47 protein-coding genes and 1 pseudogene are annotated in these 48420 nt (G+C 60.8%); 26 read left to right on the forward strand and 22 right to left on the reverse strand.

Features of this window, described 5'->3' with window-relative positions; genetic code table 11:
* Nucleotides 1–372: 372 nt before the first annotated feature.
* The 7 genes from ACW9HW_RS09020 to potE all read right to left on the reverse strand — a co-directional run bounded on the left by ACW9HW_RS09020 (nt 373) and on the right by potE (nt 7183).
* Complete coding sequence (locus tag ACW9HW_RS09020; RefSeq protein WP_457399557.1) at nt 373–1122, reverse strand: FecR family protein; 750 nt, start codon at nt 1120–1122, stop codon at nt 373–375.
* 83 nt (nt 1123–1205) lie between these two features.
* Entirely contained in the window at nt 1206–1745 is a 540-nt protein-coding gene (locus tag ACW9HW_RS09025) for an RNA polymerase sigma factor (protein WP_457399509.1), read from the reverse strand.
* 131 nt (nt 1746–1876) lie between these two features.
* Nucleotides 1877–2155, reverse strand: coding sequence for a DUF3303 domain-containing protein (locus ACW9HW_RS09030; RefSeq protein WP_457399511.1), 279 nt, complete (start codon nt 2153–2155; stop codon nt 1877–1879).
* A 205-nt stretch (nt 2156–2360) separates the two neighbouring features.
* Nucleotides 2361–2900, reverse strand: coding sequence for a phosphohydrolase (locus ACW9HW_RS09035; protein WP_457399512.1), 540 nt, complete (start codon nt 2898–2900; stop codon nt 2361–2363).
* Nucleotides 2900–3301, reverse strand: a complete 402-nt coding sequence (locus tag ACW9HW_RS09040; protein WP_095193527.1) for a hypothetical protein — start codon at nt 3299–3301, stop codon at nt 2900–2902. Before ACW9HW_RS09040 ends, ACW9HW_RS09035 begins: the two co-directional genes overlap by 1 nt.
* A gap of 190 nt (nt 3302–3491) precedes the next feature.
* A complete protein-coding gene (locus tag ACW9HW_RS09045; RefSeq protein ID WP_457399514.1) occupies nt 3492–5777 on the reverse strand; it encodes an Orn/Lys/Arg family decarboxylase in 2286 nt (761 codons plus the stop codon).
* Nucleotides 5774–7183: a putrescine-ornithine antiporter gene (gene potE / locus ACW9HW_RS09050; RefSeq protein WP_457399516.1), complete on the reverse strand. Its 1410-nt coding sequence runs from the start codon at nt 7181–7183 to the stop codon at nt 5774–5776. The genes ACW9HW_RS09045 and potE overlap by 4 nt, the downstream gene beginning before the upstream one ends.
* A gap of 185 nt (nt 7184–7368) precedes the next feature.
* Between potE and ACW9HW_RS09055 the strand changes: the two genes are divergently transcribed.
* The 3 genes from ACW9HW_RS09055 (at nt 7369) to ACW9HW_RS09065 (ending at nt 10165) form a co-directional block, all read left to right on the forward strand.
* The gene (locus tag ACW9HW_RS09055) at nt 7369–7698 is read left to right on the forward strand and encodes a hypothetical protein (protein WP_095193530.1); all 330 of its coding nucleotides are present in this window, start codon (nt 7369–7371) and stop codon (nt 7696–7698) included.
* Between the two features lie 671 nt (nt 7699–8369).
* Nucleotides 8370–8786, forward strand: coding sequence for an organic hydroperoxide resistance protein (locus ACW9HW_RS09060; RefSeq protein WP_095193531.1), 417 nt, complete (start codon nt 8370–8372; stop codon nt 8784–8786).
* A 722-nt stretch (nt 8787–9508) separates the two neighbouring features.
* Nucleotides 9509–10165: a hypothetical protein gene (locus tag ACW9HW_RS09065; RefSeq protein WP_457399559.1), complete on the forward strand. Its 657-nt coding sequence runs from the start codon at nt 9509–9511 to the stop codon at nt 10163–10165.
* A gap of 91 nt (nt 10166–10256) precedes the next feature.
* Here ACW9HW_RS09065 and ACW9HW_RS09070 read toward each other — a convergent pair whose 3' ends face one another.
* From ACW9HW_RS09070 to pdxR, 3 genes are all read right to left on the reverse strand, one after another.
* Entirely contained in the window at nt 10257–10862 is a 606-nt protein-coding gene (locus tag ACW9HW_RS09070) for an LOG family protein (protein ID WP_457399518.1), read from the reverse strand.
* A gap of 25 nt (nt 10863–10887) precedes the next feature.
* Entirely contained in the window at nt 10888–11520 is a 633-nt protein-coding gene (locus ACW9HW_RS09075; RefSeq protein WP_095193534.1) for an FMN-dependent NADH-azoreductase, read from the reverse strand.
* A gap of 112 nt (nt 11521–11632) precedes the next feature.
* Nucleotides 11633–13054 (reverse strand): MocR-like pyridoxine biosynthesis transcription factor PdxR, encoded by a 1422-nt coding sequence (gene pdxR / locus ACW9HW_RS09080; protein ID WP_457399521.1) that lies wholly within the window; start codon nt 13052–13054, stop codon nt 11633–11635.
* A gap of 119 nt (nt 13055–13173) precedes the next feature.
* Between pdxR and ACW9HW_RS09085 the strand changes: the two genes are divergently transcribed.
* Both ACW9HW_RS09085 and ACW9HW_RS09090 read left to right on the forward strand, forming a co-directional pair.
* Complete coding sequence (locus ACW9HW_RS09085; protein ID WP_137807588.1) at nt 13174–13629, forward strand: carboxymuconolactone decarboxylase family protein; 456 nt, start codon at nt 13174–13176, stop codon at nt 13627–13629.
* A gap of 165 nt (nt 13630–13794) precedes the next feature.
* Nucleotides 13795–14115: a DMT family transporter gene (locus ACW9HW_RS09090; protein ID WP_095193536.1), complete on the forward strand. Its 321-nt coding sequence runs from the start codon at nt 13795–13797 to the stop codon at nt 14113–14115.
* Here the strand turns inward: ACW9HW_RS09090 and ACW9HW_RS09095 are convergent.
* Nucleotides 14112–15020, reverse strand: a complete 909-nt coding sequence (locus ACW9HW_RS09095) for a LysR family transcriptional regulator (protein ID WP_095193537.1) — start codon at nt 15018–15020, stop codon at nt 14112–14114. The genes ACW9HW_RS09090 and ACW9HW_RS09095 overlap by 4 nt on opposite strands.
* 137 nt (nt 15021–15157) lie before the next feature.
* Between ACW9HW_RS09095 and ACW9HW_RS09100 the strand changes: the two genes are divergently transcribed.
* The 12 genes and pseudogenes from ACW9HW_RS09100 (at nt 15158) to ACW9HW_RS09155 (ending at nt 29196) form a co-directional block, all read left to right on the forward strand.
* A complete protein-coding gene (locus tag ACW9HW_RS09100) occupies nt 15158–16213 on the forward strand; it encodes a tartrate dehydrogenase (protein ID WP_457399523.1) in 1056 nt (351 codons plus the stop codon).
* 107 nt (nt 16214–16320) lie between these two features.
* Nucleotides 16321–17664 carry a dicarboxylate/amino acid:cation symporter gene (locus ACW9HW_RS09105; protein WP_457399525.1) on the forward strand — a complete coding sequence of 448 codons (1344 nt, stop codon included), beginning with the start codon at nt 16321–16323 and terminating at the stop codon, nt 17662–17664.
* Nucleotides 17665–18278: 614 nt separating this feature from the next.
* On the forward strand, nt 18279–19187 hold the full coding sequence (locus tag ACW9HW_RS09110) for a LysR substrate-binding domain-containing protein (protein ID WP_095193541.1): 909 nt from the start codon (nt 18279–18281) through the stop codon (nt 19185–19187).
* A 292-nt stretch (nt 19188–19479) separates the two neighbouring features.
* Nucleotides 19480–20667 (forward strand): aromatic ring-hydroxylating oxygenase subunit alpha, encoded by a 1188-nt coding sequence (locus tag ACW9HW_RS09115; RefSeq protein ID WP_457399527.1) that lies wholly within the window; start codon nt 19480–19482, stop codon nt 20665–20667.
* Between the two features lie 12 nt (nt 20668–20679).
* Complete coding sequence (locus tag ACW9HW_RS09120; RefSeq protein ID WP_095193542.1) at nt 20680–22125, forward strand: aldehyde dehydrogenase family protein; 1446 nt, start codon at nt 20680–20682, stop codon at nt 22123–22125.
* 5 nt (nt 22126–22130) lie between these two features.
* Nucleotides 22131–22295, forward strand: a pseudogene (locus ACW9HW_RS09125) (rubredoxin); the annotation flags it as partial.
* Nucleotides 22284–23534: an FAD-dependent oxidoreductase gene (locus tag ACW9HW_RS09130; protein WP_457399561.1), complete on the forward strand. Its 1251-nt coding sequence runs from the start codon at nt 22284–22286 to the stop codon at nt 23532–23534. The pseudogene ACW9HW_RS09125 and the gene ACW9HW_RS09130, both read left to right, overlap by 12 nt.
* Before the next feature lie 10 nt (nt 23535–23544).
* Nucleotides 23545–24873: an NAD(P)/FAD-dependent oxidoreductase gene (locus ACW9HW_RS09135; RefSeq protein ID WP_457399529.1), complete on the forward strand. Its 1329-nt coding sequence runs from the start codon at nt 23545–23547 to the stop codon at nt 24871–24873.
* Nucleotides 24870–25241 carry an ethanolamine utilization protein EutQ gene (locus ACW9HW_RS09140; protein ID WP_095193544.1) on the forward strand — a complete coding sequence of 124 codons (372 nt, stop codon included), beginning with the start codon at nt 24870–24872 and terminating at the stop codon, nt 25239–25241. The genes ACW9HW_RS09135 and ACW9HW_RS09140 overlap by 4 nt, the downstream gene beginning before the upstream one ends.
* A 68-nt stretch (nt 25242–25309) precedes the next feature.
* Nucleotides 25310–26584 (forward strand): MFS transporter, encoded by a 1275-nt coding sequence (locus ACW9HW_RS09145; RefSeq protein ID WP_457399531.1) that lies wholly within the window; start codon nt 25310–25312, stop codon nt 26582–26584.
* Nucleotides 26585–26876: 292 nt separating this feature from the next.
* Nucleotides 26877–28559, forward strand: a complete 1683-nt coding sequence (locus tag ACW9HW_RS09150; protein ID WP_256590156.1) for a BCCT family transporter — start codon at nt 26877–26879, stop codon at nt 28557–28559.
* Between the two features lie 364 nt (nt 28560–28923).
* Nucleotides 28924–29196: a DUF2790 domain-containing protein gene (locus ACW9HW_RS09155; protein WP_457399533.1), complete on the forward strand. Its 273-nt coding sequence runs from the start codon at nt 28924–28926 to the stop codon at nt 29194–29196.
* 40 nt (nt 29197–29236) lie between these two features.
* Here ACW9HW_RS09155 and ACW9HW_RS09160 read toward each other — a convergent pair whose 3' ends face one another.
* From ACW9HW_RS09160 to ACW9HW_RS09180, 5 genes are all read right to left on the reverse strand, one after another.
* Nucleotides 29237–30184: a LysR family transcriptional regulator gene (locus ACW9HW_RS09160; protein WP_457399534.1), complete on the reverse strand. Its 948-nt coding sequence runs from the start codon at nt 30182–30184 to the stop codon at nt 29237–29239.
* 107 nt (nt 30185–30291) lie between these two features.
* The gene (locus ACW9HW_RS09165) at nt 30292–31242 is read right to left on the reverse strand and encodes an aldo/keto reductase (RefSeq protein WP_457399536.1); all 951 of its coding nucleotides are present in this window, start codon (nt 31240–31242) and stop codon (nt 30292–30294) included.
* Between the two features lie 227 nt (nt 31243–31469).
* Nucleotides 31470–32942 carry an efflux transporter outer membrane subunit gene (locus ACW9HW_RS09170; protein ID WP_457399538.1) on the reverse strand — a complete coding sequence of 491 codons (1473 nt, stop codon included), beginning with the start codon at nt 32940–32942 and terminating at the stop codon, nt 31470–31472.
* 18 nt (nt 32943–32960) lie between these two features.
* Nucleotides 32961–34445, reverse strand: coding sequence for a DHA2 family efflux MFS transporter permease subunit (locus ACW9HW_RS09175; RefSeq protein ID WP_457399540.1), 1485 nt, complete (start codon nt 34443–34445; stop codon nt 32961–32963).
* Nucleotides 34445–35563 carry an HlyD family secretion protein gene (locus tag ACW9HW_RS09180; protein WP_457399541.1) on the reverse strand — a complete coding sequence of 373 codons (1119 nt, stop codon included), beginning with the start codon at nt 35561–35563 and terminating at the stop codon, nt 34445–34447. Before ACW9HW_RS09180 ends, ACW9HW_RS09175 begins: the two co-directional genes overlap by 1 nt.
* A gap of 209 nt (nt 35564–35772) precedes the next feature.
* Here ACW9HW_RS09180 and ACW9HW_RS09185 point away from each other — a divergent pair, with 209 nt between their 5' ends.
* Both ACW9HW_RS09185 and mug read left to right on the forward strand, forming a co-directional pair.
* Entirely contained in the window at nt 35773–36399 is a 627-nt protein-coding gene (locus ACW9HW_RS09185) for a TetR/AcrR family transcriptional regulator (RefSeq protein WP_095193550.1), read from the forward strand.
* Nucleotides 36400–36406: 7 nt separating this feature from the next.
* A complete protein-coding gene (mug, locus tag ACW9HW_RS09190) occupies nt 36407–36916 on the forward strand; it encodes a G/U mismatch-specific DNA glycosylase (RefSeq protein ID WP_095193551.1) in 510 nt (169 codons plus the stop codon).
* Here the strand turns inward: mug and ACW9HW_RS09195 are convergent.
* The 6 genes from ACW9HW_RS09195 to ACW9HW_RS09220 form a co-directional block, all read right to left on the reverse strand.
* Entirely contained in the window at nt 36910–37431 is a 522-nt protein-coding gene (locus ACW9HW_RS09195) for a cytochrome C (protein ID WP_095193704.1), read from the reverse strand. The two genes, mug and ACW9HW_RS09195, sit on opposite strands and share 7 nt — an antisense overlap.
* Nucleotides 37432–37602: 171 nt before the next feature.
* Nucleotides 37603–38124, reverse strand: coding sequence for a methylamine dehydrogenase light chain (locus ACW9HW_RS09200; RefSeq protein ID WP_008062110.1), 522 nt, complete (start codon nt 38122–38124; stop codon nt 37603–37605).
* An 18-nt stretch (nt 38125–38142) separates the two neighbouring features.
* The gene (gene mauD, locus ACW9HW_RS09205) at nt 38143–38763 is read right to left on the reverse strand and encodes a methylamine dehydrogenase accessory protein MauD (RefSeq protein WP_457399544.1); all 621 of its coding nucleotides are present in this window, start codon (nt 38761–38763) and stop codon (nt 38143–38145) included.
* A gap of 5 nt (nt 38764–38768) precedes the next feature.
* Nucleotides 38769–39308: a MauE/DoxX family redox-associated membrane protein gene (locus ACW9HW_RS09210; RefSeq protein ID WP_457399546.1), complete on the reverse strand. Its 540-nt coding sequence runs from the start codon at nt 39306–39308 to the stop codon at nt 38769–38771.
* 13 nt (nt 39309–39321) lie between these two features.
* A complete protein-coding gene (locus tag ACW9HW_RS09215; protein WP_457399548.1) occupies nt 39322–40473 on the reverse strand; it encodes an amine dehydrogenase large subunit in 1152 nt (383 codons plus the stop codon).
* A gap of 257 nt (nt 40474–40730) precedes the next feature.
* Complete coding sequence (locus ACW9HW_RS09220; protein ID WP_095193555.1) at nt 40731–42221, reverse strand: sensor histidine kinase; 1491 nt, start codon at nt 42219–42221, stop codon at nt 40731–40733.
* Nucleotides 42222–42576: 355 nt separating this feature from the next.
* Here ACW9HW_RS09220 and ACW9HW_RS09225 point away from each other — a divergent pair, with 355 nt between their 5' ends.
* From ACW9HW_RS09225 to ACW9HW_RS09255, 7 genes are read left to right on the forward strand one after another with little or no spacing between them, the layout of a single operon-like run.
* On the forward strand, nt 42577–43740 hold the full coding sequence (locus ACW9HW_RS09225) for an acyl-CoA dehydrogenase family protein (RefSeq protein ID WP_095193557.1): 1164 nt from the start codon (nt 42577–42579) through the stop codon (nt 43738–43740).
* A 42-nt stretch (nt 43741–43782) separates the two neighbouring features.
* Nucleotides 43783–44154 carry a hypothetical protein gene (locus ACW9HW_RS09230; RefSeq protein ID WP_095193558.1) on the forward strand — a complete coding sequence of 124 codons (372 nt, stop codon included), beginning with the start codon at nt 43783–43785 and terminating at the stop codon, nt 44152–44154.
* Nucleotides 44155–44157: 3 nt separating this feature from the next.
* Complete coding sequence (locus ACW9HW_RS09235; protein WP_095193559.1) at nt 44158–44628, forward strand: nuclear transport factor 2 family protein; 471 nt, start codon at nt 44158–44160, stop codon at nt 44626–44628.
* Nucleotides 44625–45746 (forward strand): amidase, encoded by a 1122-nt coding sequence (locus ACW9HW_RS09240; RefSeq protein WP_457399550.1) that lies wholly within the window; start codon nt 44625–44627, stop codon nt 45744–45746. Before ACW9HW_RS09235 ends, ACW9HW_RS09240 begins: the two co-directional genes overlap by 4 nt.
* Before the next feature lie 53 nt (nt 45747–45799).
* Nucleotides 45800–47083: an aromatic ring-hydroxylating oxygenase subunit alpha gene (locus ACW9HW_RS09245; protein WP_095193561.1), complete on the forward strand. Its 1284-nt coding sequence runs from the start codon at nt 45800–45802 to the stop codon at nt 47081–47083.
* The gene (locus ACW9HW_RS09250) at nt 47080–47580 is read left to right on the forward strand and encodes an aromatic-ring-hydroxylating dioxygenase subunit beta (RefSeq protein WP_457399552.1); all 501 of its coding nucleotides are present in this window, start codon (nt 47080–47082) and stop codon (nt 47578–47580) included. The genes ACW9HW_RS09245 and ACW9HW_RS09250 overlap by 4 nt, the downstream gene beginning before the upstream one ends.
* 10 nt (nt 47581–47590) lie before the next feature.
* Entirely contained in the window at nt 47591–48331 is a 741-nt protein-coding gene (locus ACW9HW_RS09255; RefSeq protein ID WP_457399554.1) for an SDR family NAD(P)-dependent oxidoreductase, read from the forward strand.
* Nucleotides 48332–48420 lie beyond the last annotated feature (89 nt).

The raw sequence follows: 48420 nt of genomic DNA on the forward strand, positions 1-48420 counted from the left end.
TCCAGACAGGGCGCGTTATCGTTGACGTCCTTCGCGAGCAGGCTCGCTCCCACAGCGGAATGAGCACATCTGCCGAAGCCAGGTCGGCTGTCAGGCCGCCTCGCTTTGCTTTTGATCCAGGCGCCCCGTTAAACCACGATGGCCCATCGCGGCGGCCCACGGAGCAATGCTGGAGTGAGGGCATGCCGAGCCTGGGCGAGGCACCGAGTGGTGGGGCAAGAGCGCTTTGGTTACTTTCGTCTGGGCCGGCATTCCGGATTTTCGAAAGTGACTCGCCGTAAGGGCGAAACCGCCAGCAGCCGTTACCGCAGCAACGGATATGCCCCCAATCCCGTTTCTTGCAAGCGAACAGCCTCACATCTCTATCGGCGTTTATTTCTTCGTTGCCTTGCGCCGCACATGCAGGGTGCCATCGAACTCGGTGCTGAGGCTCAGCGGCAATATGCTCGGCAACAGGTTCAGCAGGTCCTCGACGTTGCGGTTATCGAATACGCCGCTGATCGGCAGGCTGGCCAGGCTCGGGTCATCGAGGACAATCGCCGGCTTGCGGTAACGCTGGATCTGCGCCAGGGCTTCGGCCAGCGGTGTGCGCTCGAAGATCAGCCGGCTGTCCTTCCAGGCAATGGCCGCGTCGGTGTCGACGGTGACCGGTGACTGCAGAAGCTTTTGGCGCACGTCGACCTGCTGACCTGGCACTAGCTGCACGCTGTGCCCGGCTTCGGTGGTGTCATTGACGCTGACGGCACCGCGCACCAGAGTCACCCGCACCGCGTCATCGAAATGGCTGACGCTGAACAGCGTGCCCAACACATTGACCTGTGCGACACCGGCATCGACCTGGAAGGGGCGGACAAGCGTTTTGGACACATCGAACAGCGCCTGTCCGGTTTGCAGTTGCACCCGCCGTGAGCGCAGGTGCCAGGCGACCGTGACCCGGCTGTCGCTGTCGAGGGTCATGCGGCTGCCGTCGACCAGTTTCACCACCCGGCGCTCGCCGGTCACGGTGTGGTACTGCTCACGCTGATACGCCGGATCGAACCACGCCAACCCCGCGCCCAGCAGCACCAGCAACACCGCTGCGCCGAGTGCCTTGCGTGGCTTGCGCGGGGTGGGCGTTGGCATCGGAAAGCGGTTGCGCAACTCTTCTCGGTGGCGGGCCAGGGCTTCTTCTTCGCGGGACAATGGCGTTGGGGCTGGCGATTGGCTCACTGGGCACGCTCCGTGTCATCGGGTACCGCACGATCAAGGTGGGCGCGACAGGCGGCCAGGCCCAGGCGCAGGTGTTTTTCCACGGTTTTCAAGGAAATACCCATCCGCGCGGCCACTTCGGCCTGGGGCAATTCGTGGATTTTATGCATGACGAACACCATCTGGCAGCGTGACGGCAGTTCGCCTATGGCCTGCGCCAGACGCTCGAACTCCCGGGCCGCTTCATACTGCCGGGCGGGCAACGGTGCCTGGCAAGTCGCTTCGGGCAACTCGGGCATGGCCACCACCCAGGCCTGGTGGCGCCGCTCGCTGCGATAACGACTCACCGCCTGATCGTGGGAAATCTTGCGCAGCAGCGCCAGGGGCGTATGGACGTTGTCCTTTTCGCGTTTCTCCAGCAACTGCACGCAAACGTCATGCACCACCTCGCGAGCAAACCCCCGATCACCGAAGCGCCGACGAACATGGTCGACCAGTTCGTCGTAATGACGCACCAGGGTGCTGATCAGCGAGGGTTTGACAGGATCGAAGGGCATGACAGACCTGAGGCGAGGCAGAGCGACAGGCAATATAAATGAGAAAGCTTTTCATTCATAGTCCGCGCAATACAGTCTGTCTTGAATAGGAACAGGGAGGCGGCGAACGGCGCTCGCCGCCTGCCTGGCGGTTATTTTCCGGAAACGCCTGCCAGCAGCGGCGCCATCTGTTCGTCGGTCAACGCGACCTGGACTTCCATTTTCATGAGGTCGCTCCAGTCCAGTACCCACTTCTGGATCAATGCCGGGTCACCGGCCTCGGCCACGCCAAAGCCCGCCGCGCCGCCAACGGCATACCAGCGCCCGATCAGCTTGACGCCTGTGGGGGGCGCGCCACCGGTCTTGAGGAAACGCTCGATCGCACGGTTGCGATTTTCCGGACTCAGCGTCCAATTGACTATGAATAACATCGGCCACCTCCTGTTGCGCATCGGCACCTGATTTCCTTGGCGCACCTGGCTGGCGCCGGGGCCAGGTTTGCACTCGGTTTCCAGTTCCGTCCTGGCTGGTGTGCAGCGAAGTCTCCCATGTGAAGGCATAGCAGCGCGCCGCATCGCGTGTACGACCGCTGATCCTGTTCCAGGGGATTTTTGAGGTTGGAAAAAGCTGTCTGTTTCACCAGCGAAACATGGGCAGTGGACGCAGCGGGGAACGGATGAATTGACGGGCGGACAGCCTGATCAGCATGGCGTGGAAACCGTGATCAGCAAACGTCGATTGCACGGTTTTGATGAACGCCCGGGGAAGGCCGAAGCGCACCAGTCCCAAGGACACATCGATCAGGTCGGCTTGCCTGAAAGGCTCGACGGTTGCCGTGTGGGAGGACCGATAGGCGCGCACCTTGTGGTGTTCCAGAATCAAGGCGCTCACTTCGCCGGCCAGCTCCGTGCGGTGCCGGGTTTCGAGGTAATGCATGGCCAGGCCAACTGACGGCGGCAGGTAGTCGAGGGTGTCGTCGGTCCAGATGCCCAGGTCGTGGAACGCCGCGGCGATCTGCACCGCGTCACCGGGCGGGCCTTCAGTCCCGCTGAGCGCGCAATAGAAATTCAACACCCGATAGATGTGATTGCGATAGCCCGGCAAGTCAGGGCCGATCGCCAGCGCGAACGAGGTGAGTATCTCGTCGGTGATGGGGAATTCGAGAATGGGGTTCATCACGCATCCCGCAACAGGTCGTTGGCGTTGAGCACGTCGTAGGCGATTTCCGGGCGCTTTTCCATGGCGCGGCGGATCGCGGCCGGAATGGAAGCGCGGGTTTTGCGGCACAGTCCCGGCAGATCGCCGACGTAGATGCCGATGCCGCGCATGGTTCGCACTTCGTTGAAACTGGGGACGATGTCGACGCGGATGCCCAGTTGCTCGAACATCCGCCGTTGCAGGTGTTCCAGGTCCTGGAAGCTCGAAAGGTTTTCCAGGCGCTCGATCAGGCGTTTTTCTTCCGTGCGGGTCAAAAACAGAATGCGCACGTCCGCCCCCGGTGTTTCCAGCAACGGGTCACGCCCGCAATCGCAGGCACCGGGCGGGCAGGGTTGGCGGATCTGAGCAGAGAGGGTCATGGGGTTCAATCATAGAGCGCTGTGATCGACTTTGCCCATAGGGTTTTGGACTGATGGAAATCTATTGTGGGATGAGGTCCCTTGTGGGAGCGAGCCTGCTCGCGAAGGCGGTAGCACATTCAAAATCGATGTGTCAGAAAGTCCGTCTTCGCGAGCAGGCTCGCTCCCACATGGGGCAGGCGTGAACCCGCTATTTCAAGACCAGCATCCGATAAACCCCGGCCTCGACTTCGATCCCATGAGTGTCATGGGTGAAGCCCGGGAAGGATTTGTCGAAGGCTTCCAGCGCCTTGAGATAGGCCAGCAACGGTCCATCTGCGGCCCCGGCGTTCTCGCCTGGCATCAGCAACGGAATGCCCGGTGGGTACGGCACGATGCCGGTGGCGGCGATGCGACCGGCGGCTTCTTCCAAAGTAACCCGTTCGATGTCGTTGCGTACCAGTTTCTCGTAAGCCTCCACCGGGCTGAATTCGGCCTTGGGCAGTGTGCCGAAGGCGTGGGCCATGTGGGCGGTGGTCTTGTGTTTCTTCATGGCGGCAAAGATTTCGTCGGCCAGGTCCTTGAGGCCCATGCCGGCGTAACGCGTCTGGTTGCCGGCCAGCAGGTCCGGCAGGCTCAACGCCAGTTCAACGTTGTCGTCATAGTCGCGTTTGAAGTCGAGCAGAGCATTGACCAGCGTGCCCCATTTGCCTTTGGTGATGCCGATGGAGAACAGGAACAGGATGGTGAAGTCCGTGGTTTTCTCGACAACGATGCCCTGGCGCCCGAGGTATGCCGTGAGTACACAGGCCGGGATACCCGAGGCGAGCAGGTTGCCGTCCTCGCCCATGCCAGGGGTGAGCACCGAGACCTTGATCGGGTCCAGCATGCAGTAGCCATCCTCGATGTTGCCGAAGCCGTGCCATACCTCGTTAGGGTGCAGCACCCAGCAATCGGGTTCGGTTTTCAGCCGCGACGGGTCTACTTCGTGGAACGGCACCGAGGCATTGCCCACCTGCACCGAGGGCGGCTGCCAGCAGGTGAAGAACCAGTCGTCCTTGCTCGCCATCTCGTTGTGCATGCGCGAGATGACCTGACGGAAGGCGACGGCTTCTTCGATGGATTCACTGGTCAGGATCTGCCCGCCGGGTGCTTCCATCATCGCCGCACTGACGTCGCAGGAGGCCATGATCGCGTAGTTCGGCGAGGTCGAGGCGTGCATCATGAACGACTCGTTGAAACGTGCATGGTTGATCGGATTGCGGCCGTTGCGCACATGAATCATCGAGGCTTGGGACAGGGCCGCCAGCAGCTTGTGGGTCGATTGCGTGGCAAACACGGTGGGCCTGGAGTCGTCGTGATCGTCCGGGCTGCCATGCATGGCGAAACGCTCGCGATACAGCGGGTTGAACCGCGCATAACCGTACCAGGCTTCATCGAAATGCAGGCGGTCGACGCTCTGGCCCAACAGCTGTTCGACGCGGGTGACGTTGTAGGTCAAACCGTCGTAGGTGGAGTTGGTGACGATCGCGTGCACGGGCTTCGGGTCGATGCCGGACTTGACCAGCGGGTTGTTGGCGATAGCCGTTTTCACGCCTTCGGCGCTCAGGGTTTGCGGCAGGATCGGGCCGATGATGCCGTAGCGGTTGCGGGTCGGCACCAGGTAGGTCGGGATGGCGCCGGACAGGGTCATCGCATGTTCGGCGGACTTGTGGCAATTGCGGTCGCACAGGGCGATCTGATTGCGCGTGACGCTGGCCATCAGGATGACGCGGTTGGAAGTCGAGGAGCCGTTGGTCACGTAATAGGTGCGATGTGCACCGAAGACCTTGGCGGCATAACGCTCACCCTGGCCGATGGGGCCGCTGTGATCGAGCAGCGAACCGAGTTCGCCGACGGAAATCGACAGGTCGGAGCGCAGCAGGTTTTCGCCGAAGAATTCATAAAACGCGCGCCCGGCGGTGCTCTTCAAAAACGCCGTGCCACCGGCGTGGCCGGGGGTGTGCCAGGAGTATTCATAGGTGTTGGAAAACTTCACCAGCGCGCCGAACATCGGTGGCAGCGCGGCTTGGCGATAGCGCTCGATGGCCGCCAGAATACGGCCGCTGAGGAAACGGCTGGTGTCTTCGGGCAGCGACATGAAGTCATCGGCGTGTTGCATGACCCGCAGCGGTATATCGGACGCGGTACTACGGTTGCTGACCAGAAACACCGGTACGCGGGTATTGCGCTCGCGCAGGCTGGTCAGCAGTTTGATGCATTCGTCATTGCCTTCGCTGTTGTCCATTTCCCAACTGAGCAGCACGCACTGGATGGCCGGGTCCGAGCGCAGGATCGACGTGGCGTCACTCAAGCTGTCCGAGGTCAGTACCCGGATCGAGCGTTCCTCCACATCATTGACCAGCTGATTCAGCGCCCGCCCGAAGCCCGTGCGAATGTCTGCCGGGTTGCTGACCAGCAGCGCGAGCATGCCGAGGGTGTGTGCATGTTCCATCATGGTTGAATCTCCAGCGTTGCTTTTTTCAAGCGGTGAACCGGCACCGGTTCGCCAGTGATGTGCCGTGCGCTGACAGTTTGCGTCGGCACGCTGTTATTGATGGCTTCGAGCCGGATCAGGCGGTTGTTGACGAAGCCGAATATCGTGTAGCCGAAGATAGTTGCCAGGCCGCCCAGCATCAGCGCCTGCTCCCCGGAGCTGTAGAGCGCCAGGTAGCTGTAGGCCGCCGCGACCCAGGCCACGATGTTGGTGACCAGCGCTTTGCCGGCGGGCACGTTCGACACTTTTTGCAGGGTCATCAGGGCGGCCATGGACAGGATATACGGCACCAGATTGGTGACCACCGCGAGGTTGACCAGGGTGTCGAACTGCTTGCTCAGATCCGGGCTGATGGTCAGCAGGCCCAACGCCGTCTGCGCGGCCAGCAGCACCAGCATGCCGATAATCGGTGTGCCGGACTTGTTGACCTTGGCAAAGATCGACAGGAAGTAGCCGGTATCTGCCGAGCTTTTGTAGACCTGGGCGATGGTGAACTGCCAACCCAGCAGCGAACCGATACACGCCAGCACCATCAGGCTCATCACGATGTCACCGACCAGCGGGGTGAACATCTTGGCGAAAACCAGCCCGAACGGGGCGGTGGAGGCGGCGAGTTCGGGGTTGTCGACGATGCCGGCGATGACGTTGGTGGAAACGATGTAGATCACCGCCGCGCCGAGGGTGCCGCCGAGGACTGCGATCGGCACGTTCTTTTCGGGGTTTTCCACCGCGTCGGTGTTGGCACAGGCCGATTCCAGGCCAAGGAACGCCCACAGGGTGATCGCCACCGAGGCGCCCGCGGCTTCGAACCAGCTCTTGTCGTGGGGATTCCAGCCGGCGGCATAGATACTACTGTCGAACCAGAACCAGCCGACGGTGGACACCAACACCACCGGCGCAATCACTCCCCACACCGTGACGGACCCGATCCGCCCGGTAATGCGCGCGCCGCCAAAGTTGGCAAAAGTGGTGATCCACAGCAGCGCGATAGTCGCCAGACCCACCTGCAGGGAATCCAGCTCGATATGGAACAGCTCCTGGATGTAGCCGACCGCCGTGATGCTGATCGCCACGTTGGCAATCAACAGCGATAGGCCATAGGTGTAGTTGGTGAGGTAGTTGCCAGCCTTGCCGAAGGTGTACTCCGCATAACCACCCATGCCACCTGTTTTGTGACTGAGCATTCCGCAACGGGCAAAGGCATAGGCCAGTGCGAGGGATCCGGTGGCTGTCACCAGCCAGGAAAGAATGGAAATGGCGCCGACTTCCGCCAGTTTTGACGGTAGTAGCACTATGCCTGAACCCAACATGTTGACGGCAGTCAACATTGTCAGTTGCCCCACACTCATTTTCTTCGCGACTGACATTCCATTGCCCCATTAGTTGGCAGAAGAGACTCATAGCTATAGCAAGGGATTGAAATGTCGCAAGAAAATGACTTTTGTCTGATGACCCGGATCAGTGTTTTCCCGATAAGGCATTATGCTGGCCCCCAGGTTGCTCGCTTGTCGCCAGAATCGCTGCAATTTCAGGCGCTTAGGGTGGAAAGTGAATGCGCAATATATGGATCGCGCTGATCTCGGTTGGCGTCGCGGGTTTTGCAGTGATTGCCCAGGCCAAAGAACTGAAGCCCAATGATCGTTATATGTGCAGTTGGGGGGCGGGGACGGCGGCTAGAGCACAGGAACTCAAGTTATCCGGGGTTTCCTTGTATGCGGCGCGGCAGAAAATTCAGTCTTACAAGTTTTCCAAATCGTGGATGCGGATGATGGCGATGGGGATTACCGAGCAAACTTACGACAGCCCGACGAGGATCAAGCCTGCGGCGGTTCGGGAGAGTTTTTATGAGGATTGTGTGAGGTATAAGTTGGCGCGTAAGTAGTTTGGGATGTGGGGGATATATCCATTTCTTCGGTAATGGCAGCTGGCGGTTTCGCCCTTACGGCGAGTTACTTTGGAAAAGCCTGTACGGACCGGACACAGGGTTGACGGGTGCGCCGGATCCCTTGTGGGAGCGAGCCTGCTCGCGAAGGACGTCAACGATAACGCGCCCTGTCTGGATGATTGCGTTGTCTGGACGTTCATCGTCGGAACGCCGCCCGGAGACAAGCATCGCTCCTGAAGCAGAATGAATACATCCGCGAAATCAGGTTGGCAGTCGGGCCGTCTTCGCGAGCAGGCTCGCTCCCACAGTGGAATTTGCACATCCGCCAAAGTCAGGTCGGCTGTCAGGCCGCCTCGTCTTGGCTTTGCGAGGTGCTCGCCCCCTTTGAGAGGCTTCGTTCCGGTTCTGCGCAGTGGGCAACCCGGCATAGATGTAAGAGCGGAACCATTAGTGGCCGTTACCGAAGAAATGGATATGTACACCTTCAAAAATCACGTCGCCTGACACAAAGCCTTCGCGAGCAGGCTTGCTCCCACAGGATGGTCTTTGTCGGATCGAGCACCCGGTTGACCAGCGACGTCTATATTGAATGACCGGCATCAGCCCGGAACACCGAATTTCTGATTCACCTGAAAGTGCATAAACCTCATTTCAATCAGGAGATCATCATGACCCAGCTCGACAAAGTACTGTATACCGCCAAAACCCATACCACCGGCGGCCGGGACGGCGCGTCCAGGAGCTCCGACGGCATTCTGGATGTGAAACTGTCGTCACCGGGCACCAATGGCGGGGGGACCAATCCGGAGCAACTGTTCGCCGCCGGTTGGTCAGCCTGCTTTATCGGTGCGATGGGTGTGGCGGCCAAAGAGTTGAAGGTGGCGCTGCCCAAGGATGTGGCCGTCGATACCGAAGTTGACCTGGGCACCAATGAAGGTGGCTACCTGCTGCAAGCCCGGCTCAATGTCAGCCTGCCGGGACTGGATCGTGAAACCGCGCAGAAACTCGTCGATACCGGGCACAAGTACTGCCCGTATTCGAAAGCCACGCGCAACAACATCAACGTGGTGGTCAAGCTCGTCTGAGTTGAAATAAAAAGGTCTTGGCGACAACATTCGGCAGCAGTGTCGCCAGGGCCTGAATACATTCGATGGCGAACGGATGTAAGTGTGTTGAGCGGTTGTGATTTAAACTATTTCGCAAGATATTGAAGTGCGAAGTTGGTTCGTCGGGTGAGGCAAACATGCACTTGTCTCGTGCCGGTCTGTCTTGGGGATCCAATCTTTTCAAAAATAGTATGACTGTTTTAATGGCAAGGGCGTAATGACAGTTGCTCTTCGTTTTTGCTTGTGTAGCAACTAGCGGATCCAATTAATTATGTCGATTGTCATGTAAGTTAACCAGCTCAGTTAGAATGGGCGTCGACGGGGAAGTTGATGGGTTAATACCGTTGCCACTGGCCCTCCCGCCTGCGACCGCTTGTCGGTGGCAAGATCAAAAAATGAACATTCCTGGGCTGCGGCCCTCAGATTCTGCAGCACGTCATCCCATGGCCTGCTCTTGAAATCGCAGAAAAGCAGTGGAACCCGAACCTCAAATGCAGTGAATGCAAATGGGGATTTTTTTACCAAAAATTTGAGAGGCGCTAACTAAGCTGTCACCCATTCCTTAACTGGAACAATAGGATTTCGATAATAAACCTGTTGTTTGGTTTTCTTGTATGAGCAAGGTCGTTCAGGGTTGTTCAAAAGAAATTCCCTGTTGATTGGCCGATCTGTACTGTCGAATAAGGTGGAGAAAAATACCCGTGGCGATAAATACAATTATGAGCCTGATCGAACATAAAGAATTCATGGAGTTTTTGCGGCTGGGTGTCCTTTACGCTCATTTGCTCGCCTGTTGTGTGGCGATTGGCTTAGTGCTGACCAGTGATATTGCGATGGTCAGGGATATGTTGAAACGCAAGGCGTTCACTGAACATGATCATGCCCACATGGAGAGTCTTCAGCGGTCTGTCGTCATGGCATTGATCGGTCTATGGGTGACAGGCACCGCCATCATTGGCATCGATTACCTGGGCAAAGGCATGGAGTACTTCATGAATCCCAAGCTTCACGCCAAGGTGATTATTGTCCTGCTGCTGACGTACAACGGTATTGTGCTGCACCGCCTGGTATTGCCGGCGCTGCAAAAGGCAGGCTCCTTGCTCAACCTCGGGTTCAGTGCGCGGATGCTGGCACTGTTTTGTGGCTCGCTGTCGGCGGTGTCCTGGATGTATGCCGCTTTGCTCGGTGTCGGGCGTCCGCTGGCCTGGAAGTATTCTCTCTCCGAACTGTTGATGGCGTATCCGCTGCTGATCGTGCTGGGCTTCCTGACGATGCTGGCGCTGACGCAGCGAGCCAAGCGCCATAACACGTTCATTGCGCCGCAGTGGGCAAGTGCAGGCGCGCACCAGGCCAGGTAAGACACAAGCGCCTGCCTCGTGGGCGCTGATGTAAAAAAGGCCTTGGCGAAAATTTTCGGGAGCAGCGTCGCCAGGACCTGAAAGCTGCACATCAATCGGTGACGGGCACCGGTCCGATCCATTTGGTGACGGTCGGTGCCTGCCACCGTTCAAGCGCATCGATCAGGGCTGAAGGGTCGGTGTTGAACATCAGCATCTCGTTGTGTTCGGCCTTCATGAAGCCTTCCTTCACCGCGTGATCGAGCAGGCTGCGCACCGGATCGAAAAATCCACGGATGTTCAGGCACGCAACAGCTTTTCGGTGTTCACCCAGTTGCGTCAGCGTCGCCGCTTCAAACAATTCCTCAAAGGTTCCCAGCCCGCCCGGCAAGGCAATAAAGGCATCGGCGCATTCGCTCATGCGCGCCTTGCGGCTGCGCATGTCCTGTGTCACTTCAAAGCGGGCCAGCCCTTCGTGCACATGCCCGAGTTCGAACAGCAGGCGCGTGATGATGCCGATGACCTGACCGCCCTCGGCGAGCACGCTATCGGCGATGACACCCATCAAGCCCTTGCGGGTGCCGCCATACACCAGGCGCAAATTGCGCCGGGCGATCTCCCGACCCAAGGCGCGGGCGCCTTCGACATAATCGGGATTGAAGCCGTCGTTGGAGCCGCAGAACACGGCAATGCTGCGCAGGGCAGAAGCGTTGGTCATCGAATGTTTCCTGGTGGAGGCGGGTTCAGGCCGGTACTGGCGCGGGACTGGAGAAATGCCGCGCGACTTCGCGCTCGGTTTTTTCCCGGGTGGCATTCAAGATTTCCGGTTTTTGCCCGGTCCCCTCCACGGTGAAAAACCTCAGGTCACGCAAGCCGATGCTTGCCAGTACGGTCGTCAGCCAAGGCCGCAAGAAGTCCGGTTGCTGGGCATCGACGCCGGTGAACGTGCTGCCTGAGGCGACAGCGATAAACACCGGCCGATCGCGCAGGGCGCCGACCTTGCCTTCAGCGGTGATGCGAAAGGTCCGGTCTGCCTGGATCACATGGTCGAGCCAGGCCTTCAACGCCGAGGGCACCATCAGGTTGTGCATGGGGGTGGCAATCACGACGCAGTCGGCGTTTTCCAACTCGCGAATCAATTGCTCGGACTGCCACAGGGCGCCGCGGGTGGCCATGGTGCTGGACGGGTCGCGGCGTTTGCTCACCGCTTCGGCATAGTCGGCATCGATATGCGCAAGCCCGGTGACGCCACGCTCGGTGATCATGAAATCGCTGATGCGATGGCTGTCGATCAGGTGCTTGATGAGGGTTTGCGAGAGCCGATAGCTCTCGGAGGCTGTCCCTCGCGGGCTGCAAATCACGCGCAGTATTTTCATGGGACCCTTCGCTGTTGGTGGAGGCAGGGTCTGCATGATGTGGCCGCTTGGACTAGCGACAAAGAGCCAAGAATTGCCTGCTTGACCAGGCCATGATTCTGGGCGGGCGCGGTCAGATCAACGCCAGAATGCGTTTCCCCAGCTGTTCGGCGGCGGCCTGCGAGTCGATGTTGGCGAAACCCAGCATCAGCCCGCACAGTGTTGGCGAAGCGATGCAGCATTCACTCAGGGGTTCGGCGTAAATACCCGCCTGCAGCAGGCGTTCGACCAGCTCAAGGTCTGACTGAGGCTGCGCAAGCCGCAGATTCAGGTGCATGCCGCCGGGTTGGGCATCGATGTGGATGTGGTCGCCCAAGACTTTCTTCAGCCCTCTCACCGTCGCTTCGCGGCGTTCGCCGTAGAGTTTGCGCATGCGCTGGATATGCCGGGCGAAATGGCCGTCGGTCATGAACGTCGCGACGATGGCCTGGGTCAGTTCCGGGCAGCCTCCGAAGAAGGTCTGGCTGATCCGCTCGAAGCGTTCGACCTGCCCGGGCGGCACCACCAGATAGGCGAGGCGGATACCGGGAAACAGCACTTTGCTGAAGGTGCCGGCATAGAGTACGCGACCATCGCGATCCAGGCTCTTGAGCGCGGGCAGCGGTCGGCTGACATAGCGGTATTCGCCGTCGTAGTCATCCTCGATGATCCACGCTTGCTGGCGGGCCGCCCATTCAAGCAGCTCCAGGCGCCGCGGCAGCGATAGCGACACGCACAGCGGGCTCTGATGAGCCGGTGTGACCACGGCGGCGCGTGCGTTCGGTGTTTGGCTGACGCCCTGTGCGACCTGCATGCCGTCCTGGTCCACCGGAACCGGGGCAAGCTGGAGGTGCAAATGTTCCAGTAACTGGCGAGTAGGGGGGTAACCCGGATCCTCGACGAGGATCTGGTCGCCCGGATTGAGCAGCGCGTGAACGATCAACCCCAGGGTGTTTCGATAGCCCGTGGTCACGAACACTTGCGAAGGCTGGCAGGTGATGCCGCGCGCCACCTGCAGGTAGGTGGCAATCGCATTGCGCAATGACTCCAGCCCCTTGGCCGACGGGGCAGCCATGTCCGGAATCTGTGTGGCACGCACGCATCGCGCGCCGATCTGCGCCCAGATTTTTCGCGGAAACGCATCCAGCGCGGGCAGCGCCATTTGAAAGGGCAGCACGGGCGCCTTGTGCCGGATCGACGCAGCGGTGGGTGAACTCGAAGGCTGTTCGGTCCGGGCACTACCAGTCCTGACATTCATCCCCTCGGCCACCACCGTGCCGGCCTGGCCACGGGATTGAATGTAACCTTCAGCCGCCAGCAACGAGTACGCGGTATCGATCGTGCCGCGTGCCAGCCCAAGCTCTTTGGCCAGTGCCCGGGCCGCAGGAATGCGCTCGCCTGGCACCAGCACACCCTCGCAAATCGCTCTGCGGAACCGCCAGTAGATTTGCCGGTAAATCGGCTCAGTCGACGTGGGATCGAGAGGGGAAAGGTTGTTGAGGGCAGGGTTTGTCATGGGCTGGCTCTGGAAAAAAGCAATCATGGCCCAGGACATTAGCTGGAATATGGATCTTTTCCAATGGGCCAAGCAGCCCCACGATGCAGTCCTCCAAACAGCAAATCCGAGGATTGATCATGACTCAACGTATCGACTACGCCAGCGCTGCCCCTGAAGGTTACAAGGCTTTCGGCAACGTGTACGGCTACCTGCTCAAGACCGGCTTGCCCACCGAGCTGATCGACCTGGTTTACCTGCGGGTTTCGCAAATCAACGGCTGTGCGTTTTGCATCGACATGCATTCGCGGGACTTGATCAAGCTTGGCGTTGCCGTTGAAAAAATGGTGCTGGTGCCGGTCTGGCGCGACGCCGGGGATGTATTCACCTACCGCGAACGCGTGGCCCTGGCCTGGGCGGAATGCGTCACGCAAGTTGCTGATACCGGCGTGGCCGATGCCGACTATGCCGCCGTGGCGGCGGTGTTCAGCGAAAAGGAACTGGCGGACCTGACCTATGCCATTGGCTTGATGAACGCCTTCAATCGGTTCGGCGTGGCGTTCCGTTCGAAACCGGCGGCCGCTGAAAAAGCCTGACCCGTTGTGGCGAGCGAGCTTGCTCCGGGCGGCGTTCCGACGCTGGGCTGCGCAGCGGCCCCAAACGGTTTTTGTGAGTGCTTCGCACTCAAGCGGGACGATGCGGCGCTCCGACGAGCTCCCTCGCCACAGGTTTCTCATTGATCCAAGAAGGAGTTGTTGAATATGGCCTGGGCACTGCTTGGCATCGCTGGCATTCTGGAAATCGCCTTCGCCTTCTACATGAAGGGTTCCGAAGGTTTCACACGGCTGGTCCCCGGCGTCCTGACGGTCGTCACCGGTCTGTCGAGCGTCTTTCTGCTTTCACTCTCGTTGCGCACCTTGCCGGTGGGCACGGCGTACGCGGTATGGACCGGCATCGGCGCGGCGGGTACTGCGATTGTCGGTATGGCGTTGCTGGGCGACTCCACGGCGCCGCTGCGGATACTCTGCATCGGCGTGATTCTGGCCGGGGTCATCGGGCTCAAACTGGTGTCAGCCCATTAGCTGTCCTCGACGTTGTCGATGTGCTTGAAGCGTTCGATCAGAAAGTCGATCAGGCTGCGCACCCGCGCCGATAAATGCAGCTGTTGCGGGTACACCGCATACACGTCGGCGCGGGTCGGCGTCTGGTCTTCCAGCACCAGGCGCAAGCGGCCACTGCGCACATAGCGGGCGATGTCCCATTCGGCCCGCAGCAATATCCCGAACCCCTCCAGCGCCCAGTTCAGGGCCACCTCGCCATCGTTGCAACCCAGGGCGCCATGCACCTTGATGTTGTCGGTGTGTCCGCCGTTGGTGAAGCTCCAGACGCCATAGGGCGACTCGTTCTGCCGGATGAAAATGCAGTTGTGGTTTTGCAGGTCGCTGAGCTTCTGCGGGGTGCCGAATTTGTCCAGGTACAACGGCGAGGCACACAGCAAGCGGCGGTTGGAGGCGATCTTGCGTGCATGGAAAGCCGCGTCGGGCAGGGTGCCGAAGCGAATGCCCAAATCGAAGCCGTGGGTGGTCAAGTCCAGCGGGTGGTCGCTGATCTCCAGCTGAATTTCCACTTCCGGGTATTGCGCGTAGAACGCGGCGAGGGCAGGGCCGATGTGGCGGCGGCCAAAGCCGAGGGAAGCATTGACCCGAATCAGGCCCTTGGGTGTCGCGCGGCTGCTGCTGACCAACTGCTCAAGTTCATTGATCTGGGTGAGGATGCGCGCCGCCTGGGAGAAATACAGCTCGCCTTCGGAGGTCAGGCTCATCGAGCGCGTGGTGCGGTTGACCAGGCGGATGCCCAGGCGCGCTTCCAATGCCGTCAGGCGCTTACTCACCGCCGGAGGCGTGATGCCCAACTCCCGGGCGGTCGCCGCGAGGCTGCCTTTGTTGGCCAACAGGTAGAAAAAAGACAAATCCAGGGTTTGGCTCATTCGTAACTCAAAGTTATTTATGTAGTGATTTGGAGGAACTCACACCTATTTGTTCACTACATATACTCCGCTCACACCCTGCCTGAACAGTCCGGTTCGACGGGAACAACAAGAAATCGACAAGAGTGGAGTCAACAATGAGCGCATACAAAATCGCTGCAGTGCCAGGTGACGGTATCGGTGTGGAAGTGATCGCCGCAGGCGTCGAGGTGCTGCAGGCCCTGTCGAAAAAATCCGGCTTTGAACTGGATTTCAAACACTTCGACTGGAACTCCGATAACTACCTGAAGAACGGCTACTACATTCCCGAAGGTGGCCTGGAAGAACTGAAAACCTTCGACGCGATTTTCTTCGGTGCGGTCGGTGCGCTCAACGTCCCGGACCACATTTCGCTGTGGGGCCTGCGCCTGCCGATCTGCCAGGGCTTCGACCAATACGCCAATGTGCGTCCAGCCCGCGTGTTGCCGGGGGTGAAAAGCCCGCTGCACAACGGTGACCAGATCGACTGGGTGGTGGTGCGGGAAAACTCCGAAGGCGAGTACTCCGGCAACGGCGGCCGCGTGCACCGTGGCCTGCCGGAAGAAGTCGCCACCGAAGTCTCGGTGTTCACCCGGGCCGGGGTCGAGCGCATTCACCGCTTCGCCTTCGAACTGGCGCAAAGCCGCCCGCGCAAACACCTGACCATGGTCACCAAGTCCAACGCCCAGCGCCACGGCATGGTGCTGTGGGACGAGATTTTCTACGAAGTGGCCAAGGACTTCCCGGACGTGAAGATCGACAAGGAGCTGGTCGACGCCGTGACCACGCGCATGGTGCTCAAGCCGTCGACCCTGGACGTGATCGTCGCCACCAACCTGCACGCCGATATCCTCTCGGATCTGGCCGCCGCGCTGTCCGGCAGCCTGGGCATAGCGCCGACCGCCAACCTCAACCCTTCGCGAAAGTTCCCGTCGATGTTCGAGCCGATCCACGGCTCGGCCTTCGACATCACCGGCAAAGGCGTGGCCAACCCGATAGCGACCTTCTGGACCGCGGCCATGATGCTCGAGCACCTGGGCGAAGCCGCTGCGGCGAAGCACCTGATGTCGGCCATCGAGGCCGTCACCGAAAGCGGTTTGCACACCCCGGACCTGGGCGGCAACGCCACCACACGGCAGATCACCGACGCGGTGATTGCGTTGATCAACCGCTGATATTTTCCAGCGATTCAAAGTAGTACTGCGGCACAACGCCCGGGGGCGGACATGCGTGTCCGACCCCAGGGCATTTCCTGACAACAATAAAAAATCAGGGCCCTGTCATGAAAAGAATATTCGGCAAACTCTACGTACAAGTACTCCTCGCCGTGATCCTCGGTGCCATCGTCGGGGTCTTCGTACCCGAAACCGGAACCGCGCTCAAACCGTTGGGCGACGCGTTCATCAAACTGATCAAGATGCTCCTCGCGCCGGTGATTTTCCTGACGGTGGTCACGGGCATCGCACGCATGGAAAACATGAAGGAACTGGGTCGGGTCGGCTTTCGCGCGCTGCTGTATTTCGAAGTGGTATCGACCCTGGCGCTGGTGCTCGGGTTGGTGGTGGTCGATGTGTTCAAACCCGGTGCCGGCATGAACATTGACGTCGCCACGCTCGATACCGCCAGCATCGCCACGTACACCACGGCAGGCAAGCATGCCTCGTTCATGGACTTCGTCATGAACATCATCCCCGACACCATTGTCGATGCCTTCGCCAAGGGCAACGTCCTGCAAATCCTGCTGTTTTCCATTCTGCTGGGCATCGCCCTGGCCCATGTCGGACCGCGCGGCAAAGCGTTCGTCGACACCCTGGACAGCCTGATGCAGGGCATGTTTCGCATCGTCAACATGGTCATGCGCCTGGCGCCGATCGGCGCATTCGGTGCCATTGCATTCACCATCGGCAAGTACGGTTTTGGCTCGCTGTTCTCCCTGGGCAAGCTGATGGCTTGCGTGTACCTGACCTGTGCGGTGTTTGTGATTTTTGTGCTGGGGCCGATCTGCCGCTACAGCGGTTTCAGCCTGTGGAAATTCCTCAAGTTCATCAAGGAAGAACTGTTCACCGTGCTGGGCACCAGCTCTTCGGAATCGGTGCTGCCGCAGATGATCTCCAAGATGGAAAAGGCCGGCGTTTCCAAACCCGTCGCCGGGATGATCATTCCCTCCGGCTTGACCTTCAATCCGGACGGGCAGGCCATCTACTACACCATCGCGGCGATTTTCATTGCCCAGGCGACCAACACGCCACTGACCCTGACCGATCAATTGATCGTGCTGGCGGTGCTGATGTTCACCTCCAAGGGCTCGGCGGGCGTCACCGGTTCCGGCTTCATCATTCTGGCGGCCACGCTGTCGTCCCTCGGTACGATTCCGGTGGCGGGCATGGTGTTGCTGCTGGGTGTTGATCGGTTCATGTCGGAAGCGCGTGCGATCACCAATACCATCGGCAATGGTGTCGGCACCATGGCGATTGCCAAGTGGGTGGGGGCGCTGGATACGGTAAAAATGCACAAGGCGTTGAATGGGGAGGTGGTGGAGGTAGGGCAGGTGAATGATGTGATTGTGCCGACATCGGTAGTGGCTGCTCCTTTGTCGGTGAGCCTGAAAAATGCCTCTCGGGCATAGGATTGGGTACATATCCATTCCTGCGGTAACAGCTGCAAACGGTTCCGCCCTAACGGCGGGTCATTTGGAAAAGCCTGTAGGAGCGAGCTTGCTCGCGAAAAACGTCTGGACGACACGATCATCCAGGCAGAGCGCGTTATCGTTGACGTCCATCGCGAGCAAGCTCGCTCCTACAGAAATGCGCTCGGCCTTCCGACGGGGCAGATCAAAAGCAGAGCAAAGCAAAAGCGAGGCGGCCTGACAGCCGACCTGGGTTGCGGGCCTATCTGCGATCCAACTGTGGGAGCGAGCCTGCTCGCGAAGGGGTCGTGTCAGTCACCATTAATGTTCGCTGTCAGACCGCTTTCGCGAGCAGGCTCGCTCCCACAGGGGATTGGCGTACATCTGCAAAAGCCAGGTCGGCTGTCAGGCCGCCTCGCTTTGGCTTTTGATTGCAGGCGCCCCCGTTAAACCACGATGGCCCATCGCGGCGACCCACGACCATTGGTCGCCCTCACTCAAATAATGGATATGCGCCCAATCCCCAAGCGCGCCTGAAGCCGCCGCTGTCCACCTCCACCACCAAGGGCTAAACTCCCGCGATAAAACCAAAACAACGACGTGACCTTGCCTGTATGAAAATCCATCCTCTGCCGCCACTCAATAGTCTGGTCGCGTTTGAAGCCGCCGCGCGCCACTTGAGTTTCACCCTGGCCGCGCAAGAATTGAACGTGACCCAGGGCGCAATCAGCCGCCAGGTACGCCTGCTCGAAGATTACCTGGGCAAGGTCTTGTTCGAACGCACGACCCGCACCATTCACCTGAGTCCGGCAGCCAGTCAATATTACGAAACGGTTCGCGCCTCCTTGCTGCAAGTGGCGCAGGCCACTGGTGAAATTCGTCATTGGCAGGGCGCCGAGCAAGTGACGGTGGCCACCAGTACGGCGATGGCGTCGCTGTGGTTGCTGCCCAAAGTGACCGAGTTTCAACGTGAAAACGAAGAGATCGATCTGCGCATCATCGCCCATGATCAGGTCAAGGATTTCTCGCGCCTGGATTGTGACCTGGCGTTGTATTACTGCAGTACGCCGCCGCGGGAAATGCAGGTCACGCCTCTTTTTTCCGAAGAGGTCTACCCGGTGTGCAGCCCCGCGTACCTGGCGAAACATCCGGCCTTGAACACGCCTGCCGACCTGGCGGCCTGCACCTGGCTGGTCCTCGACGATCCGCAGCGGGACTGGATCGGCTGGTCCGAATGGTTCCAGAGCCAGGGGCTGAAAAACGTCGAGCCCAAGCGCCGGATCAATATCAACAGTTATTCGATGGTGATCCAGTCGGCCATGAATGGGCAGGGCATTGCGCTGGCCTGGTCGAACCTTGTCGATGACTACCTGCAAAGCGGCGCGCTGGTGCGGCCGCTGGATGCCGTGTTGCGCACCGATGCGCAGTTTTGCCTGCTTGAACCGCTGTCCCGCGGCGGTATGCGGCAAAGCGTGAAACGTTTTCGTAGTTGGCTGATGAATCAACTCCCGTCGACGCCGTAGCACCACCTGTAGGAGCGAGCTCTGCTCGCGAAAAACGTCCAGGCAACGCGGTCATTCAGACAGCACTTTTGATCGTTAGCGACCATCGTCGGAACGCCGCCCGGAGACAAGCTCGCTCCAACAGAGCTTATGTGTTACTTCGAAAAAGTGTCTATTCATGATCAAAAGTCATGAATCCCTCCCGAAATATCGTTTGTCGACACCCCTCCCGTTTTCCGAAACTTGCCGCCAGCGGACCTGGCCAGCGAGCCTGCCGAACATTCCAAACCGTGCCCAGCAGGGGAAAACAATAATGAGCACCATCCAGCAAATTCCTGTGCATCACCTTGAAACTGTCCTCAATCCGATTCATGAAGCCACCGGCCTGAGCAACGAGTTCTACACCGAACAACGGTACTTCGAACTCGAGCGCGATCAGGTCATGGGCAAGACCTGGGCCTGCGTTGGTTTTGCCAGTGATCTGGGCAAGGCCGGTTCGGTCAAGCCGATCGACTTCATGGGCCTGCCGCTGCTGTTGATGCGCAATCGCGAAGGCCTGGTGCAGGTGTTCCATAACGTGTGCAGCCACCGCGGCATGAAGCTGGTGGAGGAGGCCGGTGAGGTGCAAGGCGTCATTCGCTGCCCTTACCACTCCTGGACTTACGACCTCAACGGCGGCCTGCGCGGCACGCCTCACGTCGGCGGTATCGATCAGCACAAGGATGAGCGTTTCGCCTGTGAGAAACACGGTTTGAAAGGCATTCGCAGCGCCATCTGGATGGACATGGTGTTCATCAACCTGTCCGGTGATGCGCAGCCGCTCGAAGACATGCTCGCCCCGTTGACCCAACGCTGGACCCAGTTTCTCGGGGAAGACGGCATGAGCCTGCTGCGCCGTCGTCCCGGCCACGACGCCACCACGCTGGACATCAACTGCAACTGGAAGCTGGCCGTAGAGAACTACTGCGAGGCCTATCACTTGCCGTGGGTACACCCGAGCCTGAACTCGTATTCGCGTCTGGAAGATCACTACAACATCATTTTCGACGAACACTTCGCCGGCCAGGGCAGCTACGCCTACAACCTGTCGGACGTGGCCGGAACGCACCTGCCGAAATTCCCGGGCTGGCCGCTGGACCGCCTGCGCAATGCCGAATACGTGGCGTTTTTCCCGAACGTCTTGCTCGGCATCCAGGCTGACCACGCCTTCGCCATGCAGCTTGAACCGGTTTCGCCGGGACGCACCATCGAGCACTTGCGCCTGTTCTATGTCGGCGACGAAGCCGCGAGCAGCGCAGAGTTCAGCGCCTGCCGCGATGCGATCCTGGAATCCTGGAAAGTGGTGTTCGCCGAAGACATCAGCTCGGTCGAAGGCATGCAGAAGGGCCGGCATTCCCCAGGCTACAAGGGCGGCGCGTTCTCCCCGGAAATGGACATCCCGACGCACTTCTTCCACCAGTGGGCCGCACGTCAATTGCTCGCCACCACGCCGTCTGCCTGAGGAGGTTGTCCCATGTATCCGATAGCCTCTCACTGGCTCAACTACATCGACGGGCAATGGAGTGACAGCGTCCAGCGCCTGACGGTGAACAACCCAGGCTCCGCCGAGCCGTTGGCGACCATCGCCCAGGCCACCGTGGCCGATGCCGAGCGTGCCGTGCAGGCGGCCCGACGCTGCGCTGACAGCGGTGAGTTGACCCGGGTGCGTCCGGCGCAGCGGGTCACCTGGCTGCTGCGTATCGCCGAGGAAATTCGTGCCGTGGCGGATGAGGGCGCCTGGGTGCTCTGCCAGGAAAACGGCAAGCGCCTGATCGATGCCAAGGACGAGTTCATCGAGGCGGCGCGCTACTTCGAGTACTACGCCGGCATGGCGGACAAGATCGAAGGCACCTCGATCCCGCTGGGCAACGGTTACATGGATTTCACGCTGTACGACCCGATGGGCGTGTCGGCGCAGATCGTGCCGTGGAACTTTCCGGTGTCGATCTGTGCCCGTTCGCTGGCGCCGGCCCTGGCGGCCGGCAATGCGGTGGTGATCAAGTCGCCTGAGCTTTCACCGCTGGGCATGTGCGTGCTGATCCGCGCCATTGCCAATGCCGGTTTGCCCCAGGGCGCGGTCAACCTGATTTGCGGTCGTGGTCGCGAAGTCGGTTCGCATCTGGTGAGCCACCGTGGCGTCGATCAGATCGTGTTCACCGGTTCCGTGCCGACGGGCCAGTCGATTTTGCGCGATGCCGCTGCGCATGCGATTCCCAGCGTGATGGAGTTGGGCGGCAAGTCGGCGGCGATTGCCTTTGCCGACGCCGATCGCGAGCAGCTGCTGGCCAGCGTCAAGTCGGGCATTTTCTTCAATGCCGGCCAGGTCTGTTCGGCGATGTCGCGGCTGCTGGTGCAGCGCGATATTTATGAAGACGTTGTAGAGGCAGTCGTCGCCCTGGCCGAAGGGCTCAGTGTCGGTGAAGGCTTTGAAAACGCCGACCTCACACCAGTGGTCAGTGCCGGGCAACTGGCGGGAATCGAAGCCTTGTGCCGACGTGCCGTGGAGGACGGCGCCATCGCGGTCACCGGGGGCGAAGCCTTCGCCGAGCGTGCCGGGCACTTCATGCGTCCGACCGTGTTCCGCGATGTCACGCCACAGATGTGCATTGCTCAGGAAGAAGTGTTCGGACCGGTGTTGGCGATCATGCCGTTCGACACCGAAGAAGAGGCCATCGCCATCGCCAACGGCACCGAGTTCGGCCTGGTGGCCGGGGTGTTCACCCAGGACATCAGCCGCGCCATGCGCTGCACCCGTCGCTTGAAATCCGGCCAGGTGTTCGTCAACGAATGGTACGCCGGTGGCATTGAAACGCCGTTTGGTGGCGTCGGTTTGTCGGGCTTCGGCCGGGAAAAGGGTCAGGAAGCCTTGTACAGCTACGTGCGCACCAAAAACGTGGCGATCCGGATCGCCGGGGAGTGAGCACCATGTTCAAGACTTGGCTTTGCATTGTCTGCGGTCTGATATACGACGAGGCGTTGGGCTGGCCCGAGGATGGCATCCTCGCCGGTACGCGCTGGGAAGATGTTCCCGAGGACTGGGTGTGCCCGGAATGCCACGTCGGCAAGGCTGATTTCGAGATGCTCGATATCAGCGAGTACACCGAGGCGGCTGCGGCTGTCAGCGTCCCGGTCAGCGCGCCGCCACTGGCCGTGCCTGTTATCCCAGCGTTGCTGCGCCAGCCGATCGTCATCATCGGTAGCGGTTATGCCGGTTATGGCCTGGCCCAGGCATTGCGCAAGGCCGATCCCGAGGTCGAGATCCGCGTACTGACCCAGGAGTCCGGGCACCTGTATTCGAAACCGGCGCTGTCGATCGGTTTATCCCAGGGCAAAAGTGCCGAGGCGTTGTCCGGTGAATCACCCTTGGCGATCGAACAGCGGCTGAACATCCGCGTTTATCCCCATTGCAAGGTGCTGGGCATCGACAGCGCGAAGCGACGCTTGCGCACCAGCTTCGGTGAGATGGAGTTCGGCCAACTGGTCCTCGCCAGCGGTGCCCAGCCTATCCGCCTGCCGATCCAGGGCGAGACGGCGGCCATGCTCAGCGTGAACAACCTGCAGGATTACCACGGCTTTCGTGAGCGTCTGACCGGCGTGCAGCGTGTGGCGATTCTGGGTGATGGCCTGATCGGGTGCGAGTTTGCCAATGACCTGGCCCACAACGGTTTCAGCGTGGATGTCATCGGCCTGGGTCGCTGGCCGATGGAACGCCTGTTGCCCGCCGAAGCGGGGCAGGTTCTGCAAAACGCACTGAGTGACTTGGGGGTGAAGTGGCATCTGCAAAACACCGTCGAGGCCATCGAAGCGAGCGGGCAGGGCTATGCCCTGAAACTGGCGGGAGGCCAAATCCTTGAGGCTGATCTGGTGTTGTCGGCGGTCGGGCTGCGTCCTGATCTGAGCCTGGCGCAGAGCGCTGGCCTGGCGGTCGGACGCGGCATTCAAGTCAATGCCCGGCTGCAAACCTCGGCACCGGGTATCTACGCCTTGGGCGATTGCATTGAGATCGACGGCCAGTTGCTGCCTTATCTGGCGCCGATCAACCAGGGCATTCAGGCACTCAGCAAAACCTTGCTCGGCCAGCCCACCGACGTCGACTACCCGTTGATGCCGGTGACGGTGAAAACCCCGGCCGTGCCGCTGTGCCTGTTGGCGCCGGCGATGGCCGGAGAAGGGCAATGGCGATGCACGCCGACGCCAGACGGTATGAGCGCCGGTTTCTATGACGCCGAGGGCCGGCTCAACGGCTTTGTCCTGCTCGGTCGCCAGGCGCAAACGCAGCGCAGCGCATTACTGCAGTCCTGTCAGAACTCTCAGCAGGCTGTCGCCTGAGGCTGGAACCATGAAAAATTCGATCAATTTGCCTTATGACGATGCGAGCTGCGGCTGGTACGCAGCATTGCCCGAGCAGCCGGCGTGCAAGCGCTTGTCCGGCGAACAGCGTGCAGACTTTGCGGTAGTGGGGGCGGGCTTTGCCGGCCTGGCCGCGGCCCGTCGCCTGGCCCAGCATCACCCCGAAGCGCGCATCATTTTGGTGGATGCGCAGCGGGTCGCCCATGGTGCCTCGGGGCGCAACTCGGGGTTCGTGATCGACTTGCCCCACAAGTTCGCGCTGCAGCATCCGGACCCGGCACACAAGCAACGTTTGCTGTCGCTCAACCGTTCGGCCATTTCACAGTTGCAGGGCCTGGTGCAAACCCACGGTATCGAGTGCCAATGGTCCCATGCCGGCAAGTATCAAGGCGCGGTGGGCCCGCGTGGCCTGGCGTATCTGGATCACTTCGAGCGGCTGATGAGCGACCTGGGCGAACCCTTTCGCCGGGTCGACTCAAAAGAGCTGGCCGGCGTACTGGGCACCCAACATTACAGCGGCGCGATCTACACGCCAGGCTGCTACCTGATGCAACCTGCCGCGCTGGTCACCGGCCTGGCGCGCACGCTGCCGGGCAATGTCGAGTTGCTGCAAGAGTCGCCCATCCAGCGTCTGGAGCGCGACGGTCGGGGCGGCTGGATTCTGCATGGCACCAACGGCGTGATCCGCACGCCGCAACTGTTGCTGGGCACCAGTATCTTCACCCAGGAGTTTGGCTATCTGCGCAATCGCCTGTTGCCGGTGATGACCTTCGCCAGTTGGACCCGTCCGCTGACCGATGCCGAACTGGCCACCTACGGCGGTCAATTGGACTGGGGCCTGACGCCGGCGGACCACGCCGGTACGACGGTGCGTATGACGCAGGATCGCCGCTTGATCATCCGTAACACCTACAAGCACGTGCCTAAATATGGCCGAAGCACCAGCGATGCCATGCGCTCGAACGTGCACGATGCGCATCGCAAGGCCTTCCAGGCGCGCTTCCCGCAACTGGCCGACGTGCCGTTCAGCCACACCTGGGGCGGGGTGTATGCGATCTCGCGCAACTTCACCAACTTCTTCGGCGAGCTGGAGCCCGGCGTGCACGCCTCAGCGTGCGACAACGGTGTCGGTGCAGCCTGGGGCACAATCTCCGGGACCTTGCTGGCGGATCTTGCCGTGGGGGCCGACTCCGTACAGTTGAACGACATCCGCGCGGTGACCGGCATGCCGTCGCTCAACCCGCCGGAGCCGTTCCTCGGCCTGGGTGTTCGCTCGCGAATTCGCTTGGCGGCCTGGAACAGCCGGAGCGAGTTATGAGTAAGCCCGAGAAAGGTAAAAGCCGGGTGTTGCGCATCGACCACCAGGACCTGGATTTCACTTTCCGTGGCGGTCCGCCCGGTGCCGCCTGGGTCGCCCGTGCCCTGAGCAATGAAATCTCGCCGAACATCGGCGTGGGTTTTGCCCGTTGGGAGGGCGCGCAAGTGGCCTGGACGGTGCTGTATGACGAGGTGATTTTCGTCATCGAGGGCTGCTTTGAACTGCAGGTCGGCGACGAGCTTTTCCAGGTCACACCTGGGCAGTTGCTGTGGATTCCCGAAGGAACTGCGTTGGTGTACGGCGGGCATGCCTTGTTCGGCTATGTGGTGCATCCGGGTAACTGGAAGCAGCTCCACGGTTTGACTTGAGGCATCTGACTGTGGCCTGCGGTTGCAGGCCAGGGGTTTCGCGATCTCATATTCCGGGAAACAGCACCGTGTTTGGACTGACGAAGATGTTCGGCGCGCTCTATTTGGCCAGCCTGTTGATGCAGCTGGGATCGACGTTGCTGATGACTTATCTGGCGCTGCGCCTGAATGGATCGGGAGCGGCCGAAACCGCGGGCGGTGCGTTGATGGCCGCCAATGCCCTGGGCATGGTGCTGGGTGGTTGGGTCGGGCGTAGCCTGATCGCGCAGGTGGGGCACATTCGAACTTACGCGGCCTGTGCCGGCATCATTGCGGCGGCGGTATTGGCCCACGAATTCAGCGCGTCATTGCCTTTTTGGCTGGTGCTGCGAGCGCTCGTCGGGCTGGCGATGATGTGTCAATTGATGGTGATCGAAAGCTGGCTCAACGACCAGGCCAGGACCGAACAGCGCGGCAGTGTCCTGGCGCTGTACATGGTCGCCAGTTACGTCGGCATGATGCTCGGTCAATTGGCCTTGAGTCTTGATGAAGGGTTGGGCATCCGTGCGTTGCTGGGTGTGGCGATGGTGTTCGCCTTGTGTTCGGTGCCCGTGGCACTGACCCGTAGCGCGCATCCGACGGCGGTGCCGGCGGCCTCTATTGACCTGGGATTGTTCCTGCGGCGGATTCCGCAGTCGCTGGTGACCATTCTGGTGTCCGGGATGATCAACGGAAGCTTCTACGGACTGGCCGCGATCTATGCCAGCAAGCAGGGGGTGGGAACGGCGCAGGTCGGGCAGTTCATGGCCTTGACCATCGGCGCCGGGCTGTTGGCCCAGTTGCCGTTGGGCTGGCTGTCGGATCGATTGCCCCGTGCAAGCCTGATTCGCGCGGTTGCGGTGCTGCTGATCCTCGTCAGCCTGCCGCTGGCGTTCAATCAAAGCCCTTCGTTTGCCACCTTGCTGTGGTTCGGCGCGGGCATCGGCTTCTTGCAGTTCTGCCTGTACCCGCTTGGCGTGGCGCTGGCCAATGACAACATGGAGCCCGCGTTGCGCGTGTCGCTCTCGGGCATGCTGTTGATCACGTTTGGCGTCGGCGCCTGTTTCGGGCCGTTGATCGCGGGTGTGCTGATGGAATACCTCGGTGCGTCGAGTTTTTACTATTTCTATGCCGGCAGTGCCTTGCTGCTTGCATTGCTGGTGGGCCAGAGAAAAATCACCGGCAAGCACCTGCAAAAGGATGCGCCGCTGCATCACCCGGTGACGCCCAACGGGATTGCCAGCTCAAACCTGGTGTCGGTAGTCGAGCCTGTGGGCGAGGGCACGCCCTTGTGTAGGAGCGAGCTTGCTCGCGATGGCCGTTAACGATAACGCGTGCTGTCTGAATGAACGCGTTATCCGGGCGTTTTTCGCGAGCAAGCTCGCTCCTACAGGACTGTAGGTCATAGGCGGTTTATTGATGCGTTTTTCTCATGAGTCGGTGACTAAATATGGTTTGAACGGTGGTTTGGTTTCAATCATCTTGGCAATGCTGCCAAAACCGAGATAGACCGGAATTAACCTGCGGATAAAGCGTTCCGGCGTCAGTCGATGCCGGGCGATAAACATCCTGCGGAACACTATCTACACCCTTAAACAAAAACAAAAGGGGAAAACAATGCGTGCGCAATCCGGCATGTTGAAAGGCCTTAATCCGAATGTGACAGTGGCTTCCATATTAGCAGTGATCATTTTCGTTCTATTTTGTGCATTTAAAGATGAGCAGGCAGCCAAGGCCTTTGAGATGGCTTCGGTGTTTATTCTGCATAACTTCAAGTGGTATTACATCGCACTGATCAGTGGTGTACTTGGCCTGTTGCTTTATATCTCCATCAGCCGTTTCGGCACGCTCAAACTGGGTCGCGAACATGATCGGCCCGAGTTCAGCTTCGCCTCATGGATTGCGATGCTGTTCAGTGCGGGTATGGGCATCGGCCTGATTTTCTGGTCCGTCGCCGAACCGATGCTGCACTATGCGGACAACCCGTTTTCCAAGGGCTTGACCGATGAATCGGCGACCCTGGCCATGCGTATCACGCTGTTCCACTGGGGCCTGCACCCTTGGGCCATTTTCTCGATGATCGGCCTTAGCCTGGCCTACTTTGCCTACCGTAAAGGCTTGCCGCTGGCGCTCCGTTCACTGCTTTACCCACTGATTGGCGATCGTATTTATGGATGGATCGGTCATGTCGTCGACATCATGGGCGTTGTCATTACCGCCTTTGGTGTTTCCCAGTCGCTTGGCCTGGGTGTTGTGCAGATCAATACCGGATTGCACCAAGTGTTTGGTATTCCGGTCAGTGTCGGATTGCAGTTATCCATCATCCTGTTTGTCAGTATTGTTGCCTGTATATCGCTATTGGCCGGCCTGTCAAAAGGCATGAAGCGTATTTCCACGCTTAATATGTACTTGTCTTTCATATTGATGCTGGCGGTACTTGCCATTGGTCCAACCCGCTACATTCTGAACTTGATGTTTGAATCCACCGGCGACTATGTGCAGAACATTGTCGGCCTGAGTTTCTGGATGGACGCGCAGAAGGACACCGAATGGCAAAACTGGTGGACGGCGTTCTACTGGCCATGGTGGATGACCTGGGGGCCTTTCGTCGGGTTGTTCATTGCGCGAATTTCCAAAGGCCGGACCATTCGGGAGCTGGTGGTCGGGGCGCTGCTGGTGCCGACGATGGTGACCATTCTGTGGATGTCGGTGTTCGGTGGCGCGGCGCTGAAGAATGAGCAACAGGACAAACAGGCTTACCAGGCGTCCGTCGCGGCTCAAGTGGTCACTCAAGAACAACCGAAGTTCGAAGGCGGCACGGTACTGCTCGCCACCAAGAAAGAAACCACCGCGGCCATGTTCACCTTGCTGCAATCGCTCGATGGCCAGGCCATTGGCGCCGCGTTGTCGATCCTGGTCTGCGTGTTGCTCGGGGTGCACTTTGTCACCACGGCGGATGCCGGAACCCAAGTGTTGTGCACCCTGTGTGCGCTGGGCAGCACCAATCCACCCAACTGGATCAGATTGCTCTGGTGCATTCTGGAAGGGGCCATTGCGGCGGGGTTGTTGCTGGCCGGCGGATTGAAAGCCATTCAGATGGCGAGCATCGCGGCGGGTCTGCCGATTGCCATGTTGCTGCTGGTGATGTCTTACACGTTGATTCATAGCTTGCGCAAGGAGATGCCGGCAGTTCCTGCGAGGACACCGGCGGTGGGTGATTTGCCGGAACAGGTTGAGCGTCGTGACGTGGAACCGGTTGTGAACAAGGCGGGTTCGCTTGCTGCGGCGCAGGCTTATTGATCAACAGCTGTAGCCATTTCACTTGTGGGAGCGAGCCTGCTCGCGAATGCAGTGTGTCATTGAGCATAAATGTTGACTGACACGCCGCCTTCGCGAGCAGGCTCGCTCCCACAGTTTGATCTTCAGTGAACGCGAAACCTGCGACCGCCGAAGGTCCTTTGTGGGAGCGAGCAGGCTCCCACATTCAGACAGAGTGCATCGGCAAAAAATGCAGGTCCATTCCTCTCCATTTTGACAACAGTGTTTGTCCCGCCCAGCACTGTTTGGCATCGGGTCAAAGCCCTAGCATCGTCTCTACCGAATGAACCCATACCAAGGGTTCACAAGGCCCAAGCCAACAAACTTGAACGAGACGGTGTCCCTCATGAACATCTCAAAAATCGCAATTTTTCTCGCGCTCGCTTGCATAGGCGCGCAGGCCTTTGCCGAAGAAAGCCATGCCAAGCCGCAAGCCGGCAAGCCGGCGGTCGAGACCTATACCTACGGATCGAAACTGGACATCAAGAAGGTCATCACCCTCAGCGATGTACCGAACGAATGCGGCCCGGTGCCGGCGCAAATGACCTATGAAGACTCGCAAGGGCAACGCCATGTCCTGCAGTATCAAGTCATGGGCAGCGGGTGTTCTAACGGTTGAGTGCTGTGCGGGCGGTGGAGGGTCGACACTCCATCCGGACTCAGACGTTTTTGACGTTGAACGACGTGCGGGCAATTTTTTCATCGGCAGCCAACAACCCGGGAATGTAGTCCTTCAAAAACTCCACCCAGGTTTTTATTTTTGCATCGACGAATTTTCGTGAAGGGTAGATGGCAAACAGATTCAACTCTTCAAAATGATACTCGGGCAGTACTCGCACCAGAGTGCCTGCCTTGAGCCCGGCAACGGCAGACGCCACCGGCTGGATGCCGATGCCCATGCCACGGGTGAGGGCGACGGTCATGGCATCGGCGGTGTTGACGTGAAACGGCGACTCCGGGGTGTTGACGGTCTCCACGCCTTCGGGTCCTTCAAAGACCCAGTGCTGGACCGGCATGACCGTGTGGACGATTCTCAGGCAATCGTGCGCACCCAGCGAACCCGGCGTGTCGGGTGTTCCGCGTTTTTTCAGGTACGCCGGCGAGGCGCAGAGAATGCTGTAGGTGATCCCCAGCCGCTGAGCGACAAATCCCGAGTCGGGCAGGTCCCGCGCCAGCACGATCGACATGTCATAGCCTTCCTCCAGCAAGTCGGGCAGCCGATTGGTCAAGGTCAGATCAAACAACACTGACGGATGCGTCTCGCGGTATTTGGCGATGGCATCGATCACGTAGTGATTGCCGATGGCCGACATCGCGTGAATCTTCAAGCGGCCGACGGGGTTGATCTGTGCCGTGCCCGCTTCCTCTTCCGCTTCGCGCACCTCTTGCAGAATCTTCTCGCAGCGCTGCAGATAACGCATGCCGGCCTCGGTCAATGCCAGGCGCCGGGTCGTGCGATTGATCAAGCGTGTCTGCAACCTGGCTTCCAGGCTCGACACGGCTTTGGACACGTTGGTCGTGGTGGTGTCCAACAGCTGGGCCGCGGCCGTGAAGCTGCCGCTCTGGGCGACCGCCATGAAGAAACGCATGGTCTGGAAAACATCCATCGGTGTCACCTCAGGGGGGAAGTCAAAAATTATAGGGGCTGGCCGGCACAACGATGGATCAGGCCAAAAAAAGGAGCGGCTGTGTGAAGAGCCGCTCCTGTGCCAGGTTACTTTTTCCGGGGAATGAACCCCGGGACACCGGTTTCAACCACCGAGTTGAAGCGAATCCGGGTGGTGATGTCCTGGCGGATTTCATGCATGGCCCGGTGGGGCAGGGTCGAAATGTCGCGGTTTTCCTGAATGTGGCTCAGGGTGGCCGAGGTGGTCAGGAACGCCACGCCGCGTTGCACCGCCCAGGCCAGGGCCACTTGTGCCGGGGTCTTCTGCAAGCGCTGGGCGATACCGGTGATCACCGGTTCTTCCAGCACGTTCGGCTCCATGCCATGGCCGAGGGGGGCAAAGGCCAGGACGATGATCCCGTGCTGTTGGCAAAACTCGAGCAGTTCCCATTCCGGCAGGTAAGGGTGGGATTCGACTTGCACCACGGCGGGTTTGATCCGCGCCACGGCCACGATCTCTTTCAGCGCCTCCAGGGTGATGTCGGACAAACCGATGGACTTGCAGCGACCTTCATCCACCAGAGATTCAAGTGCCCGCCAGGTGTCGATCAGGGTCACGCCCGAGTCATAGAGGACATGGCCAAAAACATCTCGGGGATCCTGATCGTCACCGGCTTGAAAGGCGAATGGCGTGTGGATCAGATAGCAGTCGATGTAGTCCACCTGAAGCCGGCGGCAACTGGCTTCAAAGGCCGGCACCACCCGCTCCGGACGATGGTTGGTGTTCCACAGTTTGGTGGTGATGAACAAGTCCTCGCGCCGCGCCTTGCCGGCGTCCATGAAGGCCTGCAGGGCCACGCCAACCTGTTCTTCATTGCGATAACGCTCGGCGCAATCGAAATGCCGGAACCCCGCTTCCAGCGCGTGGGTGATCGCCTGGGTGGTGACGCTGAGGTCTTTGAACAGAGTGCCGAAACCCACGGCGGGCATCTTTCCTGCACCGTTGTTCAGGGCAAAGGCGGTATCTCGAAGGTCATCGTGAAAGGCTTCGTAGGACATGAATTGACTCCACTCTCAGGGGGCCACGACCGCAAGCGCGGACGTGGCCTTTCATAAATTGGTTTTTGATTAACCTGTGGCGAGGGGATTCATCCCCGCTCGGCTGCGCAGCAGTCGTAAATCCAGACAACTCGATTTGCCTGAATGAATGCTGGGGCTGCTTCGCAGCCCAACGGGGATGAATCCCCTCGCCACAGGTTTCTTGTTTGTCTGAACGTTTTTTGCGTTTATTGGTATGACGTGCTGCCTGTTTCACGGCTGGCAACGCGCTGCTCAAACACACCCGCGCAATTCCCGCCCAGCGCCACAAACAACTGCACCGTGTCCAGGTACTGCGCCGTTTTCGCCCGGATATGCCCCAGCAAGGCCTGCTCATAGGCCCGTGCCGCCTCCAGCACCTGGAGGATGCTGTTCTCGCCCTGGGCGTAGGCTTGCTGGTTCAAGCGAAAACTGGTTTCGGCGGCGCGCAACGCGTCGTCCTGCGCCCGGTATTGTTCGGCGTCATGGTTGATCGCCTGCAGCGTGTCGGCGACCTGGCCGAACGAGCTGATAACCGTTTGTTGGTAGCTGGCGAGCGTCGCGTTGTAACCCTCCACGGCGGCCTGGCGTTCAGCCTTGAGCGTGCCGCCATTGAAGATCGGCCCGGCAATCCCCGCCGCGAAGCCCCAGAGTGCCGCGCCGCCATTACCGGAAGCGGCCTGGGCCAGAGACGCGGACAACGTCACCTTCGGATAGAGATTGGCGGTCGCCACGCCCACGGCGGCGCTGGCGATATGCAACTCGGCCTCGGCTTGCTGCACGTCCGGCCGGGCGCGGGCCATCTCGGATGGCAAACTCACGGGCACACTGGCCGGCAGGGTGAAATCAGCCAGGTCGAACGGCGGAGGGATCCAGTCGGCCGGGCCTTTGCCGGTCAGAATCGACAGCGCATGACGTGCGGCATCACGCTGCTGGGCCAGGGGCGGCAACAGGGTGCGGTCCTGGGCCAGCCGCGTTTCGGCCAGCGACACATCGACCTGCGTGGTGCTGCCGTTGATATGCGCGGCGCGCACCAGTTCGAGGTTTTTGCTGTCATTGGCCAGCAGTTTTTCCACGGCCTGAATTTGCGCATTGGCCGACGCAACCAGCAAGGCCTGGCTGGCCACATCGCTGGTCAGCTTCAGGTACGCCGCGTCGTAACGACGCTTTTGCAGATCGGCGAACGCTTGCTGCTGTTCGACCAACCGCTTGTTGCCACCGAACACATCCAGGTCGAAACCGACCCGTGGCCCGATCGCATAGAAGTTGTCGGTCGCTGGCGCCTTGGCGTTGTGCAGCCGTTGGCGACCGGCCGTTGCGCCGAAGTCGACCTGCGGATACAGCGCACCTTCTGCGGCGGCCACGGAGGCGGAGGCCTGGCGAATGGTGGCATCGGCGGCGACCAGCTCAAGGTTGCCGTCGATGGCACGGCGTACCACCTGGTCGAGCTTGGGCGAGCGCAAGGCCGACCACCAGTGGCCGCTGACTTTCCTGCCCGGTTCGATGCGCTGCCCGCCGTCCTGGCCAAGACGCTGCTCGGCCTGTTGGTCATAGTGCTGCGACGGGCTATCGGCCGGGGTCTTGAAGTCAGGGCCGACGGTACAGGCGGACAGGAACACCAGTACCGAGAGTGCGCTGAGCTTCGCCGGGAATGGCGTTTGAAACGGATGACTGGATATCATTGGGCACACTCCACAAAACTATTGGGTCGCAGCGGGTTTGCGAAGAAAGACAACCAGCGGGCTCACCACCAGCATCGCCACCAGCAAAATCTTGAACTGGTCGACAACAGCGATGAACGCGGCCTGGTGGGTGATCAGGTGGTTCAGCCCTTCAAGTGCCGGTAAGGGCAGCGACGCCGTGCCGAAATGTGCAACGGCATGAAAGGGCGTCACATGGCTGGCCATCGCCAGGTGCATCGCCTGGGTGTTGTTGAAGAAGTAGATCTGCACAATCGCCACGCCCAGGGTGCTGCCATACACACGCAACAGGTTGAAAACACCGGTACCTTCCGGGCGCAGCGTGGGGGCGAGGGTGCTGAACGCCACCTTGGCCAGGGCTGCCATCGACATGCCGATGCCGACACCCTGGATCGCACCGGCCAGCGCGACCGGCGGCCAGTCCATCAGCGGTGAATAGCCGAGCATCAGCCAGTTGGCATAGATCACCAGGGCGACGCCGATGGCCACGAACAGCCGGCGGTCGAAACGCTCGGGAAGTCGTCCTGTCAGCAGGAACGCTCCGACCAGTCCCGCGCCGCGCGGCAGGGTCAGGGCGCCGGTGGTGTCAGGCGGATAACCGAGAATTTCATCGAGCATCGGCGACGTCAGCGCCATGGTCGACAGCAGCACGAAACCGATGGCGAAAAAGATCAGCGTCGACAGCACGAAATTGCGATCAGCGAACAGGTGCTTGTTGAAGAAGTGCACCTTTCGGGTCAGCACATGCACGATGAACAGATACAACCCAAGCCCACTGGCCAGTGCCTCGATCCAGATTTCGGGCGAGTCGAACCAGTCCATGCGTTCGCCTCGGTCGAGCAGCATTTGCAGGCTGATCATCGCCAGGGTGAAGCTGCCGAAGCCAAAGAAATCGAATGGCGGTGCTTTCTCGGCTTTTTTCTCGGCCAGCAGCAGCGCAATCACCATGAAGATGTACGCTGACAACGGCAGGCTGATGTAGAAGATCGGCCGCCAGTCGAAATGCTCGGCGATCCAGCCACCGATGCTCGGGCCGGTAGCAATGCCCAGGAGCACGATCGCCGTCCAGGTTGCGCCAAATTTCATGCGCTTTTCAGGTGCCAGGGTCTCCAGGGCAATCCCCATCGAAAGCGGTGCCAACACACCACTGGCCAGGCCCTGGATGATCCGTGCGCCGATGAACTCCAGCGGCGTCGTTGACGCCGTCCCGAGCAGCAGGCCGAGCACGAAAACCGCCAGCGCAACCTGATACAGCCGCTTCACGCCAAAGCGCGCGGCGAGCCACTGGGCAATCGGCATCGTGATGGCGCTGGCCGCCAGGTACGCGGTGAAAATCCAGCCGGCCTGGTCGTCGGTCATCGACAGACTGCCTTGAATCAACCTGAGCACCGCATTGGGCAACGGCAGGTTCGCCGATTGCATGTAGGTCGCCAGCAGCACGGCGAATCTCAGCGAGCCCGCGGCTCCATCAGTCTTGGCGTTCATCAGCCATTACCTGCGGTTAACAGCGATTTGAGCGGGCTCCACCAGGGCGTGCGGTGGCCGGTGTCGACTTTCACGGTGGCGCTGGTGCCGGAAAACAGCGGCAGGGCAGGGTCCGGTTCATCCAGTTCGAGACGCACCGGTACCCGCTGGACCACCTTGACCCAGTTGCCGGTGGCGTTTTCCGGCGGCAGCAGGGCGAAGTCCGAACCGGCGCCGGGGCTCATGCTGGTGACGTGGGCCTTGAACACGCGATCCGGGTAGGTATCGATGTTGATGGTCGCTTCCTGGCCCGGACGCATATGCGTAACCTGGGTTTCGCGGAAGTTGGCCTCGACCCAGACCTCGTGATCGGAAATCAGCGCAAAGGCTGGCGCGCCGTTGTTGAGGTAGTTGCCCACCTGCAGATCGTCGACCTTGGCCACGATGCCGTCGGCGGGTGCATAGACCGTGGCGTACGACAGGTAAAGCTGCGCCTCGTCCAGCTGCGCCTTGGCCTCACGTACTGTCGGGTGGCGGTCGGCTTCGATGCTCGGGTTGCCATTCAAAGCCACTACGGTGCTGGCGATCTGTTGTTCGATGGACGCGATGCGCTGACGTGAAATCTTCAGGTCGGTTTCCGCGCGCTCGTAAATGGCCCGGGAAACGAACTCGGTCGCCACCAGTGCTTTCTTGCGGGCGAATTCCTTCTGGTCGAAGTCCGCCGACTCTTTGGCCGATTGCAACTCAGCCTGCTGCTGGCGGTAGCTGGCCTTGAGGCCATCGATGCGCAGCCGCGCGACGCTCAACTGCGCCTGGGCACGGTCGATGGCGATCTGCAACGGTTTGGGGTCGATGCGAAACAGCACATCGCCCTTGTGCACCGGCTGATTGTCTTTGACGGCGATTTCCACCACCTGCCCGGAAATCCGTGCATTGATCGAGGCCTTGGCCACCCGGGCGTAGGCGTTATCAGTGGTGACAAAGGGCTCGCCCGCCACGTATTTGGTATAGCTGATGACAGCGAACAGGGCAGGTACGCCCACCATCAGCCAGGGGCGCAGTGTTTCCTTGAGCGGTTTCTTGATCCGCTCTGGGTGCTCGAAGGTCTGGGTAGCCGGGATATCGAACTGCTGGGTCATGAACACACCTCAAACCGAATAATTGCCGTGAGAAAGCAAACCCGCGTGCGGTGGGGAGGGTGGCTCCGCCGCACCTGTTTCGTCGCTGCAATACCCGGTTCGAGCTTCGCTACAACAAACGTGAAAGGCAGGAACTTCTGGTTCCTTAATTTTGTGCGATGATGTAAGAATATCCACGCGCCCACCTTCCCACAAGGATTTTGTACGACATGGCACAAAATAAAGCGACAGAAGGCAAAGGCCGCGGCCGGCCCCGCGCCTACGATCCGCAGACCGCGTTGCGTCAAGCGCTGGATGTGTTCTGGAACACCGGCTACTCCGGCGCTTCCCTGGACAGCATCGCCACGGCGGCGGGCATGAATCGACCCAGCCTCTATGCGGCCTTCGGCGACAAACACGCGCTGTACATCAAGGCGCTCGAGCAGTACTGGGAGACGGCCGCCGCCGACATGCAGGCCGCGCTGACCGATACCGAGTTATCACTGCGTGACGCATTGATGCGTTTCTATGAGGGGCAGTTGGCGATTTACTTTTCGGGCGAAGGCCAGCCGCGCGGCTGCTTTGCCATTGGCACCGCGACCACCGAGGCGGTTGAGGATCCGCAGATACGCGAAGTGCTGTCAGACCGGCTCAGCCGGCTCGATGCCGATCTGGAAGTGCGCCTGCGAAGGGCCATCGAAGCCGGCGAGTTGAAAGGCGACGTTGACGCGCTGGCGCTGGCGGTGCTCGCCTCATCCCTGCTGCACAGCATTTCGATCCGTGCGCGGGCGGGCAAATCCAGGGACGAGTTGACCGGGCTTGCGCGCAACGCGGTCAACGTGATCTGCGGCAGCTGAGGTCGATGTGAGCGAGGGACTCGAAGACATTCTGGCTGAACGGCTTGCGGTGGTTTTTTGCGGGATCAATCCAGGGGTGATGGCCGCCGCCCAAGGGCATCATTTCGCGGGGCGGGGCAATCGTTTCTGGCGCACCTTGCATCTGGCCGGATTCACCCCGGAGCAAATGCGCCCGGAACAGGACCGGACGATCCTGCAATATCAGTGCGGCCTGACCACCGTGGTGGAGCGGCCGACCGCGTGCGCCGACCAACTGTCGCAGCATGAATTCATCGCAGCGGCAGCGGAGTTCGAAGGCAAGATCGCCCGTCATGCGCCACGCTTTGTGGCGTTTCTTGGCAAGGCAGCGTATGCGGCACTGTCGGGGCAGCGAGATGTGGCGTGGGGATTACAGGCCAGGACTTTCGGCCATGCCTCGGTGTGGGTCCTGCCCAACCCGAGCGGACGCAATCGCGCCTTTACCCTTGATCAACTGGTGGATGCGTACCGCCAACTCAGGTTGACGATCGCTCAGTAGTTCATGCCGTCGTCGATGGCGATGCCTTGCGCACGCATGGCCTTGATCAAATCGGCGCGGGTGCCGGGCAGGTTGAGCATGGTTTCGGCGCGCAGTGCCGCGACTTCTTCGGCGCTGTAGGGCTGGTAATGCGCAGGCATGCTCGCGCCCGCCATGCCGTCTTCGCGCATCAGCCAGTTGAGCAGGTCCGCCAGTTGCGCATTGTTCAGCGCCGACTGCGACATGCCCGGCACGCGCACCAGGAATTCGCGGCCGCCAGGGACTTTCAGGAAGTTACCGACAAAGCCTTTCATCCGCGGCGTGTCGTTGGCCGCTGAACCCGTGCCGTCGCCCAAATGGCAGCCGGCGCACTGCAACTGGTAATTCACGCCGACGCTGTAGCCGGCATCGCTGATGGCTTTTTGCGGGGCTTCGTTGCCGGGTGCATGACCTTGGTTGGGATTGGGAATGGCCCGGGCTTGTGCGAGTGGAGTGGTCATGAGGCAGACAAGACCAACAATCAGCAACCTGCGCATAAAAAAACCTCTGCTGGCGATTTTGTGTAGGAGCGAGCTTGCTCGCGAAAAACTCAAGGACGACACGGGCTCCAGGGAGAACGCGTCATCGTTCACGTCCATCGCGAGCAGAGCTCGCTCCTACATACAAGAAAAAACGCCGGTTGCGTGAGCAACCGGCGGTACAACGCGTTAAACCGCCACGCCACGAATGATCGAAACGGTGCAGTGATAGATGTGCGATTTGGCGGCCAGGCACCAGTTCACATCGTTGTTGTTGAACGGGCGGTAGGCCGGTTCTTCACTGTCGTTTCGGGTGCAGGCGCACTGGGCGCAGCTTTGCTTACCACAGCAATCGTTGTACGAAATGATGTAGTCCTTGCCGTCGGCCGGGTTGCGGCAGGTACCGATCCAGGTGACTTGCGAGGCCTCGGTGCCCGGTGGGCAGGAGGTCACCGAGCCACCGCAGCAGCTGCACAGAAACCCGTCGATGGAGCAGTAGCGCCAGTAGTCGCAGCTGTTCGGATCACCGGGGTCGCCGGCTTTCGGGTCAGTGGCGGCCAGCGCCTTGCTGGTACGGTCCAGTGGCAGCAGCACGGGAAGAGCGGCACCGGCAACGATCAGCGAGCCCATGCGGGCCAGCAGTTTGCGGCGCGAAGTGGTGTCGGCGACACGGCGCGAGGAGCGCTCGAACAACAGATCCAACAGTTTCATGAAGGTCTCCCTGCCTTATCAGTGGCTATGGCCGTGGCTGTGGTCGTGGTCGTGGGGCTGAGCATTGAGGTATTGCTGCAGCGTGGCGTGCTTGAGGTGCTCGACTTCGAACAGGCTGTCCAGGTGCTCGCGGGAGTTCACCAGGCCTTTGGCGCGCAGGGTGCCGGACTGGTCGATCAGCGCGGCGTACGGCAGCTTGCCGATCTGGTAGGTCATGCCCACTTCCGGACCGACCACGTAAGTGGCGTCTTCCAGTTTGTGTTCGCGGATCAGCGCTTGCTGGGCGTCCATGTCGCCGTCGCTGACGAACACCACGTCCAGAGTGCTGGCCTGTTCCTTGGCGATGGATTTGATCGCCGGCAGCAGCGACTTGCAGATCGGGCAGGTCGGCGAGAGGAAGAACAGCAGTTGCGATTTCTCGCCGGCATAACCGAAGTTTACCGGGCGACCGTGACGATCGGCAGCGGTCACTTGCGGTGCGGCTTCGTTGACAGCCACGCCTTTGTCCATCATCAGCGCACCGGCCGGGGCCAGACGGCCGTGGAGCACGCCGATCTGACGAACCAGGCCCATGACGACGAACGCCACGGCCACCAGCAATACCCAGAGCAGAACGTTGGAAACGATCAAGCCTTCCATTTTGATTACCTACCAATCAATTTGAGCAGAAGAGGAGAGTTCGCCGCCAGGCCATCGGCCGCGGCGTAGATGAGCAGCGCGACAGCGGCAGCGGCCAGGGTCACGAAGCCATCGAACACAGTCATGTCGCGGACAATCGGCGCCACACTGGCCAGCAGCGCCAGCGCCACCAGCACGCTGTTGCGCAGCAGCAGGACCGGGCGCAGCGGTTGCGCCTGGTCAGGGCCTGCACAACCGCAGTCGATGTCACGACGACCGCGCCACAGGTTGATGCCGATGGCGGCGGCGTACAGCGCCAACAGGCCCGCCGCGCTCAACGCCGCCCAGGGACGGCTGACCGGCACCAGCAACGCGAAGGCGATGGCCAGTTCCAGCAGCGGGATCAACCGCGCGCTCGGGCGCACCAGCGCCTCGGGCAGCAGTTGATAGTCGGCAAGCTGTTTGCGAAAGCGCGCCGGCGCCCGCACCTTGTGGGTCGCGGCGCTGGCCAGCAGCACCGCAATGGCGATGGCGCTGGCAAGGATGAAGATCGGATCTGATTGCATGGCCGAATCTCGTTTAGTAGCTCATGACCTGAGTCGCGGTTTTTGCGACTTTGGCCATGCTGCCGGTGTGCTTGTTGGACTTGAGGTCGAAGATCTGCAAGCCACCCTCGACGTCGGTGCCCAGCAACAGCGGCTTGTCATCACCGGTGGCTTGCATGCTCCAGATCGGAGCCGGGGCTTCCAGGGTGGCGATTTTCTTGCCGGTCTTGAGATCAAAAGCCCAGATCAGGGGGCTCGGGTCTTCCCACTTCATCGGTTCGTGGGCGTCATGCATCAGCACGTACAAGCGGTTAAGCTTCGGCGCGACCGCCATCAGCTGCCAGCCGCCCGGCGCCCACCCGGCCTTCTTCTCTTCGTCGGTGGTCAGCGACCAGCTCGGCAGAATCTTCGGTGCGTCGCCGCTGAAATCCACGGCGCGCACGGTGCCGGTGGTGGTCGTGAAGTAGTAGGTGTCGCCGACGTTGACCGCACGCTCCACCAGCTTCTCCGCGTTCGGGTCGAAGAACGGCGTGCGGCTGCGCGCGGTTTCCTGGCCCTGGTCGTTGATCGTTACCACTTGCAGGCTGCCGTCGCCGCACAGCGAAGCGAACTTGCGCTTGCCGATCGGGTAGTTGAGCACGCAGCCGGGAATGGCGATTTCGGTGGCGACGGCTTTGCTCTGGGTATCGACCACAGTCACCGAGGTCGACGGGGTGAAGTTGTAGACGTAGACGAAGCGGTCATCGCCGCTGGTCTTCAGGCCGTAACGCTGGGTCAGCGACTCGGCGCGCTTGTTCGGGATCAACACTTCCCAGGCCGGCGACAGGGTCGAGGTGTCCCAGGCGGTCAGCACGTCGGTGCGGGTGCCACGGGTGCCACGGGAGTACCAGATGTCGGCGGCGTAGAGAGTCTTTTTGTCATGGCTCAGGGCGGAAGGCGCGGCAAAACCGGTCGGCACCATGCCCAGCACGCGTTTCTGGTCGGGGTCGACCACGGTGACACGGCCGGCGACGAAGCTTTCGAACTCGACATCGACGACGAACGCGCGGTGCGGTTCAGCGGGGAATGCCAGAGTGGTCTGGCCGATGCCGGTGTCGGCGGGCAGGTCCGCGCGGGCACTGTTCAAGCCGAGTACAAGCAGGCTCAGGCCTAGCGCTGACTGTACGGAGATCCTGTTTGTTCGCATAAGGGGAACTTCCTGAATTGTTGGTAACGCGGATCGCGGGTGAGTGGGCAGATTCTGACCCGTGAATAGTGCCTTGCCCGTCCAACCCGGGAATTGCCCTGCCTGCCAAGTGTTTGTGTATCTGTGCCAGTGTCATGCGGGAGCGAATTGGCGGGGGGAAACTGTAGGAGCGAGCTTGCTCGCGAAAAACCAGAGGGCGCCGCTGGGCATCTGGTTTTCCGCGTTATCGTTGACGAGCATCGCGAGCGAGCTCGCTCCTACAGGGGGGTGGGAGTCATTGCGAGGGGAAGGGAAAAGCTGAAAACAGCGCCACAAGGCTCCAGGTTCTGCGCCCAGATATCGCCGCGATGGCGGCCGATGATGTTCTTGCACAGCGCCAGGCCAATGCCGTTGCCGCTGACCTTGGACGAAAAGAAGCCATCGAACAGCTTCTCCTGCGCCTCGGCCTGAATCCCGCGTCCCCGGTCTTCGATGCGCACCAGCGCTACGTCGTCCTCGGCGCAGGCATGAATGCGCAGCACACGACGTTCGAGGGGCAGGTCGGCCATTTCTTCGATCGCGTTGAACGCCAGGTTGAGGATCACCTGGCCGATCAACACTTTCTCGCAACTCACCCGCAACGGCTCGGGAGCTGTGATGATTTCGACGCGTATCAGGCTCGGATCGGCCCGCAGACTGATGAAGTAGCGGGTTTCGCGCAGCAGTTCGTTAAGGTCGACCAGCTCTTCGCTCTGCTCCAGCTTGACCACGTAGTCGCGCACGCTCTTGATGATCACGGAGGCATGCTCGATCTGTCGCACGGCGTTCTGCAAGCCCCAGGCGACGCCTTGATCGGCGTCGGTCGCGTTGCCGAGACGAATCACCGCGCCTTCGATGAAATTGCGGGTGGCGGCCAGTGGTTGGCTCAGCTCGTGGGCAATCGCCACGGCCATTTCACCCATGGCGTTGTAGCGCGCCAGGTATTCGAGTTTTTGTTCGCTGACGCGCCGGGCTTCTTCGGCGTGCACTTGTTCCGTGACGTCGCGGAACAGCAGTAGATGGCCGACCAGGTCGTCTTCGATTTCGATAAAACGACAGGTCGCGTCGTGCCAGCGCCACTCGCCGTCACGGCGTTGCACTTTGTAATGCACGCCGAACGGCAAGTGCTCGGGTGTCTCGTTGGACAGCTGCTGCAACAGGCGCTGGCGCGAGGCGTCGTCGCACCAGTCGAGAAAGTTCTTGCCGATCAACTGATGCTCTTTGCTGTTGAGCAGATGCGCGCCGGAGTCGCTGATAAAGCGAATCTCGCCCTCTGGCCCCAGCACCGCCACGCCTTCGGCCAGGTCCTGCATGAACGCCTTGAGCCGGCTTTCGAAACGCTTGAGGTCGCGCTTGACCTTGTCTTCCCTGGAAATGTCGCGGAACTGCACCATCAACACATCGCGACCTTCCAGGTGCACCAGCGTCGCCACTGCCTCGGACAGTATCTCCACCCCTTGCTTGGAGCGATAGCACCATTCGATGGCGCGCTGGCCCGTGCGCGCGGCGCCTTCCAGCCAACGCAGCCCCACCGAACGCCGATACTTCGGCGCATCGCGGGTCATGTCCGGGGCTTTGAGCGGTGTCAGTTCTTCGAGGGTAAACCCCAGCGCCGACAGGGCCGCGGCATTGGCCCAGAGAATCTCCTTGCTGTGGGCATCGTGAAGAATGATGCACAGCGGCATGGCTTCGATCAGCGTGAAAAAGTCGTTCTGTTTTGGCAAGTACATCGCGCAGCCCTTGGCGGCAGGGGGTGGTGACCGGTGGAACCGGAAGTATGGCTTTTTATACCGGCTCGCGCCCGGGGATGCGCTCAGAGGTAACCGGGGGCGGTCTAGGGGTTTTCTTTAGTCGGGGGGCTGCACGCACCAATAGTTGCGCCGGGATGTGGTTTTTACACTGGACCGCAATGCAAGGGTGACGCCGATCCCCTCCTGCAGGAGCGAGCTCGCTCGCGATGAACCCGAGAGCGCCACGGGGTGCCAGGTTTCCAGCGTCATCGTTGACGACCATCGCGAGCATGCTCGCTCCTACAAGGGGTGGGCGGTGTCACCCCAACAACAATAAGCAAAACGGAGAAAGCCCATGCTGCGTTCAGCGGTCGCGCAACAAGACGCACTGATCGGCGTTGACGAGAATGTCGTCGACAGCCAGGCCTTTGCGCAGGTACTCGATGAAGTGCGTCAACGTCGCGACGAATTCGACAGCGTCTCCCACGTGCCACGGGACATGATCGAGCGCTTCAAGCAGGTGGGCATCTACCGTGCCGCCACGCCGAAATGCTACGGCGGCGATGCCCTGGCGCCTGCACTGTTCCTGCAAATGATCGAGCGTATTTCCGAAGCCGACGGCTCCGCCGGCTGGGTCGCCAGTTTCGGCAGCGCCGGTGTCTATCTCGCCGCGTTGCCGCCAGAAACCCTGGCCGAAATCTATGCTGACAGTCCCGATCTGGTATTCGCCGGCGGCCTGTTTCCGCTGCAACCCGCCGAAGCCGTAGAAGGAGGCTGGCAAGTCAACGGCACCTGGAAGTTCGCCAGCGGCTGCAAGGGCGCCGACTTGTTGGGCGTGGGGATCGGCGCGGCGGGCGGCAAACCTCGTACAGCAGTATTTCGCCCGAATCAGGTCGAGATCGTCGAAAACTGGGAGGTGGTCGGCCTCAAGGGCACCGGCAGCCATGACCTGCGCGTGACCAACAAACACATCGATGAACGCTGGACCTTCATCCGTGGCGGTGCCGCGACCATCGACGAACCGCTGTTCCGCTACCCGTCGATTGCCTACGCCGCGCAAGTGCTGGCAGTGGTCAACCTCGGCCTGGCCCGTGCCGCCCTCGACGAAGTCAGCCGCATGGCCGGCGGCGGTGGCATCACCGGCGCGCCGAAAATGGCTGACCGCGCTTATGTGCGCATCGAGATCGCCAAGGCCGAAGCCAAGCTCAGCGCCGCCCGCGGTTTCTTCTACAACGCCACCGAGCAGGTGTGGAACTCGATCCTGGCCGGCAACCCGGTCACGCCGGAGCAAACCAGCCTGCTGCGTCTGTCCGCGATTCACGTGTCCCAGGCCGGTGCCGCTGTGGTGCAGAGTGCCTACAGCCTCGCCGGGACCACTGCCATTTACCTGCGCCATCCGCTGCAACGCTACCTGCGCGACTCGATGGTGGTGACCCAGCACGCCTTCCTCAGCGAAGGGCTGTACGACGGCGCAGGCTCGGTGTTCCTCGGCGTGCCGCCGTTCCCTGGCTACATCTGAATTCCATCCCGATTTTTATACTTAAGCTCAAGGATCAAACACATGTCCCAAGCTACCCAGGAACCGTTGCGCGTCGTCTTCTGCATCGGCATCACCCAGAACTTTTTCGACCTGCCCACTGGCGAAGGCCTGAGCGTGTGGAAGGGCTTCAGCCGGATGATGGCGGACCTCGGCGCGATGCCCGGCATCACCGTGCTTGGCGCGATGGATGACGACCGCCTGATGGTCGGCCCGTCCACCACCTCGCCGTGGACCGTGTACATCATGGCCGACGTCGACTGCCACCAGTCGGTGATCGACGCCTGCAACCTGTTCCGCACCACGCCGGTGAACGAATACAGCCTGTGGCGATACGCCAAGGTCGAAGCGCGCATCGGTCGCCCACTGACCATCCCTGATGCGGCCAAGGTGTAGGCCATGAACGAGGCCTTGCTGCAGCGTCTGGCGACGCTCGAAGGGGAAAGCGCAGTGCGTCGCTTGATGGCGCGCTACATGGACCTGTGCGACGTGCCGAGGGCGCCGACCCAGGTCAGCGACCTGGCAGCGCTGTTCTGCATCGATGCGATCTGGGAAGGCATTGGTCGCGAGACCGCACAGACCTTCGGTCAACATCGTGGACGCGAGGCTGTGGCTGCGTTTGTCGGTGGTTACTTGCCACCGTCGGACCACTTTCAGCTGAACCTGCATTACCTCACCAGCGAGTCGATTCTGGTCGACGGTAATACGGCGCAGGGGCAGTGGATCATGCAGCAGATTTCTACCTATGCGGATCAGCGCAGCGAACTGTTCGGCACCCGCCTGAACATCGATTTTCGCTGCGTCGACGGCACCTGGCTGATCGCGCATTTCCGCACGCAACGCCTCTTCAACCAGGAGCTGAGCGCATGAGCACCTTCATCAGCGAATTCCTCCTCGGTGGCAACGGCAAACGCGTTGCCATCAAGGATTCCATCGACATCGCCGGTTACCCGACCCGCTCCGGCAGCCGTGCTTTCGCCAACGCTCCGGCAGCGACTGAAAACGCCGAAGTGGTCGACGCGATTATCAAAGCCGGCTGGCAGATCGTCGGCAAGACCAACCTGCATGAACTGGCCTTTGGCGTCACCGGCATCAACGACTGGACCGGTACGCCTGTGAATCCGCAAGCGCCGGACCGGGTGCCGGGCGGTTCCTCCAGCGGTTCAGCTTCGGCGGTCGCCGCAGGGTTGGCGGACATCGCCATCGGCACCGACACCGGTGGTTCGGTGCGGGTGCCAGCGGCGTGCTGCGGGATTGCCGGACTCAAACCGACTTACGGTCGAGTCAGTCGGGTCGGCGCGCATCCGTTGGCCTCCAGCCTCGATTGCGTCGGGCCGTTCGCCAGGACGATGGACGACCTGATCGCGGCCATGCAGGTGATTTGCCCGGGCTTCGACGTTCAGGGGTTGCCCGGCGATGGCGCCAAAGTCGGCTTTCTTGAAGTGGCGTGCGAAGCGCATCTGCAAGCCAGTCTGGGTGCCGCTGCCGACCGCGCCGGTTGGCATCGCAGCAGCCTGCACCTGAGTGAGTTCGAAGCCGCGTTCACCGCCGGCCTGACCGTGATCAATTTCGAAAACTGGGCGGCCTTCGGTCATCTCACGGGCAAAGGCCTGATCGGTGCCGATGTCGAACAGCGCCTGCTGGCTGCCAGCCGCACCACCCGCGAAGAACTGGTCCAGGCCGAAGCGGTGCGCAGTCGTTTTACCCAACAGGTGGATGCGGCGCTGGAAGACTTCGCCGTGCTGTTGCTGCCAACCATGCCCAGCCTGCCGCCGACCCTGAGCGAAGCGCGCAGCGGCAGCAAGGCGGTGGCCGGCATGACCCCGCTGGTACGGCCCTTCAACCTCAGCGGCCATCCGGCGCTGACGGTACCGGTGGAACTCGATTGCGGGGGGCTGAAAGTCGGCCTGCAAATTGTTGGCCGTAAAGGTCAGGACGAAGTGGTCTGCGCCTTGGGTGCGCAACTGCAACAGAGCATGGCCGGTTAATCGCCAGCAGTCTCTGAAACGAAATCATAAAAAGAAGCCATGAGGAGAACCGCATGAGCACTCATGAATACCGGCTGATCGCAACGTCGAAAAGCCCCGAAGACCTGGTCCAGCACGACCGCGTCGATGTCTCGCTGTACAACGATCCGGCGCTGTTCGAAGCCGAACTGGAAAAGATCTTCTACCGCACCTGGGTGTGGGTCGCCCACGAAAGCGAAGTGCGCAACAGCGGCGACTTCAAGACCGCCACCATCGGCCGTCGTCCGGTGATTGTCGTGCGCGACAAGAAGAACAACATCAACGTCCTGGAGAACCGTTGCCGTCACCGTGGCGCTACCGTGTGCGAGAAGCACAAGGGCAATGCCACCGGTTTCACTTGCCCGTACCACAGCTGGTCCTACGGCCTGGACGGCAAGCTGCGGGCGTTGCCGTACCCGGACGGTTACGAAGGCATTCTGGAAAAGTCCGAGTTGCCGCTGACCAGCCTGCGGGTCGAGAGCTACGCCGGCATGGTCTTCGCCAGCTACAACGACGAGATCGAGCCGCTGGAAGACTTCCTCGGCGGCGCCAAACACTGGATGGACCTGTTCATGAAACAGGGCGCCGGCTACCCGATCAAGACCCAGGGCGAACACAAGTTCAGCTTCAAGGGCAACTGGAAGATCCAGCTGGAAAACACCACCGACGGTTACCACTTCCCGATCGTGCACAAGTCGTTCATGTCGTCGGTGGATGAAGAAACCTCGGAAATGCTCTCGTTCATGACCGACGAGCAAGCCGTCACTCATTCGCTGGGCAACGGCCACAGCGTGATGGTGATGGTACCGGAGCATGTCGACCTCGATCACGACGACGGCACCGAACAACTGCAAGAGCGCTTTGCCCACGTCACCGAAGAACTGTCGAAGACCATGCCGCCCGAGCAGGTACGCCGCATCGTGCGTTCGCTGCACGGCGCCGGGTTCAACCTGAACCTGTTCCCCAACGTGGCCATGTCGATGTCGTTCTTCCGCGTGCTGCGGCCGGTGTCGGTTACCGAAACGGAAATCCGCCACGTTGCCCTGGGCATGGACGGCGGCCCGGAAATCGCCAACCGCGAGCGCATGCGCATTCACGAACACTTCCAGGGCCCGTTCGGTTTCGGCAGCCCCGATGACGCCGAGGCCTGGGACCGCGTGCAGCGCGGCTCCTATGCCGGCGTCGACGCGCCGATCCTGGTCAACCGCGGCCTGAACCGCGAAATCACCGCTGAAAACGGCGACAAAGTCAGCCACGCCACCGACGAAGGCGGCATGCGCGGTGCCTACGACATGTGGAAAAGGATGATGAGCCAATGAGCAATCACGACACCCTGAACGGTTTTTCCGGCCCGTTGGCCCAGGCCATCGAATTCATCTGGCGCGAAGCCGAGCTGCTGGACCATAAGAACTACGCCGAGTGGGCGACCCTGTGGAGCGAAAGCGGCAAGTACATCGTGCCGATCGACCCGGACACCGAAGATTTCGAGGCGACGCTGAACTACGCCTACGACGACGCGCGCATGCGTGACCTGCGCATCGAACGCCTGACTGCTGGCTACTCGCCATCGGCGGTGGACGCGGCGAAAACCATCCGCACGGTCTCGCGTTTCCGTCTGGTGGAAGCGGCCGGCGACATTATCGAAGTCAACTCGGCGCAGTTGTTGTACGCCTACAAGCGCGGCGTGCACACGCCGTTCGTGGCCGACCTCAATCACCGCATCCGCTTCACCGACGGCGTACCGAGCCTGGAGCGCAAAGTGGTGCGCCTGATCAATTCCACCGACAGCCTGAGCGCGCTCGGCTTCCTTCTGTGAGGGCAACATCATGAGTCGAGTAGCCCTGGTAACAGGTGCTTCGCGCGGACTGGGCGAGTGCATCGCCCGCCGTCTGCACGCAGCGGGTTATCGCGTCGGCCTGGCGGATGTGCGTCTCGATGGCGTGCGACAACTGGCCGCCGAGCTGGATGGCAGCGGCGCCACGGCCGTCGCCATCGAGCTGGATGTGCGCAGCAAGGCCGATTTCCAGCGCGCCCGCGACCTGCTCGCCGCGCACTGGGGCGGCACCGACATTCTGGTGAACAACGCCGGGGTGTCGAAAGTCGCGGCGTTGATGGACATCACGCCGGAAGAATTCGACGAATCGATGGCGATCAACCTGCGCGGCACTTTCGTAGCGTGCCAGGTGTTCGGTGCGCATTTTGCCGAGCGTGGCTTCGGGCGCATCGTCAATATCGCCTCGCTCGCCGGGCAGAACGGCGGCACTGCGACGGGCGCGCATTACGCGGCGGCCAAGGGCGGCGTGGCGACATTGACCAAGGTCTTTGCCCGTGAGCTGGCGCCCCGTGGCGTGACGGTCAACAGCATCTCGCCGGGTCCGCTGGAGTTGCCGGTGGTACGCGAAACCGTAGCCCCGGAGCGTCTGGAACAGATTCTGAAAATGATCCCGGCCGGCACCCTGGGTGACCCTGAGTTCATCGCCGACAGCGTTTTGCTGCTGATTGCCGAACACGCCACGTCCGTGACGGGCGCGTGCCTGGATATCAACGGCGGCCTGTTCATGCGCTGAGCATGCTCAACCCCATCGTATCGGCAGGAAAATGACTCCTGTGGGAGCGAGCCTGCTCGCGAAGGTGTATCAGCTACATAAATGTCGAC

It is taken from the genome of Pseudomonas sp. SDO5532_S415 (assembly GCF_054071155.1).

Coding starts and splice junctions, on each gene's coding strand:
- ACW9HW_RS09020 (WP_457399557.1), bottom strand. CDS start 1,122: ATGCCAACGCCCACCCCGCGCAAGCCACGCAAGGCACTCGGCGCAGCG.
- ACW9HW_RS09025 (WP_457399509.1), bottom strand. CDS start 1,745: ATGCCCTTCGATCCTGTCAAACCCTCGCTGATCAGCACCCTGGTGCGT.
- ACW9HW_RS09030 (WP_457399511.1), bottom strand. CDS start 2,155: ATGTTATTCATAGTCAATTGGACGCTGAGTCCGGAAAATCGCAACCGT.
- ACW9HW_RS09035 (WP_457399512.1), bottom strand. CDS start 2,900: ATGAACCCCATTCTCGAATTCCCCATCACCGACGAGATACTCACCTCG.
- ACW9HW_RS09040 (WP_095193527.1), bottom strand. CDS start 3,301: ATGACCCTCTCTGCTCAGATCCGCCAACCCTGCCCGCCCGGTGCCTGC.
- ACW9HW_RS09045 (WP_457399514.1), bottom strand. CDS start 5,777: ATGATGGAACATGCACACACCCTCGGCATGCTCGCGCTGCTGGTCAGC.
- potE (WP_457399516.1), bottom strand. CDS start 7,183: ATGTCAGTCGCGAAGAAAATGAGTGTGGGGCAACTGACAATGTTGACT.
- ACW9HW_RS09055 (WP_095193530.1), top strand. CDS start 7,369: ATGCGCAATATATGGATCGCGCTGATCTCGGTTGGCGTCGCGGGTTTT.
- ACW9HW_RS09060 (WP_095193531.1), top strand. CDS start 8,370: ATGACCCAGCTCGACAAAGTACTGTATACCGCCAAAACCCATACCACC.
- ACW9HW_RS09070 (WP_457399518.1), bottom strand. CDS start 10,862: ATGACCAACGCTTCTGCCCTGCGCAGCATTGCCGTGTTCTGCGGCTCC.
- ACW9HW_RS09075 (WP_095193534.1), bottom strand. CDS start 11,520: ATGAAAATACTGCGCGTGATTTGCAGCCCGCGAGGGACAGCCTCCGAG.
- pdxR (WP_457399521.1), bottom strand. CDS start 13,054: ATGACAAACCCTGCCCTCAACAACCTTTCCCCTCTCGATCCCACGTCG.
- ACW9HW_RS09085 (WP_137807588.1), top strand. CDS start 13,174: ATGACTCAACGTATCGACTACGCCAGCGCTGCCCCTGAAGGTTACAAG.
- ACW9HW_RS09090 (WP_095193536.1), top strand. CDS start 13,795: ATGGCCTGGGCACTGCTTGGCATCGCTGGCATTCTGGAAATCGCCTTC.
- ACW9HW_RS09095 (WP_095193537.1), bottom strand. CDS start 15,020: ATGAGCCAAACCCTGGATTTGTCTTTTTTCTACCTGTTGGCCAACAAA.
- ACW9HW_RS09100 (WP_457399523.1), top strand. CDS start 15,158: ATGAGCGCATACAAAATCGCTGCAGTGCCAGGTGACGGTATCGGTGTG.
- ACW9HW_RS09105 (WP_457399525.1), top strand. CDS start 16,321: ATGAAAAGAATATTCGGCAAACTCTACGTACAAGTACTCCTCGCCGTG.
- ACW9HW_RS09110 (WP_095193541.1), top strand. CDS start 18,279: ATGAAAATCCATCCTCTGCCGCCACTCAATAGTCTGGTCGCGTTTGAA.
- ACW9HW_RS09115 (WP_457399527.1), top strand. CDS start 19,480: ATGAGCACCATCCAGCAAATTCCTGTGCATCACCTTGAAACTGTCCTC.
- ACW9HW_RS09120 (WP_095193542.1), top strand. CDS start 20,680: ATGTATCCGATAGCCTCTCACTGGCTCAACTACATCGACGGGCAATGG.
- ACW9HW_RS09130 (WP_457399561.1), top strand. CDS start 22,284: ATGCTCGATATCAGCGAGTACACCGAGGCGGCTGCGGCTGTCAGCGTC.
- ACW9HW_RS09135 (WP_457399529.1), top strand. CDS start 23,545: ATGAAAAATTCGATCAATTTGCCTTATGACGATGCGAGCTGCGGCTGG.
- ACW9HW_RS09140 (WP_095193544.1), top strand. CDS start 24,870: ATGAGTAAGCCCGAGAAAGGTAAAAGCCGGGTGTTGCGCATCGACCAC.
- ACW9HW_RS09150 (WP_256590156.1), top strand. CDS start 26,877: ATGCGTGCGCAATCCGGCATGTTGAAAGGCCTTAATCCGAATGTGACA.
- ACW9HW_RS09155 (WP_457399533.1), top strand. CDS start 28,924: ATGAACATCTCAAAAATCGCAATTTTTCTCGCGCTCGCTTGCATAGGC.
- ACW9HW_RS09160 (WP_457399534.1), bottom strand. CDS start 30,184: ATGGATGTTTTCCAGACCATGCGTTTCTTCATGGCGGTCGCCCAGAGC.
- ACW9HW_RS09165 (WP_457399536.1), bottom strand. CDS start 31,242: ATGTCCTACGAAGCCTTTCACGATGACCTTCGAGATACCGCCTTTGCC.
- ACW9HW_RS09170 (WP_457399538.1), bottom strand. CDS start 32,942: ATGATATCCAGTCATCCGTTTCAAACGCCATTCCCGGCGAAGCTCAGC.
- ACW9HW_RS09175 (WP_457399540.1), bottom strand. CDS start 34,445: ATGAACGCCAAGACTGATGGAGCCGCGGGCTCGCTGAGATTCGCCGTG.
- ACW9HW_RS09180 (WP_457399541.1), bottom strand. CDS start 35,563: ATGACCCAGCAGTTCGATATCCCGGCTACCCAGACCTTCGAGCACCCA.
- ACW9HW_RS09185 (WP_095193550.1), top strand. CDS start 35,773: ATGGCACAAAATAAAGCGACAGAAGGCAAAGGCCGCGGCCGGCCCCGC.
- ACW9HW_RS09195 (WP_095193704.1), bottom strand. CDS start 37,431: ATGCGCAGGTTGCTGATTGTTGGTCTTGTCTGCCTCATGACCACTCCA.
- ACW9HW_RS09200 (WP_008062110.1), bottom strand. CDS start 38,124: ATGAAACTGTTGGATCTGTTGTTCGAGCGCTCCTCGCGCCGTGTCGCC.
- mauD (WP_457399544.1), bottom strand. CDS start 38,763: ATGGAAGGCTTGATCGTTTCCAACGTTCTGCTCTGGGTATTGCTGGTG.
- ACW9HW_RS09210 (WP_457399546.1), bottom strand. CDS start 39,308: ATGCAATCAGATCCGATCTTCATCCTTGCCAGCGCCATCGCCATTGCG.
- ACW9HW_RS09215 (WP_457399548.1), bottom strand. CDS start 40,473: ATGCGAACAAACAGGATCTCCGTACAGTCAGCGCTAGGCCTGAGCCTG.
- ACW9HW_RS09220 (WP_095193555.1), bottom strand. CDS start 42,221: ATGTACTTGCCAAAACAGAACGACTTTTTCACGCTGATCGAAGCCATG.
- ACW9HW_RS09225 (WP_095193557.1), top strand. CDS start 42,577: ATGCTGCGTTCAGCGGTCGCGCAACAAGACGCACTGATCGGCGTTGAC.
- ACW9HW_RS09230 (WP_095193558.1), top strand. CDS start 43,783: ATGTCCCAAGCTACCCAGGAACCGTTGCGCGTCGTCTTCTGCATCGGC.
- ACW9HW_RS09235 (WP_095193559.1), top strand. CDS start 44,158: ATGAACGAGGCCTTGCTGCAGCGTCTGGCGACGCTCGAAGGGGAAAGC.
- ACW9HW_RS09240 (WP_457399550.1), top strand. CDS start 44,625: ATGAGCACCTTCATCAGCGAATTCCTCCTCGGTGGCAACGGCAAACGC.
- ACW9HW_RS09245 (WP_095193561.1), top strand. CDS start 45,800: ATGAGCACTCATGAATACCGGCTGATCGCAACGTCGAAAAGCCCCGAA.
- ACW9HW_RS09250 (WP_457399552.1), top strand. CDS start 47,080: ATGAGCAATCACGACACCCTGAACGGTTTTTCCGGCCCGTTGGCCCAG.
- ACW9HW_RS09255 (WP_457399554.1), top strand. CDS start 47,591: ATGAGTCGAGTAGCCCTGGTAACAGGTGCTTCGCGCGGACTGGGCGAG.